The sequence below is a fragment of the Rhodococcus sp. NPDC079359 genome (genome assembly GCF_040702585.1).
Lineage (GTDB): Bacteria > Actinomycetota > Actinomycetes > Mycobacteriales > Mycobacteriaceae > Rhodococcoides.
Genome location: NZ_JBFBLH010000010.1, coordinates 113,816 through 169,572 on the forward strand (window position 1 = coordinate 113,816; position 55,757 = coordinate 169,572).

Consider the following 55,757-nt stretch of genomic DNA (forward strand, 5'->3'; position numbering starts at 1 on the left):
TCTGTTCGTCGAAACTGTCGAAACTGGGGAGAGCATTAGCACTCTACAGTCAGGAGTGCCAACGAATCGAATCCTAGCGTTATTCCGTACTCAAGCGTACGAGCCCGCCGGCGGTGAGCACGTGTGTTACCGGTCTGTCGTGCGATTCGGCAGGTAGGCGATCGACCACTTCGCTCTCGCGCACCACCGCGACCAGCATCGCGTCGGGTCTGCACAGGTCGAGAGTTCGATCGTAGAAGCCTGCGCCTCGGCCCAGCCTGTTTCCGTTCCGGTCCACGCCCAGCGCCGGAACGAGAACCAGAGTGCACTCCGACACCGCGTCGGGATCGAGCGTCGGTCCCGACGGTTCCAACAGACCGAACGGGGCTTTCACCAACGACTCACGCCCGGCGTATCGAGCCCAGCGCAAGGGACCCGGCTCGTGCGCACTCGGAAGCAGAACGACCGACCCGGCCGCGGCCATCGCGTCGAGCATCTCGATCGAACCCGGCTCGCTGCCGACAGGAACGTACGCGGCGACGACGGGGTGTTCGGCAGCCAATTCGCCGAGGACGTGACAGAGTGCAGAGGACTCCATTGCGCGTTGCGCACCGTCGAGCAGTCGGCGTTCGGCGAGAACATACTTTCGCCATCGATCCTTGGGCGTGTTCTCCGTGAAATCGGGAACGGTCACAACGATTCGTCCTCCCTTCCTGTGCTGTCGTTCAACGATATGCACTCGGGGGTAAAACGCAGCACACGGCGAGCAGATCACCAGAAACCATGGATAGGGTGAGCACCATGACAGAAGCCGTTACAGCGACGACCGCCGCCACGCCCGTGCATTTCCGCACGGCCATTGTTCCCGCAGCGGGCATGGGTACCCGGTTCCTGCCGGCCACGAAAACCGTTCCGAAAGAACTGCTTCCAGTGGTCGACACTCCCGGTATCGAGCTCGTCGCCGGCGAAGCCGCAGATTCCGGCGCACAGCGACTGGTGATCGTCACGTCCCCCGGCAAGGACGGCGTCGTCGCCCACTTCGTCGAGGACCTCGTACTCGAGAACAAGCTGGAGGCCAGCGGCAAGCTCGAAATGCTCGAGAAGGTGCGGGTTGCCCCGGGTCTGCTCGACGTCCAGTCGGTCATTCAGCACGAGCCGCTCGGACTCGGACATGCCGTCGCCTGTGCCGAGGAAGTTCTCGACGACGACGAGGATTCCGTTGCCGTTCTGCTTCCCGACGATCTGGTGATGCCCCGCGGTGTGCTGGACGTCATGGCCCGCGTGCGCGCCAAGCGCGGAGGCTCGGTGTTGTGCGCCATCGAGGTTCCCGACGACAAGGTCTCCTCCTACGGCGTCTTCTCGGTCGAGATCGTGCCCGACGCGGTCAACCCGAACGTCCTCAAGGTCACCGGTATGGTCGAAAAGCCCAAGCAGGAGGACGCCCCGTCCAACCTGGCCGCCGCAGGCCGGTACTTGCTGGACCGCGCGATCTTCGACGCTCTGCGACGGATCAAGCCCGGTGCAGGCGGCGAGCTGCAGCTCACCGACGCCATTGCCTTGCTGATCGAAGAAGGCCACCCCGTCCACGTGGTGGTGCACCGCGGATCGAGACACGACCTCGGAAATCCCGGGGGATACCTGCGCGCTGCGGTTGACTTTGCTCTACAACGTGACGACTACGGTCCGGCGCTGCGTGAATGGCTGAACGAACGCTTGAGCGACAGCTGGGCACCGGAACTGACCACGTACGAATAGCATCGCGGGTCGATGCCATAGAGGAAGGGCCAGATGCGCTCGGTCGAAGATCAGCAGACCAGGGTGACCGCCGCGGCGGTGGCTCCACGGCCTGTTCGGGTCGCCATCTCGGAAGCACAGGGCCTGCTGTGTGCAGAAGAAGTGGTCACCGAGCGTCCCCTTCCCGGTTTCGACCAGGCAGCCATCGACGGCTACGCGGTGCGGAGCGTCGATGTGGCGGCCGCGGGCACCGACCTGCGCAACGAGGACGACGAACGTATCGACCTGACGCTCCCCGTCGTCGGCGAGGTGTCCGCCGGATCGCGTCAACCCATCCGGCTGCAACCGCGTCAGGCAGTGCGAGTCGACACCGGCGCGCCGCTGCCCACCTTGGCCGACGCGGTGTTGCCGTTGGATCGAACCGACAGCGGTCGCGCCCGCGTCAAGGTGTTCCGTCCGGTGCGCTCGGGCGACTACGTCCGCAAGATCGGCGACGACGTACAGCCCGGTGATGTGGCGGTGCGCGCAGGCACGATCATCGGCGCAGCTCAGGTGGGACTGCTCGCAGCCGTCGGGCGCGACAAGGTGCTGGTGCATCCGCGGCCGCGGCTCTCGGTGATCTCCGTGGGCGGCGAACTGGTCGACACCGATCGGACCCCCGGGCCCGGTCAGGTGTACGACGTCAACTCCTACGCACTCGCCGCCGCGGCGCGCGACGCCGGAGCAGACGTCAACCGCGTCGGGATCGTCAGCACCGATCCCAAGCGACTGCGCGAGGTGGTCGAGGGGCAGTTGATCCGTTCCGAGATCGTGGTCATCGCCGGAGCAGTGGGCGGCGGTGCATCGGACGGTGTGCGCGAGGCGCTCGGCGAACTCGGCGACATGGAAGTGGAGCGAGTTGCCATGCACCCCGGCTCCGTCCAGGGCTTCGGTCAACTCGGACGCGACGAGGTCCCCACCTTTCTGTTGCCGGCCAACCCCGTCAGCGCGCTGGTGGTGTTCGAGGTGATGGTGCGTCCGCTGATTCGCATCGCCCTGGGCCGACGGCAGCCGATGCGTCGGACCGTGACCGCACGAACCGTCGCGCCGATCACCTCGATCGAGGACCGCAAGGGATTTCTCCGCGGCCAGCTCATGCGCGACGAGGGAACCGGTGAATACCTGGTTCAGGCCCTCGGCGGTGCACCCGGATCGTCCTCGCATCTGTTGGCCACGCTCGCCGAGGCGAACTGCCTGGTCGTCATCGATCCCGAGGTCACCGAAATCCGAACCGGCGAGGAAGTCAAGGTCTCGTTCCTCGCTCAGCGGGGCTGACGCCAGTGGTGCGGTCGAGTGCCGCCTGGGGCACTCGAGCGCACCACTGCGCGGAGCGCATACGATCGACGGATGCCGCGAACGTGGTCGAGCCACCCAGGTTGGCCGGCGAAATTGGGTCCAGTGCGAGTGGCCGGCGGAACTGTCACGTTGCGGCCGGTACGGATGCGCGACGCGGCCGCCTGGAGTCGGATTCGTACTGCGGATCGCGCCCACCTCGAACCCTGGGAGCCCAGTGGCGAGGGCAGCTGGAATTCGCGACACCACATCTCCTCGTGGCCGACCCTGTGCTCGGGCCTCAAGTCCGAGGCGCGCAAGGGACACATGCTGCCGATGGTCATCGAAGTCGACGGTGAATTCTGCGGGCAGATCACCACCGGAAACATCGTGCGGGGCGCACTGCGTTCGGCCTGGATCGGGTACTGGGTCTCCAAGGAGGTCAACGGCAAGGGTGTGGCCACCGCGGCTCTGGCGCTCGGTCTCGACCATTGCTTCGGCCCGGTCGGACTCCACCGCGTCGAAGCGACGGTTCGACCGGAGAACCTGGCCAGCCAAGCGGTGCTGCGCAACGTCGGCTTTCGCGAAGAGGGATTGCTCTACAAGTACCTCGACGTCGACGGCGAATGGCGCGATCACAAGCTCGTCGCGATCACCTCGGGTGAGGTGCAGGGAACCGTTGTCGATCGGTTGGTTCGCAACGGTCGGGCCGCGTGGGCCTGACGGCCGACCGCGTCTGATGTTGTCAAAGTGACAGGAGTGTAATTCGGGTCGGCGCGTCTGCATCGTTCTCGCGCCTCCTCCCCATAGCCTGATGACGTCACAAGTGTCACCGTTGCCCAGGGAGGAGAACATCGCCGATGCCGAACTCGATCATCTGGATCGGTCTCGTAGCCGTCTGGCTCTTCGTTCTTCTGCCCATGCTGATGACCAAGCGTCCGCAGATCATGCAGACGACCGACGCAGCGCTCGCGACCCGCGTGCTGCATCGGGGTGGCACGAAGCGAAAGCAGCGCGGCCCCGCGACCGGGCACCGCAGTGATCCCCACTGGCGACCGGAGGACGACCTGCGAGTCTCCGCGCCGGCCCGAGAGATCTTCGGCCCCGCGATTGCGACTGTTCGTCCAGACTCACCCGATCTACCCGGTACCGCGGAGGACCCGATGGACACTCACGCAGCAGACAGCGACCTCGAGCGCGATGCACCCGACTCGGAGGCATCGAGTACAAGTTCGCCCGCGCACGAACCCGGTGTCGTCGACGACGATTTCGTCCCTCGCCGACGCGGCCGCGGCGGTTTCGACCCCGAGGCCGATGCGATCGCCCGTGCCGCGCGGTACGCGTTTCGGCAGCGCGCAGTTCTGGGGTTGGTATTCGCGGCGATCACCACTGCGGCTCTGGCCTTCATCATCTCTCCGACGGTCTGGTGGCTGTGCGGACTGTCCGTCGCCGTCCTCGTCGGTTACCTGTACTACCTGCGTCGTCAGGTGCAGATCGAGGAAGAGGTCCGTCGACGTCGGCTCACCCGGATGGGCCGGTCCCGTCTCGGTGTGGAATCGGAGACCGACGACGAACTCGAGCTCGTCCCGCAGCGGTTGCGTCGCCCCGGTGCGGTGGTGCTCGAGATCGACGACGAGGATCCCGAATTCGAGCATCTCGATCACTACGAGGAGCCGTTCCAGGCACGTCGTGACGAGGACCGGGACATGCGCAGAGCCCAGGGCGCGTAGCTGCCGCCCGAAGCGGCTTTGCTAGAGTTACCCAGCCGGTCGACATGACGGCGAAGGGGCTGTGGCGCAGTTGGTAGCGCGTCTCGTTCGCATCGAGAAGGTCAGGGGTTCGATTCCCCTCAGCTCCACCCAAGACAAAAACCGTCACTCACCCGAGTGGCGGTTTTTTCGTTGTCCGGTAACAGTTGTCCGGTAACAACGGCGGCGAATATTACCGCGAAGTGAATTCCGAATGGATTTGTATCGACCGAACTAGGTGGTCGGTTCGGGGGTTCATTCTCGAAGGCGGGTGCTGGATAAACCTCAATTGCACTATCGACGCGCAAAACCTTCGATTCGATTGTTTGAAGCGTCGGTACCTGTCTTCGGGAATCTTTCGGACCCGTGAGCTGCGGATATGCAACTCGGGCATCTTTAGGCAATTACCGGGACATGTCGTAAGTTCTAAGAGGTTGCTGTGAAGAATTGAAATGTCGAAATTTGTCAGGGGATCGAAATGAACACGCTCAGTGTGGTAATTCCGGTACTCGACGAGGTCGATCATCTGGGCGAGTGCTTGACGCTGTTGCTCGATCAGGGCGACGACATCGACCGCATCGTCGTGGTGGACAACGGGTCCACCGACGGAACGCTTCAATTGGTGAACAACGTTCGCGCGCGGACGAACAAGGTCGTGCTGGTGCACGAACCCAATCGCGGCGTGGTCCATGCTCGCAACACCGGATTCGACCTGGTGGACTCGTCGATCATCGGTCGAATCGACGCCGACACCCGTGTTCGACCCGGGTGGGCGCGCTCGATCGTCGATTTCTTCGACGAGCATTCCACCGTCGCTGCCACGGGTGGCCGGACGTTCCTGTACGAATCACCCTGGGCCCGACCTCTGGCGTGGATGCACTCGCGCGCCGAGCGACGTGAGCCCTTGGTGCGCTCTGCGCTGGCGGTATCGGGTAACAACTTCGCGATCCGCGCATCGGCCTGGCGCACGGTTCGCGGTGCGGTCAGTGAGCGAACCTGCATACACGAAGACATCGACCTGTGCCTGTGCCTGGCCGCCGAGCATCTGCCCGTCGCCCAGAACGGACGGATGAAGGCCGCAGTGTCCGGTAGGCGCGCGACGACATCGCCGGTGAAGTACGTCCACTATGCGTTGGCCGGCTACCGCTCGTACGAGGAGCACGGTCTCGCGTCGCGCAAGCTGGGTCGCATCGTGGCCATGGATTGGCTGATGCACACACTGCGCTGGCCCATCTCGCGACTGTTCGCAGCCGTGCCGTGCCGGGCTCTGCCGGTCGACGATCGTGCCGAGTCCGACGAACGGATGCGAGCTGCCGCGTGACGGCTCTCTCGCGTGTCCGCGACTGGATGCGTGACCCGGGGGACGTCCGCTGGGCCCTCGTTCAGATGCGTCAGGCGACCGTCGTCTGGTTGGCGAACGTGCCGTTCCTGCCTGCAGTGCTGCGCGCATCCGTTCTGCGGCCTGCGGGTCTACGAACGACCGGTCCGTGCCTGATGTACGGCGGTTCCATGATTCAAGGACAAGCATCGGTTCGATTGGGAACCGGCGTGTTCGTGAACTTCGGCTGCTATTTCGACACCGTTGCCGACATCGTGATCGGTGATCATGTCTTCATCGCCGATCACGTTCGCATTATCACCAGTACGCACGAGACCGGGCCGTCGCGGCGTCGAGCAGGCGCATTGCGGGGTGAGTCGGTGGTGATCGGTCCGGGAGCGTGGATCGGGTCCGGCGTGGTCGTGATGCCGGGTGTACGCATCGGTGCCGGATGCATCATCGGGGCCAACTCGCTGGTGACGCGAGACTGCGAACCGGATGGCGTGTACGTCGGGTCCCCGGCGCGCCGTCGCCGAGAGTTGAACGCCCCTCCCGTAGCGGAGCAGTGGATCGGGGGCAAGGCCGGTTCTCGTGATCGGGAGGCAATGCAACGATTGATACTTCCTCCGAATTCCGAATTCTGAACCATAAAGTCCGAATAATTCGACGGGTTCTTTTCTTGAAGTAATGATGTAGCATCGTCAACGTCAGCGGCTCGGAATCGAATGCATTCACCGTGTAAGGATGTCGGGCTACACGATTGCCAAAAATGTGTCAGGGGTTGGCGTTGTGAATACTCTTTCCATTGTTGTGCCTGCGTTCGACGAGTCGGCTCACATAGGCGAATGCCTGGACGCTTTGCTCGTTCAGCGCGAACACATTCACGAGATAATTGTCGTCGACAACAATTCGACCGACGACACCGCGGCCATCGTCACCGAATACGCGCGGCGTTTTCCGCAGGTGGTTCTGCTGCGAGAGTCCGAGCGCGGCGTCGTGCACGCCCGCAACGCCGGTTTCGATCACGCTCGCGGATCGGTCATCGGCCGCATCGACGCCGATACCCGCATCGAGGCCGGCTGGGTCGACTCGGTGCTCGACTTCTTCGAGCGCCGCCTCGACTATGTCGCAGTCACCGGGCCGATCTACCTCTACGACTCCCCGTGGGCGCGACCGTACCGGGCGTTCGTCGACCGTTCCGTACGGAAAAGGCCTTCTGAGCGTTGGGTTTCCGCCGCTTCGGGCAACAATTTCGCTATCCGCAGATCCGCGTGGGAAGCGGTTCGCGCTCGCACGAGTCTGCGTACCGATCTACACGAGGACATCGATCTGTCTCTGTGTATCGACAAGGTCGGTCTGCGGATCGCGCAGATCGAGCCGATGCGCGTCGAGGTGTCCGGACGTCGTTTGCTGACGCCACCCCTCGAGTACCGGCACTACGTCCAGAGTTCGTATCGCACGTGGGCCCATCATGGGCTGGCCGGCGGTTGGCTGCGCAGATTGCTGATTTCGGACCTGGTTCTGCACACGATGCATTGGCCCCTGACGCGAATTCTGTCGTCGTGCGAATCTCGAATTCTTCCGGTCTCGCACTCCGGAGCGGGCACTACCTCTGTGCGTGAGCTGTCCGGTATTCGCGACCAGAGTTACGCTGCAGCAACGCGCGGAGAGTGAATCGTTCGACATTGTTCTGTGCCCGATTCGCAGTTGGGGGAATGTAGGACCGCGCTCTGCGCGGGGACCGTCGATCCGTACCGGTTTCCTGTATCGGTTCTTCGGCAGGTGCAGGCACGGCCGAAATTGCCTGCGGAATCTAGCGCGTCCGGTCGACGGGACATGGTGGGACGAGGTAACCGATGCGGCCTCCGGGTCTCCGGAGAAACCGTCGACGACAGCTGTTGTGGCGATCGAAACGGGTGCGAAGTACGGTTGATCGATTGACGATCCACCTACCAGTCGCGCCGGTAGATTGACGGGCGATATTGTGAACGGACCGGTTCCGAGCACAGGATCTGCCCCTGCAACTTCTCTACGGAGTGTGAATGTCGTTCGAGATCGTCGACCTCGCTGAAACGTGGGTCGCGGGTCTTCCCGTTCGCAGCCCCAAACGGGCGCTCGGCCGCCTCGACGACCCGGCTCTCGATCAAGCGTGGTCCGCAGTTCTCAATCAGGAGACCTCGGGTCCGCTCGCGTCCATTTATACCGACTTCGCCCCCGGTATCGGCTCGTACAATACGCAGGTAGTCGGTTATCAGTGTTCTTCGCTCGATCGAGTTGCGCGCGGACATCTGGTGGCAAAAGTGCCCGCGGCGAAATATGCACGGTTTTCTGCGGTGGGGTATTTCCCCGACGTTCTTACCCGATTGTGGAACCAGATCGATCATGCCGAAGAGCAGGGCGAGATAGTGCGATCGTTCACCGGCGACTACGAGTGCTATCCCCACGCGTACAAGATCGACCTCTATCTGGCGATCACCGCGCCCGGCGGTTCGTGATGACCTTCCGGGTGACGGCGCGCAGTGCAGAGCTGTTCAGTGGGTTGGTGGCACCGCGAGTGGAGCCCGGCGCGGAATCGAGCGGCAGCGAATGGATGCGATTCCTGCGAGATCGTCTGCGCGAGAATCATATCGACGCGCACCAGGTGTGCACGGTGTACGTTCCGGACCCCCACGGTACGGTCAACGCGGTGGTCGCCGTCTCGGTGGACGCGCCCGGCGACGTCGCGGTGGGGGATGTCTTCGTGTCGGTACCGACCGGAGTGTTCGCGGTATTCACGCCGACCGGAGCATTGGCGGATCCGATCGAGGACGTGTGGGCTCAGGTCGAAGAGTGCGTTATGTCCGGATCGATATTTCGCGCCTACAAAGAGGAAGTCGAAGTCGTTACGAATACCGGAGAAGTGGAACTTTTCATTTCAATCGTTTTGTAAACGAGCTGTTCTTCATGCAATTGTCACTTTCGAATCACAAAATCGCCACCGAACCGGTTACTATTGTCGAGCGCTGGCAGCCCGATATGTCGAAGTGAATTTTACGTTCACCTGATCGGACTACGGGTAGGCAGCGGATACAGAGCGTCGATGTCATGCAAGGTCGACAGAGCAGGGGTGTTCCAACATGGTGAGACAACTGAGAGCAGAAGCAACACGAGCGGCCGCACTGCGCGCTGCAGCAGATCTCTTCCTCGAGGTGGGGCATGCGAATGCCACGCTGAGTCAGGTGTCAGCGCAGTCCGGTGTGACCAAGGGTGCGTTGTACTTCCATTTCGCGTCCAAGGAAGAACTGGCGCGTGCGATCGTCGACGAGGGACATGATCGCGTGTCCACCGCGTGCGCCGGCCTGGTCGACAGTCGTAGCCCGGCTCTCGAGTCCGTCATCGGAATCTCGTATTCGGTACTCGAGCTCGCCGCATCGGATCCCCTGGTGCGCGTCATGTACCGGTTGCAGATGGAGATCGACGGATCCGACACCGCCCGCGGCAGTGTGTTCGGTACCTGGGGGAACATCTTCGAGCATCTCTTCGAGCGGGCAATCGAGCACGGGGACGTCGCCGACCATCTGGATGCGGGCAACGCGGCGCTGCTGGTGTGCGAGATGCTCGCCGGAGTTCTGATGGTGTCCGAGGCGCAGTCCCGGCTGGAGGATGCCCCCTCGCGCATGGAGAAGGTCTGGAACACAGTCCTTCCGTCCCTGGTGCCCGCTGACAAACTTGCCTACTTCCGCGAATTCGCGGCGCGTAGTCTGTCCAGTTTCGTGCGCGAGAGCATCACGTCGGCATCTGTCACAGTCTGAGAAATTCCGTGATCTCGGGGTGCTTGCCGCGCACCCGGTTGCCGGGCACACTGTGTGACATGGAACACACTGTGCACCGGCCGCGGATGTCGGACAACGAGCTCCGGAAAGCGATCGGCACCCTGCAGCAGCGTGCGGACGACGCACGTAAACAGGGTGCCGACGCCGATGCTGCGCGAATCGAGCGCACTATCGCCGACTACCGAGACGAGATGTCGCAAAGATTGTGACAACCCTCCCGGTCGTCACCGCGTAGGGTCGAAATCGAACTGACACGTGGCAACCGGTGGGGGTTACAAGCTTCGATGGCTACATACGATCTGCGCGGTAAGAAGACGTTGATCACTGGAGCAGGCAGCGGAATCGGTCGGGCAACGGCCATCGCTGCTGCAGGAGTGGGAGCGGAACTCTTCCTGACCGATGTCAACGGCACCGGTTTGGCGGAGACGGTGGACCTGGTCGGTCGCGCGGGCGGTACCGTCAGTCACTCGTTGCCCTTCGATGTGTCCGATTTCGAGGCAGTCACCGCGTTCGCGGACGACATTCACGCCGAGTTCGGCAGCCTGGACGTCGTGATGAACGTTGCCGGCATCTCCGCATGGGGAACCGTCGAGAATCTCGAACACCGGCACTGGAAGTCGATGGTCGACGTCAATCTGATGGGGCCTATTCACATCATCGAGAAGTTCCTACCTCCGATGATCGACGCCGGACGGGGTGGCCATCTGGTCAACGTCTCGTCTGCCGCCGGATTGATTCCCCTTCCGTGGCACGCTGCCTACAGCGCCAGCAAGTACGGTCTACGCGGAGTCTCCGAGGTGCTCAAATACGACCTCAAGCGCCACGGAATCGGCGTCAGCCTGGTGGTGCCCGGTGGCGTCAAGACCGGGCTGGTGCAGACGCTTCAGATCGCCGGCGTCGATCGTGACGATCCGCGGGTACAGAAGTTGCAACATCGGTTCGAGAAGCGTGCCGTGGAACCCTCGGTTGTCGCCGACGCCATTCTCGCCGGAATTGCCAAGCGCAAGTACCTCGTCTACTCCTCCAACGACATCCGATTCGGGTACTGGGTCGCCAGAAAATTCGCTCCGCCCTACGAGTTCGTACTGCAGAAGGCGAACGATCAGTTCTCCAAGCTGCTCGTGCCGCGTCGAGTCGAGGGTTCGTCGAAATCGACGTCCAGCGTGCGCGCACCGGGCCCCGAATAGGACAGTTCGTCGTGTGGGTTGACCAATGCGCAGCCGGCCAGCGACAGGCAACCGCACCCGATGCACCCGGTCAAGTTGTCCCGAAGTCGGATCAATTGCTCTATCCGAGAGTCGAGTTCGCGATGCCACTGCGTCGAGAGCCTGGCCCAGTCCTCGCGCGTCGGAGTCCGCTCGTCCGGTAGTTCGCTCAACGCTCGACGTATGTGCGCCAGTGGGATCCCGACCTTCTGCGAGATCCGGATGAAGGCAACCCGGCGCAGAGTTTCGCGATGAAATCTGCGCTGGTTCCCCGAGGTTCGGCGACTGCTGATCAGCCCCTGTTTCTCGTAGAAGTGCAAGGCCGAGATTGCTACTCCGCTGCGCTCGGACAGCTGGCCGGGAGTCAGTTCTCGGACGTTCCACTCGGGCATCGGCACGACCTCGACAATACTTCAGGTCCTGATCCCAGCGGTGGCGGACGAATGGGTTTACCGTTCGTTCATGAGTGTCGATGCGGTTGCGGGCCCGTTGGGTGCCGACTCCGAGGTAGGGGTGCTGCGCACCGTCATGCTGCACCGGCCGGGAGACGAGCTTCGACGCCTCACACCGCGTAACAACGATCAGCTGCTCTTCGACGGTCTGCCGTGGGTCGATCGCGCACAGGACGAGCACGATGCGTTCGCCGATCTCCTGCGTGGTCGCGGGGTCACCGTGCTGCTCCTCGGCGAACTTCTCACCGAGGCCATGACGGTCAGCGGCGCAGCGCGAATGCAAGGTATCTCCGCCGCCGTCGATGCCCGACGGCTCGGCCGGTCGCTTGCCGAGGACCTTGCCCAACATCTACGAGGTGTGCCGGCGGCCGAATTGGCGCAGATCCTCATGGCGGGAATGACTTTCGACGAATTGCTCGAGGCGGAGACGGGGGAGCCGCAACCGAGCGGGGCATCGCTGGTTCGGCGAATGCATCACGGTGGGGACTTCGTCATCGACCCGCTGCCGAACCTGTTGTTCACCCGCGACTCGTCGTTCTGGATAGACGACCGAGTGGCGATCACCTCGCTGGCGCTGCCTGCCCGTGTGCGGGAGACGTCGCTGACCGATCTGATCTACGCATTCCATCCGATGTTTCGTGGCGTGCGGCGCGCGTACGAGTCGCGGACCGCTCCGGTCGAAGGCGGCGACGTGCTGCTGCTCGCTCCGGGGGTGGTGGCAGTCGGAGTTGGCGAGCGCACCACACCCGCAGGCGCAGAAGCGTTGGCGCGCAGCCTGTTCGAGGACGATTTGGCGCACAGTGTGCTGGTGGTGCCGATCGCGCAGGAGCGCGCGTCCATGCATCTGGACACGGTGTGCACCATGGTCGATACCGACGCGGTGGTGATGTACCCGGCGATTCAGGACACGTTGTCCGCGTTCACCATTCACCGCGAAGATGCAGGGGTCACCATCCGCGGTGGTGACCCCTTTCTCGAGGCGGCCGCCGATGCGATGGGCATCGGCAAGCTGCGGTTGATCGATACCGGACTCGATCACGTCACCGCCGAGCGCGAACAATGGGACGACGGCAACAACACGCTCGCCATTGCGCCGGGAGTCGTCGTCGCGTACGAGCGCAACGTCGAAACGAACGCACGGCTGGAGGCGTCGGGCATCGAGGTGCTGCGGATCTCCGGATCGGAACTGGGTTCGGGGCGAGGCGGCCCCCGCTGCATGTCGTGCCCGGTGTCGCGCGAGAGGTTGTAGCGCTCTACAGCACGGTCTGTACCTTGTCGGCCGGGCGAGCGAGCACGGTGCCCTTGTCGGTCACCACGATCGGGCGCTCGATGAGTATCGGGTGCTGGGCCATCGCCGCGATCAGCGTGTCGGCGTCCGCGCCTGCCAGTCCCAGTTCCTTGTAGATGCTCTCGCGAGTTCGAATGGCCTGACGCGGTTCGAGTCCGGCGTCGGCAAGGAGCGCGCGGAGCTCGTCCTCGGTGGGAGGCGAGTCGAGGTATCGAATCACCCGCGGCACCACACCGGTTTCTTCGATCGCTTTGAGGACCGTACGAGAGGTGTTGCACCGGGGATTGTGGTAGATGGTCGCCGAGCCAGTCATGTTTGCAATCCTGCCACGCGGGTAGCCACCCCGACAGATTCACGTCAGGAACGGGAGTGGTTATGACCGACAAGCGCATTGTCATTGCAGGTGGCCACGGCCAGATCGCGCAACATCTGACTCAGGTGCTCACGGCGCACGGAGATCGTGCGGTATCGCTGATTCGCAACAGCGACCACGTCGATGCCGTCACCGCGCTGGGCGCGCTGCCGCAGGTGATCGATCTCGAATCGGCCTCCGTCGACGAGGTTGCCGCAGTGCTCGCCGACGCGGACGCGGTGGTGTTCGCCGCAGGTGCGGGCCCGAACAGCGGTCCCGAGCGCAAGGACACGGTCGATCGTGCCGGCGCAGTGCTGCTGGCCGATGCGGCAGAGAAGGCAGGCGTTCGCCGCTACGTGCTGATCAGCTCGTTCGGTGCCGGGGAGCCGGTCGCCGAGGATCTCGATGCCGGCTGGAAGGCCTACATCGAGGCCAAAACTGCTGCGGAAGAGAACGTTTCGGCAAGAAGCGGACTGGACTGGACGATTCTGCGTCCGGGCAAGTTGACCGATGAGGACCCCACCGGCTCGGTATCGCTGACCGAGCCGCCGCTGGAATCGGGTGAGGTGACCCGCGCCGATGTGGCCGCGGTGATCGCGCAGTTGCTCGATACCGGCTCGGCTGTGCGCAAGACGCTGATGTTGACGTCCGGGCCGACTTCGATCGTCGACGCAGTCGACGCGCTCGGATAAGGCATCGACCGTGCGCGTACACATCGATTCGTCGAACACCACCCCGGTGTTCGAGCAGCTACGAATGCAGATTCTGGGCCTGGTGCGATCGGGCGATCTCATCGCCGGTACCAAGATCCCGACGGTCAGAGGTCTGGCCGAGGAACTCAAGATCGCACCGAACACGGTGGCGAAGACCTACCGGGAGCTCGAGCAGCAGGGAATCATCGAGACGAGGGGCCGGTCCGGTTCGTTCGTCGCGTCGGGCGGCGATCCGTCGCGCGACATCGCGGCCCGGGCGGCGACGGAGTTCGTCAGGACGGTCCGGTCCATCGGACTGGACGACGATCAGGCTCGATCGTTCCTCGAATCTGCCCTCAAGGGTGCGAACGGCAGTTAAGTTGACGCTTCAACCTACTTCTGTCAGGGTAGGGCTGCCCTTGTAGCCCTGTCAGAAGGATGTGTCATGAACTCCACCGTCGTACGCGACGTCGTTGCCCTCGTAGCTCGAATCGGCCTGGGTATCGTTTTCATCGCCCATGGCTGGCAGAAGCTCAACACCTACGGCCTCGACGGCACCGCAGCAAGCTTCGAGATGATGAACGTTCCGCTGCCCACGGCGTCCGCCTACTTCGCCACGTTCGTCGAACTCGTCGGCGGCGGTGCCCTCGTGCTGGGCATCTTCACTCCGGTCGCCGGCCTGCTGCTGTTCCTCGACATGCTCGGTGCGGCCGTCTTCGTGCACTTCGAGAACGGCGTGTTCGCAGCGGACAACGGCTACGAACTGGTTGTCGCCCTCGGGGTCGGCGCGCTGCTGCTCGCCGCATTCGGTGCCGGACGCATCAGCATCGACGGACTCACCAAGGGCAAGACTGCGCTGCTTGCGTAGGTCGTTCCGCAGGCTCCACTCCGGCCTCGCACAGGTCGTTCCGCAGGCTCCACTCCCGCTGGCGTAATCGCTCAGCGCCAGCTCGGCAGCCACAACTGTTGCTGCCACATCTCCGGCGTGATCGGCATTGCGGTCAGAATCGGCCATAGCCACACGAAGTTGGCTATCACCACGGCGAGGTACAAGGACACCAGTAGCAGTCCGGTACCTCGCCGTTCGGCCGATGCGGTGGCTTTGCCGATGATGTCGCCCAGCACCAGTGCGAAGCCCATCACCATGAACGGTGCGAGAGCCACTGCGTAGAAGTAGTACATCTGTCGGTCGAGTGTGGTGAACCACGGCAGCAGTGCTGCTGAGTACGCCACGAGCACTGTGGCGTACCGCCAGTCGCGTCGGACGAACACCGACCAGATCACCCAGGCCAGCATCGGCAGTGCCAGCCACCACATCGCGGGCGTGCCGATCAGCATGATCGCCTTGACACACGAGGACGCCGAGCAACCGGACACGTTCTCGCCGTCGGCGAAGTAGTAGAGCATCGGGCGCAGACCCATCGGCCAGGTCCACGGCTTCGATTCCCACGGGTGTCGGTTGCCCGCCGAGTTGGTCAGTCCCTCATGGAATTGCAGCACGCTGCTGCTGTAGAACCACAGGGACCGCAGCGCGTCGGGCACGAACGAGAACGGACCTCCCGCTCCGATACCACTGCCGACCTCGTGTCGATACACACCGGTCTCGGAGGTGAACCACGCCCACCAGGTCATCAGATACACGGCAATCGGAACGACCACCAGCGCGTACAGGGCAGGCCCGATGTCGCGCAACGCCGTTCCCCGCCATGGCCGCCGAACTCCGTATGCACGGCGTGCCGCCACATCGAATGCCACGCTCAACAATCCGAAGAATGCGATGAAGTACAGACCGGACCACTTGGTGCCGCAGGCGAGTCCCAGCATGATGCCGGCTCCGAATCGCCACCACCGCACTCCCATTCGCGGACCGAGCACGCTGACGTCCATGCGGCCCTCGGCGCGCACCCTCGACAGACGCTGTCGCATGTCGTCGCGGTCGACGACCAAGCAACCCAGCGCAGCGGTGACGAACAGCGCGAGAAAGATGTCCAGCATGCCGATGCGGCTGCTGACGAACGTCACGCCGTCGACGATGAGCAGAATGCCTGCGATCGCCCCGACCAGTGTCGATCGGGCGAGGCGTCGCACGATTCGAATGACCAACAGCACCAACAGGGTTCCGGCCACGGCCGAAGAGAAGCGCCAGCCCCAGCCGTTGTAGCCGAACAGGGCTTCCCCGATGGCGATCAGTTGCTTGCCGACCGGTGGATGCACCACCAGCCCGTAGGCCGGATTGTCCTCGAGCCCGCCGCCGGTGAGAACCTGATAGCCCTGCGGGGCGTAATGCTTCTCGTCGAACACCGGAGTTCCGGCGTCGGTGGGGTATCGCAACATCGTGAAGCGCGTGATCGCGCAGATCACGGTGATGACGATGGTGACGATCCACCCGCGGCGGGCATCGGTGTCGTGGAACCAGTCGCGCGCGGCAACGGTGGGCCCGGGACTGACCATCGACCGGTCGCCGGAGCGCTCAGAGGTCAGCAAGGTCACGTACCGATCGTAGGCGTTGATCGGCAGTGCCCGGCACGCCGCTGCACAGCGTGCGGGACACTGGGGGCATGCTCATCCTTGCCGCCACCCCGATGGGCGACGTCGGTGATGCCTCGCAGCGCCTGCGTGATGCCCTCGGCACTGCCGATGTCGTCGCCGCCGAGGACACCCGGCGCACCAAACAACTCGCGTCCTCGCTCGGCGTGGTGATCGCAGGAAGAGTGGTCAGCTTCTACGACCAGGTCGAAACCGCCCGCCTTCCGGCTCTCGTCGAGGCAGTGGGCGAGGGCAAGACGGTGCTGCTGGTGACCGATGCGGGGATGCCGTCGGTGAGTGACCCCGGCTACCGCCTCGTGGCAGCCTGCGTCGAGGCCGGTCTGCCGGTGACCTGTCTGCCCGGGCCGAGCGCGGTCACCACGGCCCTCGCGCTGTCCGGTCTGCCCGTCGAACGTTTCTGCTTCGACGGATTCGCGCCGCGCAAGCAAGGACAGCGACGCACCTACTTCCGAACCGTGCTCGCCGAACCGCGTGCCATCGTCTTCTTCGAGGCACCGCACCGCCTCGTCGCGTGCCTCGAGGACGCCGTCCACGTCCTCGGTCCCGACCGCCGCGCCGCGGTGTGCCGGGAGCTCACCAAAACCTACGAGGAAGTGCGCCGCGGCGGCCTGGGGGAGTTGCTCGAATGGGCGAGGGGCGGGGTGCGCGGAGAGATCACCGTCGTGCTCGAAGGAGCAGTCGCCGTCGCCGAGGAACCCGAGGATCTCGTTGCCGACGTGGAAACGCTGGTGGCGTCGGGCATGCGGTTGAAGGACGCCTGCGCTCAGGTGGCGGTCGACGGCGTCTCCAAACGTGAGGTCTACGAGGCCGTTCTCGCCGCACGTAAGGAGCAGTAGGGGCTCAGCCCGTCACTTGCTGACGCAGACCCTCGGTGGCCGCTTCGAGGATCGTCTTGGTTCCCTTCTTCACCAGGAAGCCAGGGAGCGGGATCTTCGGGTCCACGGTCAGCTCGAACTCGACATGGGTGCCGTTACCCTTGAGCGTCAACGTGTATCGGCCGTCCTGGGCCTTCTGCTGAGTGCTCTCGACGAGAGTCCACGACACCTCGTTCTCGGACCACGTGTACTCGACGAGTTGCTCGTCGTTGACGCCGATGATCGAGACGTTCATCTTGACGTGGTGTGGCTTGCCGTCGTCGAACCGATCGACGACCTCGCACTTCTTGTGGACCGGGGACCACGAAGGGATGCCCTCGACGTCTGCGAGTACTTCCATTATTGCCGCTGCGTCTGCGTCGATGTCGACGGACTTGTTCGCTGTGACTGCCATGGGGAGAAGGTATCTCAGCTTTCTCTGCGGGGGCTGACGTTCCGCGCGAACTCGCCGATCGCTCTGAGCGCGCGGCGGGCTTCGGGAACGAAATCGGCTGCCTGGAACACGTGGACCTGATCCTCGTACACCTGAAGTTCGCACTCGACTCCGGCGACAGCGAGACGCTGAGCCATGAGTTCGGCGTCGGCATAGACCATTTCGGTGGAACCGACCTGGATCAGCACCGGCGGCATGCCGGCCAGATCACTGTCGACGGGTGAGACCCGCGGGCCCCGTCGGCCCTCGACGACGATGCGCGCATCGACGCGATCGGCCAATGCGGTCAGCGCGGGAACGGCATTGGGCGGAAAGATCGAACACTTCGACGCGTTCTCGTGGTCGAGTTTGCCGGAGGGGTCCATGTCGGTCAGCGGGGACATGGTGAAGATCCCTGCGGGGGCGGGCAAGTCGACGGTGCGCAGCGCCAGAGCGACCATGAACGCGAGATATCCGCCCGCCGAATCACCGCCGAGGACGATCTGTTCTGGGCGGTAACCGGAGTCGAGCAGGAAGCGGTATGCGTCCACGCCGTCCTCGACCGCGTGGCTTATCGGATTGCGCGGCATCATGCGGTAGTTCACCGACAGCACCGCGCCGTCGATGTTCTTGGAGACCCGCGAGGTCATCCGGCGATGAGTGCGCAGGCCGCAGCAGACGAATGCGCCGCCGTGCATGTACAGGACGACGCGATCGCTTCCGGCGCCCTCGGCGCGAATCCATTCGGCCTCGCACTCGGCCAACATGACCCGGCTACGGGTGGTACCGCTGATCTGCGGAACGAGCAGGCCTGCGTAGTCGACCAGCCCCATCGGCCACGGAAGCGACGGTGCCTGTGCCCAGACGGTCAGAAACGGTCGCACCGTGAACTGCAGGGATTTGGACAGAATCTGTGACTGCACACTCGCGCCGCGGATATCGCGCCTGCGTGCGGTGGCTGTCGGGTCGGTCGATTTCACTACGGTGAGCGCCGGATTCATAGCCGTCGCCTCCATCCCCGTTGTCGTTGCGCGGCGCGTGTGCGCCGTGCGTCGGAACCCCGCTCTATTTGGAACCCCTGGTAACGGACAATAGCGGGTAGCTTTTCGTGACCCGACGTAAGGTCGTGTTCTGAGTCACATTCGGTGCCGTACCGTGACCTAAAACAAATGGAAAAGGGACAGCTCATGGCACTCATGCCCATCACCGAATCGATGTTTCTGATCGCCGAGTCACGGGAGCACCCGATGCACGTGGGCGGTCTGGAGTTGTTCGTCCCACCCGGCGATCCGCACGACTTCGCCGAGGAGGTGCACCGCAAGTTCACCACCGGTGAGGTGCACGAACTCTTCCGCAAGCGACCGTCGCGTCCGGTGCAGATCATGGGCAACCTCGCGTGGGCATTCGATCAGGAAGTCGACTTCGAGTACCACGTTCGGCGAACCGTGCTGCCTCAACCGGGACGTATTCGCGAGCTGTTCCAGTTCCTTTCGCTCAACCACAGCGCACCGCTGGACCGCTACCGGCCGATGTGGGAACTGCACATCATCGAGGGGTTGGCAGACGGCCGAATCGCGTTGTACACCAAGGTGCATCACTCGTTGGTCGACGGTGTCAGTGCACTGAAGCTGATGCAGCGCACGCTCACCACCGATCCCGACGATCGAAACGGCGTCGCAACGTGGGATCCGTCGCTGTTCGGTAAACGCAAGAAGCAGGTCGCCGTCGAGCAGCCCGGGCGGTTGGCGCAGCTGGGCAGTGGGCTCTCGATGGGACGCAAGATCGTCGGGGACCTGGTCGATTTTGCGCCGGCATCGGCTCGAATCGGATTGCGCGCGTTGAAGAAAGAGGGCGCACAACTGCCGTTGCAGGCGCCGAGGACGATGTTCAACGTGCCCATCGGAGGAGCCCGCCGTTTCGCCGCCGAAAGCTGGTCGATCGAGCGCATCCGCACGGTCGGGACTGCGCTCGACGCCACGCTCAACGACATGGTCCTCGCGATGTGCGCCGGGGCCCTTCGCGCGTATCTCATCGACCAGAACGAGCTGCCCGAGGAACCGCTGATCGCCATGGTGCCGGTCTCGCTGCGCAAGGAGGGGGACGACAAGGACGCCGGAAACTCGGTGACGACCATCCTGTGCAACCTCGGAACCGACGAATCCGATCCGATCCTGCGGCTCGAGCGGATCAAGGATTCGACCGTCAAGGGCAAGCAGATGATGAGCGAGTTGAACACCCTCGAAGCGCTCACCGTCGGTGCGATCACCATGGCCCCGTTGCTGTTCGGGCCCGTGCCGGGATTCGTCGACTACACCCCGCCGCCGTTCAACGTCATCATCTCCAACGTGCCCGGATCGAAGGAAGACCTGTACTGGAACGGCGCGAAACTCGACGGCATCTACCCGGCTTCGATCGTGGCCGACGGGCAGGCGCTCAACATCACCGTCGCCAGCAACGGTGATTCGTTGAACTTCGGTCTCATCGGATGCCGACGCAGTGTGCCGCATCTGCAGCGCATGCTGACGCATCTGGAGAACACATTGGAGGAGCTCGAGAAGACCTTGTGAGAGCGGCTTCGCCGCACGTGCGCGAAACCTCGTAGTGGGCTACGAAGTTTCGCTCACGTGCGCGGAGCGCTCTACTCGTACTTGGGGAACACCGGCGTCGGAGTCGGCAGTGCAGTGCCGGGTACCGAACGTGTTGCGATGTCGGTGAACTCGCGGTTCGACGCCCCGAGCAGGTCGAGGATGCGCGACGCGGAATCGGGCATGACGGGCTGGGTCAGGATGCCCACGATGCGCAGCACCTCGATCGTCACGTACAGCACGGTGGCCATGCGATCGGGGTCGGTCTTTCGCAGTACCCACGGCTGCTGCAGCGAGAAGTAGCGGTTGGTCTCGCCGAGTACCGACCAGATCGCCTCGAGCGCGGAATGGATTGCCTGCACGTCGAATTCGCGTCGGCAGATCTCCAGCAGCGCGTCCGCGCGAGCCAGCATCGCCTCGTCCTCGGCGGTGAACTCGCCCGGGGTGGGGAGCTTTCCTTCGAGGTTCTTGGCGACCATCGTCAGCGAACGCTGCGCGAGGTTGCCCAGTTCGTTGGACAGGTCGGCGTTGACGCGAGCGACGATGGCCTCGTGGCTGTAGCTGCCGTCCTGACCGAACGAGACCTCGCGGAGGAAGAAGAAGCGCACCGGATCGAGACCGTAGTTCTCCACCAACGACTTCGGGTCCAGCACGTTGCCGAGAGACTTGGACATCTTCTCGCCCTTGACGTTCAGGAACCCGTGCACGAACACCCGCTTGGGCAGCTCGATGCCCGCGGACATCAGGAACGCAGGCCAGTAGACGGTGTGAAAGCGCGTGATGTCCTTGCCGATGATGTGCAGGTCGGCAGGCCAGAACTTTCGGTACGACTCGGATTCGGTCTCGGGATACCCGGCACCGGTGAGGTAGTTGGTGAGCGCGTCGACCCACACGTACATCACGTGCTTCTCATCGCCGGGGACGGGAACGCCCCAGTCGAACGTGGTTCGGGAGATCGACAGATCCCGCAGGCCACCCTTGACGAAATTCACGATCTCGTTCCGGCGCGTGTTCGGCGCAATGAACTCCGGCGACGCGTCGTACAGCTCGAGCAGTTTGTCCTGGTACTGCGACAGTTTGAAGAAGTACGACGACTCCTCGGTCCACTCGACGGGAGTGTTCGTCTCCGTCGCGACGCGCGAGCCGTCCTCGGCGAGGGTGGTCTCGGCCTCGGTGTAGAACGCCTCGTCGCGCACCGAGTACCAGCCGGAGTAGGAATCGAGGTAGATGTCGCCGTTCGCCTCCATCCGCTTCCACAGTTCCTGGCTGGCGGCGTGGTGATCGGCGTCGGTGGTGCGGATGAACCGTCCGTACGAGATCTTCAGCAGGTCCTGCGCAGCCTGGAACGCGTCGGAGTTGCGCGCGGCGAGCTCGCGAACGTCCACGCCCTCGGTCTGTGCGGTCTGCTGCATCTTGAGGCCGTGCTCGTCGGTGCCCGTCAGGAATCGCACGTCGTAGCCGTCGAGACGCTTGAAGCGCGCGATGGTGTCGGTGGCGATGTACTCGTAGGCGTGTCCGATGTGCGGAGCGCCGTTGGGGTACGCGATCGCCGTGGTGACGTAGAAGGGTGGCCGTGAGGCATCAGCTGGCGCAGTCATGGTGCGCCTACTCTAACTAGCGTGAGCAGAGACCGTCCCGCACCACCGTTGCCCGAGCCCGTCGGCACTCTCGTCGACGCGCACACCCACCTCGATGCGTGTGGGGCGATCGACGCGGCGAGTGTGGCCGCGATCGTGGACAAGGCCGAGTCCGTCGGTGTCACGCGCGTGGTCACGATCGCCGACGATCTCGATGCCGCGCGGTTCGCGGTCGACGCGGCGTCCTGGGATTCTCGGGTGTGGGCCGCGGTTGCGATCCATCCCACGCGCGCGAACGTGCTCGACGACGCGGCCAAGGCCGAGATCGAGCGATTGGCGTCCGACCCTCGCGTGGTTGCCGTCGGGGAGACCGGGCTGGACTACTACTGGCCCGGCAAGCTCGACGGGTGCGCCACGGTGGCCGAGCAGCACGACGGATTTCGGTGGCACATCGATCTGGCGAAACGACTGGGTAAGCCGCTGATGATCCACAATCGCGAGGCCGACGAGGACCTGCTCGCCGTGCTGACGACGGAAGGCGCTCCCGAGACGGTGATCTTCCACTGCTTCTCCGGCGGTCCCGATACCGCGAAGGCGTGCGTCGACGCCGGCTACGTTCTCAGCTTTTCGGGGACCGTCAGTTTCAAGAACGCGCACGCACTGCGGGAGGCCGCGGTACTGGTGCCCGACGAGCTGGTGCTGGTGGAGACCGACGCACCGTTCCTCACTCCGCATCCCTTCCGCGGTGCTCCCAACGAGTCGTACTGCCTGCCGTACACCGCGCGGGCGCTGGCCGAGATTCGTGGCCAGGATCCGGCGGAGCTCGCTGCGCACGCCACGGCCAATGCGGAGCGCGTGTACGGCCTGTAGCTGCTGAAGTTGCGGCGTGGGTACTAATTCGTTACCGTACCGTGACCGAACTCGGGCGTTTCGACGCCGAAGTCACGCTCGCAACCGCCGGGAATACGAAACTTGTCGACAATCAGACGCCTCAACTCCGCCCGTTCGACCACGCTCTACCTGGTCGTCGCGGCCCTGTTGATGACGCTCGTCGCCGGTGGCGTCATGGCCGTGAGCCGTCACAAGACCGTGACCATCGACGTCGACGGCGACATGATTTCGCTCAGCACGATGAAGACCGACGTCAACAGTGCTCTGGCCGACGCCGGCTATGCGCCGTCGGACAAGGATCTTGTCGTTCCCGCGCCGGACTCCGATCTCAGTGACGGCGACACCGTGGTCCTGCGCCGCGCCCGCGAGATCACGCTGAACGTCGACGGGCAGCCCGAGAACATCTGGACCACCGCCCTGACCGTCGAGGAGGCTCTGCAGCAGACCGGTCTGGCCGAGGACGTGCACGTCTCCGCCTCGCGCTCCGAGCGACTGCCGCTCGACGGCACCGAACTCGATGTGGCACTGCCCAAGCAGGTTTCGCTCCTCGACGGTGGAGCACCTGCCGCGCCGGTCACCCTTGCCGCACCGACCGTGCGTGAATTCCTCGAAGCAGTGGGCGCGCCGCTCGAGGAAGCCGACACCGTCAGCCCCGATCCCGACGCAGCCGTCACCGACGGCGCCGAGATCGTCGTCACGCGTGACCGCACCGTCACCAAGACCGAAACCACGGACACCGATGCTCCTGAGCAGCGCATCGAAGATCCGACGATGAACATGAGCCGCACCGTCGTCGAGAACCCGGGTGCGCCGGGGGTCTCCGACATCACCTGGAAGATCAACATGGTGAACGGCGTCGAGGTCGGTCGCGAGAAGGTCGACGAGACGGTCAAGGTACCCGCGCAGCCGAAGACCGTTCGCGTCGGAGCGAAGCCGGGTACCGAGGTGCCGCCGGTGGAGAACGGTGCGATCTGGGACGCGCTCGCGCAGTGCGAGGCCACGGGCAACTGGGCGATCAACACGGGCAACGGCTTCTACGGCGGCGTCCAGTTCGACCAGAACACCTGGGAACGCCAGGGCGGCCTCAAGTACGCACCGCGTGCCGACCTCGCCACCCGCGAGGAGCAGATCGCCATCGCGTCGGTCACGCAGAAGTCGCAGGGCTGGGGCGCATGGCCTGCCTGCACCTCGCGCCTGGGTTACCGCTGACTGTCCCGGGTCGTTCCGCGGGCTCCACTCCTGCGTTTCTGGGTCGTTCCGCAGGCTCCACTCCTGCGTTTCTGGGTCGTTCCGCAGGCTCCACTCCTGCCCACGTAGAGTTTCTGCCGTGTCCGAACATGTGAGGGGATCTGCGGCTCTGCTCGGTCCTGCCGAAGTCCGCTCCCTCGCCGCCGAGCTCGACGTGCGCCCCACCAAGCAGCTCGGGCAGAACTTCGTGCACGACGCCAATACTGTTCGACGCATCGTCGCCTCCGCGGGTGTGGGCCCGCAGGACACAGTCCTCGAGGTCGGCCCCGGTCTCGGATCGCTGACACTCGCGCTGCTCGATGTGGCCGATTCCGTCATCGCTGTCGAGATCGACCCCAAGCTCGCGAACCGATTGCCCACGACGGTGGCCGACCGGGCCCCCACTCTGGCCGATCGGCTGACGGTGATCGAGGCCGACGCGCTGCGCGTACGAGCCGCGGACATTGCGGGGGAGCCGACCGCTCTGGTGGCCAACCTGCCCTACAACGTTGCCGTTCCCGTGCTGATCCATCTGTTCTCGGAATTGCCGAGCCTTCGCGTCGCCGTGGTGATGGTTCAGGCCGAGGTGGCCGATCGACTCGCCGCGGTACCGGGAAGCAAGATCTACGGCATCCCCAGCGTCAAGGCCAGATTCTTCGGAGACGTCAAAAGGGCTGGCGCAGTGGGCCGTTCGGTGTTCTGGCCGGTGCCCAAGGTCGAATCGGGACTGGTCCGCATCGATCGGTACGCCGAGCCCCCGTGGCCGACCGACACCGCGCATCGCAAGGCTGTCTTCGCGGTGATCGACGCGGCATTCGCGCAGCGCCGCAAGACTCTACGAGCAGCCCTGGCCGGGTGGGCCGGCTCCCCGGTTGCCGCCGAACGGCGGTTGCGTGAGGCCGGGATCGACCCCACTGCTCGCGGCGAGACCATCGACGCCGCAGCCTTCGTCCGTTTGGCCGCCACCGAAGCCTGAGGCCCTCTCTACAGGTGGATGTCCGTCAGGGCAGTCAGCTCGGTCCACGTCGACGCCCCCTCGCGGGCAGCAGCCACCGGCGCGTAGCGGTCGGCGTCGATCAGAATGCCCACGTCCAGGCCTGTCATCGACGCGATGTCGGCCACCGGAACCTGATAGGTCCGGTACGGGCCGAGAGGCGGGGGATCGGTCTCGAGCCGCAGCGGTTTGTCGAGGATCGGGTCCAGAGACGGCGATTGATCGAGAACGTATCCGGTGCATGCTGGAGCCGAATCCTGCGACCAGGCCGCGATCTTGAAGAACTGCCGCGGAATGGCGACGCCCCGGTAGATCGGATCGTCGTCGGCGAAGATGCAGCCGCTGAAGACCGAGAGCTTTCGGTCGTATTGCTCGGCGTTTCCCAGTACGTAATCCTCGAGCCCGAGCCACAGTGTCTTCGACTGGTTCAGCGTGGCCGTCTGCGGAGCGCACACGGTGTAGTGGAACGTGTCCTCGTTGGCGCGCTCGGCCACCGCTCGCTCACCCCACACCGGATCTCGCCGGCGAACCAGATGCCCGCGATCGAGGTCGTTGTTCCGGTACAACTCGTTGCCGGCCTGCTGCGCTGCCGGTAGTCGATCGTCGAGTCGCCAGTTGTCTCCGCGCCCCACATCCTGCAGGCTCGCGCCGTCGATGTTGACGCCGGTGACCGCGGCGAGGCGTCGGACAGGGTCGATGGACACCGAGAAGTGCGTGTACGGAAGTACCACCACGTCGGCGCGATCGGGCAACGGAACGTCGATGTCGGCCAGGAACTTCGGGTCGAAACCGAGTGGTGTCGTCATCTGCCCATTGACTCACGTACCGGTTACCGGAGGGTGAACCGCCGCCAGGTATCGCTCGTTCAGTCTCGCGTGCCGCTCGGCCACGACGCGGCATTCCTCGCGCAGTTCCGGTGGATCGAGCACCGTGAAATCGGTGTCGAATGCTGCGAGCCACCGCGCGATCGAGGGCAGCGAATCTCCGGCCAACACCACCGCGCAGGTGCCCTCGTCGATTGATTCGAGTGTGCCCCATTGCTCGTCGATCATCGGAGCGATCTGCTCGATCGGGGCGTGCAACGCGATCCGCGCCTGAACCTGAGTGAACGCACGATCGATTCCCTTCGAGACGAACGCTGCCGCACCGCCAGGCGGCAGCTCCCGGGGCGTGAACCGCGGACCCGTCGGAATCTTCGGAATCAGGCGATCCACTCGATACGACCGCCAATCCTCCCGCAGCACATCCCAACCCAGCAGATACCAGCGTGCCCCCGCCCGTACCAGGCTGTAGGGCTCCACCTCGCGCCTGGACTCGGAACCGTCGTGCTTGCGGTAGTCGAACCGCAACCGCTCGTGGGCGTGACATACCGCCGCCACCGTGGACAGCACCGACGCATCCACCGCCGAACGCGGCGTCCGCTCAACCACGTCGATTCGCAACGCGTCGAGCCGATGCTGGATGCGCGACGGCATCACCTGCCGCAACTTCGTCAACGCCCGCAACGACGCCTCCCCGATGCCCGCCACCGAGCCACCGGCCGCCGACTGCAACCCGAACGCCACCGCCAACGCCTCGTCGTCGTCGAGCAACAGCGGGGGCATCTCGGCACCGGGACCGAGCTGATAGCCACCCCCGACTCCCGGCGTCGCATTGACCGGGTAACCGATGTCGCGCAGCTTGTCCACATCGCGCCGCAGCGTCCGAGGAGTGACGTCGAGTCGCTCCGCCAATTCCGCGCCCGCCCAATCACGACGCGTCTGCAGCAGAGACAACAGCCGCAGTAGCCGAGCCGATGTTTCCTTCATGACGTCACGATGCCACGCATTGCGGACAACTACAGTCCGCATCGGCCGATCGTTCCGGCCCCCGAAGTCCACTGAATGTGACATTGACCCCCGAAAAGTCCACTGAACGTCACATCGACTACCCACCGGAGGCCGCCCTGGTGGTGAACTCGGTCGCTGTTTCTCCACTACTGTGGTTACTCGTGCTGTCTGTCGTTCCCACACCCGTCGTCGTTCGGGCCCCGTCGAAGGTGAATTTGCATCTGTCGGTCGGTGACCTGCGTCCCGATGGCTTTCACGAGCTGACGACGGTGTTCCAGGCGCTCTCGCTCTCGGACGAACTGTCGGTGGTTCCGGCCAAGACGCTCTCGGTTCGGGTGCGCGGCGACGACGCGAGGGTGGTTCCCACCGATTCACGGAATCTGGTGTGGAAGGCCGCCGAGTTGCTGGGGCATCGCGTCGGGCGAGAGCCGTCGGTGGAGATCACCATCGACAAGGGAATTCCGGTGGCCGGTGGGATGGCAGGCGGAAGTGCCGATGCTGCCGCGACTCTGGTGGCACTGAACGCGATGTGGCACCTCGATCTCTCGCGCGACGAGCTCGACGAGGTGGCGGCTCAACTCGGCAGCGACGTGCCGTTCTCGTTGCACGGCGGAACGGCGGTCGGAACCGGTCGCGGGGAGAAGCTGCTTCCGGTGCTCTCGCGCAACAGTTTTCACTGGGTTCTGGCGTTGGCGAAGGGCGGTCTGCAAACGCCTGCCGTCTACAACGAACTCGACGAACTGCGGGCCAAGGGTGATCCGCCTCGCCTCAGCGGCACCGAGGATCTGATGCATGCGTTGGCGTCCGGCGATGCGCGTGCACTCGCACCGTTGCTCGGCAACGACCTGCAGGCCGCTGCGGTGTCGCTCATGCCGCAGTTGCGTCGCACGCTGCGTGCGGGAGTCACCGCCGGGGCGTTGGCGGGCATCGTGTCCGGCTCGGGCCCCACCTGCGCGTTCCTGTGCGCCGACGCCGACGCGGCGGTGTCGGTGAGCGCTGAACTGTCCGGTGCAGGCGTGTGCCGCACCGTCCGTGTTGCGAGTGGACCGGTTCCCGGTGCTCGTGTTGTCACTAGCGAATCGATTGGTTTTTCCTGATGGTCAATCTCGTCAATCTCGAAAACGTCAGTAAGTCCTTCGGCGTCAAGCCGCTGCTCGACGGTGTCTCCCTCGGCGTGCAGGAGGGCGAACGCATCGGCATGGTCGGCCTCAACGGCGGCGGTAAGACCACCACCCTCGAGGTGCTCGCGGGCATCGAGCCGCCCGATTCGGGACGCGTCAGCCGGGTCAACGGCCTGCGGATGGCAGTGGTCACGCAGCGCGGAGTGCTGCCTCCCGGGTCTACCGTCGGCCAGGTGGTCCTCGACCCGCTCGGAATGGCCGAGCACGAGTGGGCGGGTGACTCTCGGGTGCGAAACATCCTGACGGGCATCGGTATTGCCGACCTCGGGCCTGCAGGTAGTTCGGGACTCGACGCGCCGATCGACAACCTCTCGGGCGGCGAGCGTCGACGAGTTGCGTTGGCAGCGGCCCTGGTTCAGGATCTCGACCTGCTGGTGCTCGACGAGCCGACCAACCACCTCGACGTCGAGGGCGTGCAGTGGTTGGCCGCGCACCTGGTCAGCCGTCGCAGTGCGCTGGTGGTCGTCACCCACGATCGCTGGTTCCTCGACACCGTCGCCAATCGCACGTGGGAGGTGGTCGGCGGCGGCGTCGAGGCCTACGAAGGTGGCTACAACGACTGGGTGTTCGCGCGCGCCGAGCGGTCCCGTCAGGCCGACGCGTCCGAGGAGCGTCGACGCAACCTCGCGCGCAAGGAACTGGCCTGGCTGCGCCGCGGCGCCCCGGCCCGTACCTCCAAGCCGAAGTACCGCATCGAGGCGGCCGAGGCTCTGATCGCCGACGTTCCCGCCCCGCGTGACTCCGTCGCGTTGTCCTCGTTCGCTCAGCGCCGCCTCGGCAAGGTCGTCATCGAACTCGAGGACGCGCGCCTCGAGACCCCCGACGGACGCGAGCTGGTGAAGGACTTCACCTGGCGTCTGGCTCCCGGTGAGCGCGTCGGTCTCGTCGGCGTCAACGGTTCGGGCAAGACGACCATGCTCCGGACGCTCGCCGGTGAACTGCAGCCTGCTGCCGGTAAGCGCATCCAGGGCCAGACCGTCAAGATCGGTTGGCTGAAGCAGGAATTGGACGACCTGCCCAAGAAGCTGCGTGTTCTCGACGCGGTCAAGGAAGTGGCCGAGCGGATCACACTGGGCGACAGAGAGATTTCTGCGGGGCAGCTCGCGGAGCGGCTCGGCTTCACCCCGGCGCGTCAACGCACCCCCGTCGGAGATCTCTCCGGTGGCGAGCGTCGTCGGCTGCAGCTCACTCGCGTGTTGATGGCCGAGCCGAACGTGCTGCTGCTCGACGAGCCCACCAACGATCTCGACATCGACACCCTCCAACAGCTCGAAGACATCCTCGACGGCTGGGCGGGCACTCTCGTCGTCATCAGTCACGATCGGTACCTGATCGAGCGCATCTGTGATTCCACGTGGGCACTGTTCGGCGACGGCAAGCTCACCAACCTGCCGGGCGGCATCGAGGAGTACCTGCGCAGGCGGGCCGTCCTCGCCGCCGACGCGACGCCGGACTCGCTGACCACCGGCAGTGCACCGCGCAAGGCCACCCGAGACGCGGCCTCCGAGCGCGTGGCCCGTAAGGAACTCAGCAAGCTCGAGAAGCTCGTCCTCCGGCTCTCCAAGCGTGAGGTCGAGTTGCACGCCGAACTCGTCGACGCGTCCACCGAGCAGGGCAAGCTCGTCGCCCTCGACACCGAACTCAAGCAGGTCCTCGCCGACAAGGATGTCGCCGAGGAACGATGGATGGAACTGGCCGCCGAGTTGGAGTAGTGCGGCGGAGCCGCATGTGACTAGTAACTCGTAGCCTGCTACGAAGTTTCGTGCACGTGCGCGCAGCGCATACTGGGGTCATGACATCGGTCGTCGCGGAAGTACTCGGTTCGGATTTTGCCCGTCTACATCCCAAGGTTCAGTGGCGCTTCGGATTGCAGTCCTCGGACGATCTCGCTCAGTTCGGAGTGGGCGTGATGGAGGAGATGACGCACTCTCGACTGGTGCCGCCGCCGTTGCTGTGGGCCGGACGCAAGCGCGGTCTCTTTCCCGCCGGTGTCGGCAAGGACGTGCCGTTCACCATTGCCAACTATGCGTATGTCGACGAATTGGGCCGCGAGACAATGTCTTTCGTGCGTCGCTTCGCTTTCGCGGGTCGCCCGCAGGGGATGAATTCGGTGATGGTGTCCTCCGCCGAGTCCGACGCATATGCCCTGGACTATCTGGGTTTCTCCTCGGACATGGTGGTGCACACCAGGTGTGAGGTCGATGCCGATGGCGGGCTGATCCTCGAGAGCGAGGTGCCGCGATTCCTGCTCGGCCCTCTTGCACCGAAGTTGCCCAAGGTGGCGTCGGCAGTGACGATCGGTCGGGAGTGGTGGGATGCGGCCGAAGAGCGGCATCGCATCGAGATCGAGGTGAAGAGTCCGGTGCTCGGACAGCTGTTTCTCTATCGAGGGTGGTTCACTGCGGAAGAGCGGCCCTGTCTCGCCGCCGACATTCCCGATGACGCGCGTCCGCGGTCGGTCGAGTCTCGCGAATAGCGCTACTGTTACGCGTCGAACGATCTGCGTGTGAAGGAGTCAACAGTGGCCGTTGTCGAAGCCGAGATCGTGGGCGGCGTAGGGCATATCGTCCTGAACCGGCCGCAGGCTCTGAACTCGTTGAACGGTGCAATGATCGAGGGCATCCGCACCGCACTCGACGCGTGGCGAGACGACGATGCGGTCACGTCGGTTCTGGTGACGAGCAGTTCACCCCGGGCATTCTGTGCAGGCGGGGACATCAAGGCGATTCGGCAGGCCGTAGTCGACGGTGACCACGAGGCCGGCCCGGCGTATTTCGCGGCGGAGTACGACCTCGACGAACTGATCGCGAACTACCCCAAGCCGTACATCGCCGTGATCGAAGCCGCGGCTTTCGGCGGCGGCCTGGGCATTTCGATTCACGGCAGCATCCGCATCGTCACCGAGAACGCCGTGATGGCCATGCCGGAGACGGCGATCGGGTTCGTGCCCGATGTCGGGTCGAGCTACTTTCTGTCGCGCCTGCCGGGCCATGTCGGACGGTACCTGGCGCTGACGGGAACTCGTATCTCCGGATCCGATGCGCTTGCACTGGGATTGGCGACGCACTTCTGCCTGAGTGACTCGGTGGAGAGTTTGAAAGCAGACATCCTCGCCGGCATTGCCGTCGACGAGGTGTTGGATCGATACACCACTACTCCGTCGACGACCGAGCTGTCGTTCGACGCGGAGGCGGTGGCAGCGGTGTTCGAGAAGGAATCGCTCGTCGACATCATCGACGCACTGGTGTGCGACACACCGTGGTCGCGGACGACGAAGACTCAGTTGGCGACGCTGTCGCCGACGTCTCTGATGGCCACCGACGCGCTGATCGCACGCGGAGCAGACAGCACGTTGCGTGAATGCCTCGATCGGGAGTTGCGGATGGCGACGTGGATCATCACCGAACCGGACTTCGCCGAGGGTGTTCGTGCAGTGTTGGTCGACAAGGACCGAGCGCCGCAATGGAAGCCTCTGGTGCTCGAGATGGTGCGACCAGAGGCATTCCAGCAGCTGTTGTGACCGGTACGGGTCAACGGTAGCCCTTGGCGGGGTTCTGCAGGTCCAGCACGATGGTCTGGCCGTTGGAGCGCACGTGGATCTCGGGGTTCTGCAGGCCACCCGAGACGAGGTATTCGCCGAGGAGCTGGAGCAGCTCGTCGGGGCCGACGGAGGTGTCGGGGGTGCGGATGTCGCCGGTGCGGCTGCCGAGCTCGTTCTGGGTCAAGCGTCCCGCGATGCGTACCGAGGCGACACCCATGGCGGTGCGACGGTCGGGTCCCTGGCCACGACCGAGCGACGGCGAGGCGGTGGAGCCGTGAGACGTGGAGCGGCCGTTGGTGGGCAGGCCGTGTTCTGAGATCTGATCGCTTGTAGTCACTTCAACCTCGTTCGATTCCGTGGCGGGCTTCTCTGGACGACGTCGATCCGCGCGGGGGGTCGTTGAATCCGTGTCGGACGACGTTGCTGGTGCAGGCGTTGTTGCGGACGCCTTCTCGGTGGACGTGACCACTGCCTCCGACTTCTCGGTGGACAGGGTCTCGACCGCCTTCTCGGCGGGCGCTGCCGCCGAAGAATCGGTGCGGCCACCGGCGGGTGAAGCGGAGTCGGACTTCGGCGGCGTCGCCAAACGATGCGCGGGAGCGCCACCGACCTTGATCCCGGCCAATGGGTAGTTCGATCCCTTTGTCATGTCGTTTTCCACTTCATCGTGATTCCCAGGTGGTTCCGCGCCGAGATGTCACGATCGGGTATCGATCAGGACGGGCTACTCGGCGTCGAGCACGCAGAAACGTACTCGAAGTTTGTTCGGACAGGCTGAGAGTAGCATCACGATTGTTTACGACGCCATTTTTTGACCGAAGTTCCTGTTCTGGATCCTGAACCACACAACGAATCCCCAGGCCACGAACGCGGCGTACACGAGGTATAGAACCGCGGACGGATAGAACCCGGCGACGATCAGCAGCGGAACACCCACGATGTCCACCGCTATCCAGATCAGCCAGAACTCGGTGAGTCCACGGGCCATTCCGAAGGTAGCCAGCATGGATCCGGTGAAGATCCATGCGTCGGCCCACTTGCCGAACGAGCCGAGGTAGCCGAACAGTTGCGCGAACACCACCGTGCCGACGATCGCGACGACGAGCATCGCCGTCCGCTCCCGCGCCGTGCCCCACCGCGGTAGAACCGCGGCCCCGGACCGCTTCGAATCGCGCAGCCAGCGCATCAACCCGTAGACGCTCACGGCGATGAACATCAGCTGTCGCCCGGCCTGGCCGTACAGATCGAGTGCCTGCGGAGTATGGAACACGCCGCCGAGAAAAACGGTGAACAGCAGTGCATTTCCGATGATCCCCACCGGCCACGCCCACACCACGCGTCGCATTCCCCCGATCGCCGAGAGCAAGCCGAAACCGTTGCCGACCACCTCACGCCACAGAATCGGGTGCCCCAGAACGGAGAATTCTGCGTCGAGCAGATCGATCAGCACGGGTTGCTACTGATCACCCGCGGCGACGAGTGGTTCGAGGGTGAGCTCGGGCATTTCCTTCTGGATGTACTGCAGACGCCACTTGTCGCTCACCAGTGCCAGCAGTGCACCGTCGGTGCGAGTGAAGACCTCGACACCGCGTTGGCGACCCAGTTCGACGGCCGAGGCTGCATCGGTGCGTCGAGCAAGGGAGTATCCGAGTGGTTCCATCCGAGCGTCGACGCCGAACTCGGTCTTCATGCGTGCGGTGACCACCTCGAACTGCATGGGCCCGACGGCGGCGAGCACGGGGGACGCGTCGCCGCGAATGTCGTTGCGCAGCACCTGAACGACGCCCTCGGAATCGAGTTGCTCGACGGCGCGGCGGAACTTCTTGTACTTGTCGGCGCTGTCGACGCGCAGTGCCGAGAAGTGCTCGGGTGCGAACGACGGAATGGGCGGGAACTCGACCTTCTTGTCGGTGTAGAGCGTGTGCCCCGGGGCGAGCGCGGTCGCGTTGACGAGGCCGACGATGTCTCCCGGGTAGGCGTTCTCGACGGTCGTACGATCGCGACCGAACACCGTCAACGCGTACTTGGTGGTGAACGGCTTCTTGGTTTGCGAGTGGGTGACGACCATGCCGCGCTCGAACACTCCGGACACCACGCGCATGAATGCCAGTCGGTCGCGGTGCGCGGTGTCCATGCCCGCCTGCACCTTGAACACGACGGCGCTGAACGGGTCGGTGACCTCGCGTACGCCGCCGGAGACGTCGTCACGCGGGCCGGGTGACGGCGCGAGGGCCACGAGAGTGTCGAGAATCTGTCGAACGCCGAAGTTGAGCATCGCGGAGCCGAAGATCACCGGCGACGTCTGGCCGGCCAGGAACATCTCCTGATCGTGCTGTTGACCGCTCGAGATCAGCAGATCGCTCTCCTCGACGGCGGTGTCCCAGTCGACGCCCTCACGTTCGGCCGCGGCCTCGGCCGTCATGAATTCCTCGGGAGCGATGGTCGCGCCACCAGCGGTGCGGGTGAATCGGATATAGCTGCCGTCCTGCACGTCGAGCAGGCCGCGGAAATCACCGGCGATCCCGACGGGCCAGTAGAGAGGCGTCGGCGTCAGGCCGATTCGCGACTCGATCTCGTCGAGCAGCTCGAGCGGCGACTGGCCCGGGCGGTCCCACTTGTTGATCACGGTGATGACCGGGATGCCGAACTGCCGGCACACCTGGAACAGCTTGAGGGTCTGCGGTTCGAGTCCCTTGGCGGCGTCGATCAGCATCACGGCCGCGTCGACGGCGGTCAGCACGCGGTAGGTGTCCTCGGAGAAGTCGGCGTGGCCGGGAGTGTCGACGAGGTTGATGACGTTGGTGATCTCGGCGTCGGGGGAGGTCTGGTAATTGAACTGCAGCGCAGTCGAACTCACCGAGATACCGCGGGCCTTCTCCATCTCCATCCAGTCGGAGACGGTGGAGCGGCGGCCGGCCTTGCCGTGGATGGCACCGGCCTCGGAGATGACACGGGCATGCAGGGCCAGGGCCTCGGTGAGCGTCGACTTACCGGCGTCGGGGTGCGAGATCACCGCGAATGTTCGACGCCTCGCGACCTCGGTCTCGAGCTCTTTGGCCTGGCCTCGGGTGGTCCCGGACTCGTCGAGCGCAGCCGGTCCGGACCCTTCGAGCGTTGCGTCGACGTCGGGGGTGCTGGACGGGGTACTCACGAAGACCTCATTCTCGTAGCAAGGGCGGCACCGAAAGAGTGGCCGGGGCAAAATCAAAGGATACGCGGCCCGTTGTTCCCCTCGGTCGGGGCGGGAGTGCCTACTGTGAACGGTAGGCCGGGAGATCCCTCACGAGGAGACGTGCGTTGAGCAAGTTCACCGAAGAGATGTTCGAGACCGCGAGCACCAGCAAGCACGGTCTGGTCACCGGCGAGCCCGACGAGGCGCTTCGGCAGTCCTGGGGTGAGATCCACGAGCAGGCGCGGCGAATGGCCGGGGCTCTGGCCGACGCAGGCGTCGAACACGGGGACGCGATCGGGATTCTGGCCGGTCAGCCGGTGGACATCGCGCCCGCATGCCAGGCGACGTGGATGCGCGGGGGATCGGTGACGATGCTGCACCAGCCCACTCCGCGGACCGACCTCGCCGTCTGGGGCGAGGACACCGAGACCGTCGTACGGATGATCGAGGCCAAGGCCGTGATTCTCGGGGCTCCGTTCGACATCGCCGCACCCGTGCTCGAGGAGCGCGGCATCACCGTGCTGAAGATCGAGGACATGAAGACCGGTCGCGATATCGATCCGGTGCCGACGGCCGAGTCCGACATCGCGCTGCAGCAACTGACGTCCGGCTCGACCGGTTCGCCGAAGGCCGTGCGGATCACGCACGAGAACTTCTACGTCAATGCCTACGCCATGATCGATCGCATCGAATTCGATGTCGATTCCGATGTGATGGTCAGCTGGCTGCCACTGTTCCACGACATGGGGATGGTGGGCTTTCTGTCGGTGCCGATGCAGGTCGGTGCCGAGGTCGTCAGCATCACTCCACTGGACTTCCTGCGCTCGCCGCTGTTGTGGGCCAAGCTGATTCACAAGTACCGCGGAACCGTCACCGCAGCACCGAACTTCGCGTATTCGCTGCTGGCCCGGCGGCTGCGTCAGGCCGAGGACGATCTGGATCTCGACCTGTCGACTCTGCGCTACGCCTGGAACGGAGCCGAGCCGGTCGACCCGGACACCATGACCGCTCTCGCCGAGGCCGGGGCACCGTACAAGCTCAACCCGCTGGCTCTGGCTCCGGTCTACGGAATGGCGGAAACGACTCTCGCAGTGTCGATTCCGGATCCCGATCAGGGGCAGGTGATCGATGTGGTCGACGCGGACCTGCTCGAGACCCTCGGTCGCGCCGTCCCGTCGACCCGTGGCAACACCCGTTCCCTCGCGACGCTCGGCAAGTTCGTTCCCGGATTGGAGGGACGCGTCGTCGACAAGGAGGGACAGGTGCTCACCGCCCGCGGCGTGGGCATCATCGAGGTGCGGGGCAAGGCCGTCACCCCCGGCTACATCACCGTCGAAGGCCCGGTGTCGACGCTCGACGCGGACGGCTGGCTCGATACCGGCGACGTCGGCTACATCACCGAGGACGAACTGGTGGTCGTCTGCGGACGTATCAAGGACGTCATCATCATGGGTGGCCGCAACATCTATCCCACCGACATCGAACGGGCAGCGGGCACTGTTGCCGGTGTGCGGCCGGGCAATGCCGTCGCCATCCGGCTCGATGCCGGTGAGAAGCGCGAAAGCTTCGCTGTGGCAGTGGAAACCAACGACATCGACAAGCCGGACGAGGTCAAACGCATCGAACGGGAAGTGATCCACGCGGTGCACTCGGAGGTGGGTGTGCGACCGCGAACCGTTGCAGTGTTGGGGCCGGGCAGTATTCCGAAGACGTCGAGCGGCAAACTGCGACGGGCGAATTCGGCGTCGCTGTTGAACTGACACGAACGGCGGGGACCTCACACCCTTTCTGTGGGGTGCGCGCGTGTGCTCGGAGGTGAGAACAGGCGCTCACCGTGCAACAGGGGTGTGAGCTTCAGCGCGGGTGCACCCGGTTCTGCGCTGCTTCCAAGCCGGCCGAGAGCAGGAGTTCCGCGGCGTCCGCTGCTTCTTCGACGACCACGCCCAGATCCTTGCGCTCGGCAGCCGAGAACGGCTTGAGTACGAACGACGCCGGATCCATTCGCCCCGGAGGCCGTCCGACGCCGACGCGAACCCGCAGGTAGTCCTTGGTGCTCAGGTGCTGGGAGATCGAGCGGAGTCCGTTGTGGCCGCCTTCGCCGCCGCCGAGTTTGAGTCGCAGGGCACCGAAGTCGATGTCCAGCTCGTCGTGCACCACCACGATGTTCGCCGGTTCGATCGAGAAGAAACGCGCCAACGCAGCCACCGGCTGGCCCGAGAGATTCATGAACGTCCGCGGCTTGGCGATGATCACCGAGCGAGCGCCGAGGCGGGCCTGGACGACGTCGGAGTTGGACTTCTTGTGTGAGGAGAACGCTCCGCCGATGCGTCCGGCAAGGGCGTCGGCGACCATGAAACCGACGTTGTGGCGGGTCTTTTCGTACTGCGGGCCGGGATTGCCGAGGCCGACGATCAGGGCAGGCGCTGCACTTTCGGCACTCACGGGGTCAACACTCACGCTCGTCATTGTCGCATCACGCCTTCGAAACGAACGACGCGCTGTTCCCGGTGTGGGAGCAGCGCGTCGTACGCGGTCGGTGGAGAGAGATCAGCTGTCGCTGTCCTTGCTCTCTTCGTCGTCCGAATCCTCGTGGCTCTCGGCCTCTTCCTGAGTTTCGGCCTCGCCCTCTTCGGTGATCGGCTCGGTGCCTTCGCCGTCTGCCTCGAGCTCTTCCTCGGACGGTGCCTCGACGACGTTGACGAGCAGCTGCTCGGGGTCGGACATCAGGGTGACGCCCTCGGGCAGCTCGACGTCCTTTGCGTAGTACTGGGTGTCGATCTGGTTGTCCTCGACGGAGATGACGAAGTTCTCCGGGATCTCCAGGGCGTCGGCCTCGATCTCGATGTACGTGGAGTCGGTGACGACCAGGGTGCCCGGAGCTGCATCGCCTTCGACGATGATGTTGACCTCGACGGTGACGCGCTCGCCCTTCTTCAGGACGAGGAGGTCGGCATGCTCGATGCTGCGACGGATCGGGTGCACGACGATCGACTTGGTCAGCGCCAGCTGCGACTTGCCGTCGATGTCGAGGGTCAGCACGGCGTTGGTGCCGTCGTTACGCAGCACGGCTGCGAACGCGCGAGCGTCCAGAGCGAGGTGCTGGGGATCGGTGGCGTGTCCGTACAGAACGGCGGGAACGAGGCCGTCGCGACGGGTGCGGCGGGCAGCGCCCTTGCCGAATTCGGTGCGGACGAGCGCGGTGAGATTGTTTACCTTCGATGCCATGGTGCTGGATGCTCCTGATAAATGTGGTTCGTGCGGCGTACTTCGTCGGGCGGTCAAGCTCGTCGGGGCGGACACGAACGAGCGCGGCCAACGGGGCCGAGCCGCGTCGATAACGGTGGATCCGGAACTATTCGGATCTACCCTCGCCGAGACAACCTGGGAAACAATACACGACCACGTCACGTGCGTGGAAGCTCGACCCCTGCTACGAGCACGGAGTGGAGCCGGCGTAACGACCGCAGTTACTGTCGTGCACCTGCGAGCGCAGCGAGCAGATCCGACGCGATGCCCCGCGCGACCACGATGGCGTCATCGCGAGCTCCTGCCGTCCCCATGACCACCGCGCCCTCGTGCAGCACCGACAGCCGGGTTCCCAGCTGTTCGGCATCGGGATATCCGGCTTCGCTGGCCAGTCGCGCGAACAACGATCTGGTCCAGGCTTTCTCGGACTCGATGATCGCGAGCACCGGGCTGTCGGTGCCGCCGAACTCGGCGAAGGCGTTGACGAATCCGCAGCCGCGATGGTTGTCGCGCATCCAGACGTCCAGGGCGTCGTACACCCCGAGGATGCGGGCGTCGCCGGGTTCGAGGGCATCGACGAATTCCGTCACGTGATCGCACCACAGAGCGTATCGACGGGTGAGGTATCGCTGCACCAGGCCGTCCTTGGAGCCGAATCGGTCGTACAGGGTCTTCTTAGTGGTGCCGGCCTCCTCCGCGATCAGGTCGACTCCGACAGCTCGGATGCCGCGGGCGTAGAACAGCTCGCTGGCGACGGCGAGGATGCGTTCTCCGGCGGGGGTGAGGGGCTTGTCGAGCATGGTTGCCTTCCGAAAGCGCTGGTGAGAAGCAGGTGCACTGCAAGTATACAGACCTGTATGTTTACATCGCAGCATGAAAGCGAATGTCGACGCCGTTGGAGGTACGGCCCTGGTGGTGCTGTGGAGTTCGGGCTTCATCGGAGCCGAACTCGGTACAGCCGAAGCCCCCGCGCACACTCTGCTGGCCTGGCGTTATGTCGCGGCTGCGGTGCTACTGATCGCTTGGTGCCGGTACCGGCGGCTGACCCCCACCTGGCATGCCATCCGAATCCACGCGGTCCTCGGCCTCTTCTGTCAGTTCCTCTACCTCGGTGCCACGATCACCGGGATCGGGATGGGAGTGCCGCCGGGAGTCGCCGCATTGATCGCCGCACTGCAGCCGCTGGTCGTCGCGACGGCATCGAGCCGGATCTTCGGCGAACGAGTCGGAGGGCGGCAGAGTCTGGGGCTCGTCGTCGGCATCGCGGGTGTTTCGCTGGTGGTGCTGGGGGATATGTCCGGTGCCGACCTCGCCTGGCCAGTCTACCTACTACCGGCGGCCGGGATGCTGGCTCTGTCGATGGGCACGATCGGTCAACGAGTGCTGGCACCGAAGGAGCCGATCGCGCTGGCGATGGCCATCCAATGTTCTATCAGCGCAGCCGGTTTCATGACATGGAGCGCGTTGGCCGGTGATGTCGCACCGCCCATGACGACGGGCTTCTGGGCAGCTGTCGCGTGGACGGTCGTGCTCTCGACCTTCGGTGCGTACGGCGCATACCTGTTCGTGGTGCGTCGCAACGGGCCCACCCGCGCCAGTGTGTTGCTCTACCTGACCCCGCCGACGACGATGCTGTGGGCCTGGCTCATGTTCGGCGACGCGATCACCTGGCTCGGACTCGGTGGGCTGGTGATCTCGGCAATCGGTGTGGCCCTCTACGTGTACGGAACGTCGACCCCTGCTACGAAGTGTCACTCACCTGCGAGCGCAGCGAGCATCGTGTCCAGTTCGGCGAACGTGACGAAATAGTGGGGAGATGCACGCACGACCGCGTCGAGCCCCCGGCCGGTCATGTCCAGGCGGGTCGAGCTGCGGTGGCTGACGGTCACGGTCACCCCGCGCTCCCCGAGTCGGTCGCGCACGGCCACGGGATCTTCGCCGTCCACGGTGAACGAGACGATGCCGTTCTTGCGGTCGCCGAGGTCGTGCACGGTCACTCCGGGGATCTTCCGGAGCCCGGCCCGCAGGTATTCGGCACGTTCGACAACGGCTTCCTCGACCTGGTCGACGCCGAGCTCGAGGAGATAGTCGACGGCCGCCCCGAGCGCGAGTCTGGCCGCGACGTCGCATTCCCAGAACTCGAATCGTGTGGCATCGTCGGCCATTCGGTACGTCTGTCGGTCGACCCATTGAGCGCTGTGCAGGTCGAGGGCCGGCGGATGCAGCGTCGACGCCAATCCCGGTCGCAGATAGAGGAAGCCGGTTCCGCGGGGGCCGCGCAGCCATTTGCGGCCGGTGGCCGAGAGGGCATCGACTCCCAATTCCTCGACGTCGATGCGCATCTGCCCGATGGACTGGCAGGCGTCGAGCAGGACCAGTGCGCCGTGGCGGTGCGCGAGATCGGTAACGGCACGGGCCGGATTGATCAGTCCGCCGTTGGTTGGGGCGTGCACCACCGAGACCAGTTTCACCCGGTCGTCGAGCATCGATTCCAGTGCGTGTACGTCGATGCGTCCCGATTCGTCACTCGGGACGATCTCCACCGTTGCGCCGGTGACCTCGGCGCGGTGGAGGGCGGAGATCGCGTTGCTGGCGTATTCGGCCTCGCACAGCAGTATTCGGTCACCGGGGGACAGCGGCACCGAGTAGAAGAAGTCTGTCCAGGCCCGGGTCGCAGAATCGCTCAATGCGATGCTCGACGCCGGGGCTCCGATCAAGGTTCCGATCGAGGTCTTGACCGCGGCGAGATCATCGAGTCGTTCGTTCGCGGCCCGGTAGCCACCGATTTCCGCTTCCCGGCGCAGGTGCGCGATCGCGGTATCGAGGACGACGCTCGGAGGTAGAGACGATCCGGCGCTGTCGAGAAAGACCCGGCCCGACGCACCGGGGGTGTCGCGTCGAATGCGGTCGTGATCGAGCATCGGTCGTCCTTTCGGTAGCGAACTCTCGGGCACCAGAGTTCCACAATCGGTAGCCTCGATCAGACGAGGGATCGCGGCGTTTTCGATCCCCGCTGCTGGGTACGTACTCCGAGCGGAGAACGTGTTGAGTGCGGAAAGAAGGAATGAGTGTCGTCCAACGAGAAGTCTCTCGGGCTGAGCTCGCGCCCGGCAGCAGAGGCATATGTATCGAAGGTGTGTTTCAAGCTGGGGCCACCGGCTCTCATCGGTGCCGAACTCGAGTGGCTCACCGCCCTCGACGACGGAACGCGTCCGACCCTCCCAGCTCTGGCCGCTGCGCTCGGTGTTCACTCCCCGCGCAGTATCGATCCCGAGTCACCCGCCCTGTCGTTGCCGGGCGGCAGCATCGTCACCGTCGAACCCGGCGGTCAGGTCGAATTGTCCAGTTCGCCTTATCTATCCGTTTCCCAACTCGCACCGATGCTCGACGCCGATGCGCGGCTGCTGCGGGACATTCTCGGTAAGGCCGGCATCGACATCGCGTCCGTTCCGGCCGATACTGCTCGGGCACCCGAACGTCTCCTCGTGCTACCGCGGTACTGCGCGATGGAGAATCGGTTCACCACCATCGGCCCCTTCGGAAAGCTGATGATGTGCAACACCGCAGCGGCTCAAGTGAGCGTCGACGCGGGTCGTGATCGTGCCGAGGTCGCCGCGCGCTGGCACATGCTCCACGTCATCGGTCCTGCCTTCGTGGCTGCGTTCGCTCGCTCTCCCGAACTTTCCGGTGCACCCGCGGGACGCTGGGCATCCCAGCGGATGCGAACCTGGCTCGAACTCGATTCCAGCAGAACGGATTCCAGCAGAACGTCGGTGCCCAACACCGGCGACCCGATCACCGACTACGCACGGTGGGCACTCGACGTTCCGTTGCTCTGCATCCAGGGCGTCACGCAGAACTGGGAAGCGCCGCCGGGTACCACGTTCGCGCAGTGGGTGGACGATCCCGGCATCGTCGGACGCCCGCCGACCTACAGCGATCTCGACTATCACCTGACCACCCTGTTCCCTCAGGTGCGCGCCTGCGGGCACTTCGAGATTCGCTATCTCGACGCGCAACCGGACGGGCAGTGGGTGGTTCCGGCGGCGGCGTTCGAGGCGCTGCTGTCCACCCCCGAACTGGTGGCCCGAGCCACCGAGATCGGTGGCGGCACGGCGGGACGGTGGCTCGACGCGGCCCGCGTCGGGCTGGCAGATCGCGAGCTCCGCACAGCCGCAACCGAATTGCTCGACCTCGCAGCGGAGGTCGGTGGCGAGTTCTCCGACCATTTGTCGGCAGCGTCTCGACGATGCAGTGCCGGCGAGCCCCCCAGCGAACTCGACACGGCGGCACGGGAACTTCGGACTCGAAAGGAATCGGTGTGAGCGCCGAACAACTCAGGAGCAGGATAGAAACCGTACTCACGCGCAGCCGAGCCCGCAGTGCGGCGCTCACCGATTGCGTGGACGAGACCGAACTGATGTCGCAGCATTCGCCGTTGATGAGCCCGCTGGTCTGGGATCTCGCCCATATCGGTAGCCAGGAAGAGCTCTGGCTCGTCCGCGATGTCGGTGGACGGGATCCGGTGCGTCCCGACATCGACGAGCTGTACGACGCCTTCAAGCACACTCGTTCCTCGCGTACGTCCCTTCCGCTGCTCACTCCGGACGAGGCGCGCGTCTACGTCCAGACCGTCCGCGACAAGGCCTGGGATGTGCTCGACCACAGCACTTTCGAGGGTAGGCCGGTCGAGAAACATGGCTTCGCGTTCGGCATGATCGCCCAGCACGAGCAGCAACACGACGAGACCATGCTCGCGACCCATCAACTACGTTCGGGACCTGCGGTTCTGACCGCTCCTGCGCCTCCCAGTTCGGTCACACCGGTGTCGGGCGAGGCCGTCATCGCCGGTGGATCGTTCTCGATGGGGACCTCGCTCGATCCGTGGGCTCTCGACAACGAGCGACCGGCCCACACGGTGCACGTACCGACGTTCGCCATCGACCGGGCCCCGATCACCAACGCGCAGTTCATGGACTTCATTGCCGACGGCGGTTACGAACGCCGCGAGTTGTGGACCGACAAGGGGTGGCAGCATCGCGTCGACGCGAACCTGACCGCGCCGCAGTTCTGGGAGTCCGACTCCGACGGCACCTGGTGGCGTCGGAGTTTCGGAGTGCGCCGTCCGGTGCGACCGCATCAGCCCGTCGTGCACGTGTGTTGGTTCGAGGCCGACGCCTACGCGCGGTGGGCAGGCAAGCGTCTGCCGACGGAGGCGGAATGGGAGAAGGCTGCGCGATTCGACGCCGAGACCCGCTCCAGCAACGCCTACCCGTGGGGCGACGCCGAACCCACTGCGGCACATGCCAATTTGAATCAACGGCATCTGGAACCGGCAGACGTCGGCGCGTATCCCGACGGTGCCTCTGCAGCAGGCGTGCACCAACTCATCGGTGACGTGTGGGAGTGGACCTCCTCCGATTTCGAGCCGTACCCCGGCTTCGAGGCCTTCCCGTACGCCGAGTACTCCGAGGTGTTTCTCCGCGGCGACTACAAGGTGTTGCGCGGCGGGTCGTTCGGCACCGACGAGGTGGCGTGCCGGGGCACGTTCCGTAACTGGGACCACCCGATCCGCCGTCAGATCTTCAGTGGATTCCGGTTGGCCCGCGACGTCGAGTCCAGCTGAATGTGCCGTCATCTCGGGTATCTCGGCCCCTGCACGTCCGTCGGGGGAGTGCTCACCGAAGGTGAACACAGTCTGCGTGTGCAGGCGTATGCCCCCAGCGACATGCGCGGCGGCGGCACCATCAACGCCGACGGATTCGGTGTCGCATGGTGGGACGGCGACGCAGCGGTGCACAGCTACCGCAATCCCATGCCCATCTGGACCGATCCGGCGGTGGACGATGTTCTGCCGCAGATCGATTCGACGTCGGTGATCGCGGCGGTGCGATCGGCGACCGTGGGAATGCCGGTGGAGCGCACCGCCTGCGCCCCCTTCACCGACGGCCGTTGGGCATTCAGCCACAACGGTGTGGTGTTCGGCTGGCCGCAGTCGATGGCCGACCTGTGGTCGGAGGTGCCGCACGTCGACGCGCTCGCATTACCTGCGCCGACCGATGCCGCCGCTCTGTGGGTCGTGCTGCAGAACCTGCTGCGCACCCACGATCCCGAGTCGGCACTGCGCATGCTGGTCGGCAGGGTTCTCGCAACCTCGCCCAAGGCGCGCTTGAATTTTCTGCTGTCGGACGGCGAGAGCATGTACGCCACGGCGGTGCATCATTCGCTGTCGGTTCTGCGGACCGAGGATTCGGTGACGATCGCCTCCGAACCCCTCGACGATCGACCCGACTGGATCTTCATCGACGACCGACGGATGGTCGTCGCCACGACAACCGATCTCACCATTTCCAGCCTGGAATCATAAAAGGAGCGTCATGAGCACGGTGGACGTACATTTGGCCGACACAGCATTGCTCGACGAGTTGCGTAAGGACGTGCGGGACGGTCTCACTGCCGACCCGAAGTGGCTCTCGCCCAAGTACTTCTACGACGCACTGGGCAGCGAGCTCTTCGAGCAGATCACGGTGCTGCCGGAGTACTACCCGACGCGTACCGAGCGCGCCCTCCTCGAGGAGCACGCTCTGGACGTCGCGGAAGCAACCGGATCGACGATGTTGATCGAGCTGGGCTCCGGCTCGTCGGAGAAGACGAAAATCCTGCTCTCCGCCGGGGTGAAGCATGGATCGCTCGAAACCTATGTACCGCAGGATGTATCCGTCACGGCCCTCGAAGGTGCCATCGAGCAGATCTCGCACGAGTTCCCGGCGCTCGAGGTGCGCGGCATCGTCAGCGATTTCACCGACACGCTGCACAATCTGCCCAGCGGCCAGGCTCGTACGATTGCATTCCTGGGCGGAACGCTCGGCAACCTGATCCCCGAGGAACGCCGGGAGTTTCTCGGAGCCATCGCCGACGCCCTCGATTCCGGTGAGCACCTGCTGCTCGGTGTCGGCCTGGTGATCGACCCGGACGTGCTCGTTCCGGCGTACGACGACGCCGCAGGAGTGACCGCGAAGTTCAATCGAAACGTGTTGTCGGTGATCAACTCTCGCCTGGGTGGCAACTTCGATCCCGATGCCTTCGAGCATGTCGCGCTGTGGAATGCCGAGCAGGAGTGGATCGAGATGCGGCTACGGGCCAACGCGCCGCAGGAGGTGTACCTCGCCGACCTCGATCTGCACGTGCACTTCGACGCCGGTGAGGACCTGCGCACCGAGATCTCGGCGAAATTCCGGCCGGAGGGCATCACCGAAGAACTCGCTGCGGCGGGATTCGGCGTCGAACATCTCTGGTCCGACGCCGACTCCCGCTTCGCACTCATTCTTGCGCGGAAGGACGGGTAGCGGGTCCGCCGGAGTGGGCACCAGTGCACGCAACGATCGCCGATCGACGGAATTCCGTCGATCGGCGTCGATAGTGCGCAACCCTGCCCGCCGCAGCCGCGTACTCAGGGCAGTCGGCGGTCCGTTGCTGCGATCGACTTCCGACGACGCCGCACCACGGCGATGATTTCGTCCACGACGCGATCGAGGTCGGCAAGCGCCGTGGCCGCCGAGTAGCGGAGCACCAACCATCCATCGAGCACCAACTCGTTCTGGCGTCGACGATCGTTGTTGAACGTGGCGGGATCCGTGTGGAACTCTCGGCCATCGATTTCGACGATCACTCGTGCGGAAAAGTCGACCAGGTCGCCGTAGAACTTCCCGACGCGCGCATTGATCTCCATCGTGAAGTTGCGGGCTGTCAACGCCCGCGCTACCACTCGCTCCGGCTCTGATCGTGTTCTGGGGCAGCACGTTCGAAGCTGCTTCCGGACGGAAGCCATCCCGTGCATTCCCTTTGCCGTGTCACACAGTGCGGCAACCCGTCGCCACGGCAGATGATGGTCGATGGCGTCGTCGAAGAATTTCTCGAGATCGGGCTTTGACAACGAGGTCGCGACGTCGACGAATGTCTGCTCCAGTGACACCACTCGCAGGCCTCGGTGGAGCTGGACCTCGACGAGGCGTCGGCGATGAACTCGAACCCACGGCACCGATCTCGACTGGACGTTCGGGGCCACCGTGACAGAGACGAGTCGCGGTTCGTAATCGATCAGTCCCCACAACCAGGCCGCACTTTCGTGGCTCAACACGGCGTCCGGTTTCCACAGAAGCGCACCGGTGCACAGTCCGAGGTAGTCCGGTTTCTCCGTCGCGTAGACCTTCGGCAGCAGGCGCACGAGCTCCCCCGACCGCGATCGTCTCGAAATGCCGCTCGTACTGAGCCCTTGCGCCACCAATTGCTGCACTGTGTAAACCCCCATGGCTACACCGTTGCGTCTGGGGAGCCTCTGCAACAGTGGCAATCTCGCAATTGTGGATAACTCGATGACGTTATCCACAGGCAGTGCCCGGCAGAGTGGGCACCAGTGCACACAACGATCGCCGATCGACGGAATCCCGTCGATCGGCGGCGATAGTGCGCAACCCTGCCCGGCCGGCATCACCCAGCACTGTCGAACACGAGGCTAGGCATCCGCCAACGCGACCACCGGCGAAATTCGATTCGCCCGTCGTGCCGGAGTCAGTGATGCCCCGAGTGCGAGGAGGCCACCGCACAGCACGGTTCCGGCGATGACGGACCACGGCAGAGTGGGGGCCGTGAGTCCGCGTGAATCCAGTGAGCCGAGCAGCGATTGTGCTGCGGCCCAGCCGTATCCGATGCCGAGGATCAGCCCGAAGCCCATCGAGGCCACCACCATCTGGCTGCTCTCCGAGACGATCATCGACCGAATCTGCTTGCGGGTGAATCCGAGTGCACGCAACAGACCGATCTCCCGGGTGCGCTGCAGAATGCTCAGCAGCAGGTTGTTCACCATCCCGACCGCCGCGATCACGGCCGAGAAGCCGATCAGTCCGGTCATGATTCCCACTGTCACGGTGAGGACCTGGTCGACGGAGGCTTCGTCGAACTCGTTGACGAGCATCGTCCGGTAGCTGTACATCGCGACCGCGAACGTGGTCACCAGCGTCACCCCGATCAGCAATCCCACCGCGGTGCGGGTGCTGCGATCCGGATAGCGAATTGCGTTGGCCGAGGCCAGTCTTGCTGCAGGTCCGCGGCCGAACAGTTTCCCGACCAGCCTCAGCGTTGCGGGCAGAATTCGATAGGCACCGACCATGATGCCGGTGAACGAGGCGACACCGCCGAGGAACGCGACCAGCACACCCGTCGGGTTCACCATCCCGATCAGGATTCCGAGCCCGAGCAGTGCCACTCCGCCGGCGATCAGCACGATCGACATGCCCGTCCTGATTCGACGCGACCGCGGAGCCTCCACTCCCGTGTCCACGGCACCCCCCGTTGCCTGAACAGGAGTCACGTCCAGCACCTTTCGAGACCCGACGTACGACGCGAGGGTCGTCGTCAGCACCACGATGACCACCGGCAGAATCACCAGCGGTTGGACGGACGTGTACTGCACGTCCGGCAGCTGACCGGCCGAGACCGCAACGGCTCGGGCCAGATGACTCGCTCCGACACCGACAACCAAACCGAGTGCACCACCGAACAATCCGACGAGAAAGCCTTCCCTGGCCACCGATCGACGCAGGTCACGCGCCCGTGCACCCAGTAAGCGCAGAAGAGCGATGGTGCGGGTGCGGCCCGCGACGATCGTCGCGAACGTGTTCGAGGTGACCACCGCCGCGACATACAGTGCGAGACCGATGAATACCAGCGCCACGCTGTACAGCGCAGTGACGGCAGCACCGTCGGTATCCCCGAAGATGTCGACCAGAAACGCCGTTGCCTGAATCAACACCACACCGAAGAACGACGCGAGCGAGGTCACCAGAAGACTGGCACCGTGCTCCTTCGACGCCTGAGCCGATGTCAACCCACTCATCGGACGCTCTCCATTCCCAGCATGTAGCTCGAAATTTGTTCCGCACTCGAACGTCCCAGTTCGTTGACGATGTGCCCGTCGGCGAGGAAGACGATGCGATCGGCGTAGCTTGCCGCGATGGGGTCGTGGGTGACCATCACGATCGACTGGCCGTACTCGCGCACCGCCGCGGCGAGTAGGCCGAGAACCTCACGGCCGGTGCGGGAATCGAGGTTGCCGGTGGGTTCGTCGGCGAAGATCAGATGTGGACGGGTCCCCAACGCGCGGGCGATCGCGACGCGCTGCTGCTGCCCACCCGAGAGCTGATGCGGCCGGTGGTTCACCCGCGCCTGCAACCCCAGGGTGTCGATTAGCTGCTCGATCCAGGCCGCCTCCTCGGCGGTGGGTGCACGGCCGTCGAGCTCGAACGGCAGCAGGATGTTGCCCCGAACATCGAGGGTGGGAACGAGATTGAAGGACTGGAAGATGAAGCCGACCTGCTTGCGTCGCAGCGTGGTCAGTGCGTCGTCGTTCGCCGAGGTGATGTCTGCACCGGCCAGCATCAGATGACCCGAGCTGGCGTTGTCCAATCCCGCCATCACATGCATGAGTGTCGATTTGCCGGAACCGGACGGTCCCATGATGGCGGTGAACTGGCCACCGTGAATGTCGAGAGAGACGTTGTCGAGGGCGCTCACCGGATTGGACGAGTCGCCGAAATGTTTGCTGACTTGGAATGCCCGGGCAACAGGGCCTGCTGTGATCGTCATGCCCACAACGCTATGAACTCAGCGGCCCCGAGTAATCAGGCGCGAGTCTCTGCGTCGTACATCTACAGGATGACTTCGGTGTCAGTCCCAAGCAGGTCAAGGCGAGTTGAGTCCGTGCTCGAATGCGTAGACCACCAACTGCACTCTGTCACGCAGGTGCAGCTTGGCGAAGATGCGACTGATGTGCGTTTTCACCGTCGCCTCGCTGAGGAATTCCATCTCGGCGATCTCGGAGTTGCTCAGCCCGCGGGCGGTGAGTCGGAAGAGTTCCTTCTCCCGCGCCGTGAGGGTGGCGAACTCGGCCGGCACCTTCGGCACCACCGGTGTCGGCGTGAAATGCGCCAGCAGACCCGTCGTCGCCGACGCGGCGATCACCGAGTTGCCTGCATGAACCGTCCGGATCGCCGCGAGCAGAAATTCCGGGTCGGCATCCTTGAGTACGAATCCGCTTGCCCCCGAACGAATCGCTCGCGCCGCACTCTCGTCGAGGTCGAACGTCGTCAGCACCAGAATCCGCGGGGGAGTATCGGATCCGGCCACGATCTGCTCGGTCGCGGCGATACCGTCGAGCACAGGCATCCGGACGTCCATGAGCATCACGTCGGGACGTGCCGACGCGGCGAGCTCGACGGCTTCCTTCCCGTTGCCCGCCTCACCGACGAACTCCAGATCGGGCTGCGAGGAGATGAGCATGCGGATGCCCGCGCGGAACAACTGCTGATCGTCGACCAGCGCTACCTTGATTCGATCGGACATCAGCTGATTCCCTTCGTGGATGAGCCGCCTGCAGGAAGCCAGGCTGTCACGGTCCACGACGACCCGTCGCCGGACGCGGTGCACATGCCACCGGCGAGGCTGGCGCGTTCTTTCATACCGGCGATTCCGTGGCCGCCCGATTCCGACGTCGAACGCGCCGAGGGCACGCTGTTGCACACCGTCAGTTCGATGCCGGCGGAGTCGGATTCGATGGTGACGATCACCGGCTTGTCGGGATCGCCGTGACGTAGGGCATTGGTCAGCGATTCCTGCACGATCCGGTAGAGCGCCAGGTGCGCACCGGCACCCAACGACACCGACGTGGTGTCGATCGACGAGTCGATGGTCAGGCCGGTCGCACGCACTTGGTCGAACAGGCGCTCGAGATCGTCGGGGGTGGGGTTCGGGAGATCGCCCTGACTGTGGCGCAGCTGTCCGAGCAACACCCGAACGTCGGACAGCGCCTCGCGCGCGGTGTCGGAGATGGTCGTCAGGGCAGTGTCGACGGCAGCGGGGTCGACGGCGCGCACATAGCGTGCACCGTCGGCCTGCGCGATCACCACGGCGAGCGAATGCGCCACGATGTCGTGCATGTCGCGGGCAATTCTGTTGCGCTCCTGCTCAATTGCCACTTCGTGTTCGGCGCGGGCCTGATGCACTTCGGCGAGCTCACGTGCGTGTGCGGATTCGATGGCGGTGCGCCGGGCATAGGCCAAGCGACCCAGGGCCCAGGACAACCCGAGCATCGCCCACAGGCCGACGAGGAGGAAGGCGAACTGCAGGAGTCGGGGTTCCTGGAAGCCCTCTTCCGTGGCCGGGCCGAACGGATTGCCGTCCACGAACGCCAGGTACAGAGCCGCTATCACGCCACCGGCGACGGCCGAAGCGAGCCCGAGGCGTCGAAGCACGTTGTCGCCGTACGCGGCCGAGCAGTACAGAATCGCGAAGATTGCGATGTCCGCCGAGAGGGGGAGTACCCCGCTGATCATCTGCACGACGGCCAGCACCCAGGCCAGTGCTAACGACAGTCGCGGTGACCGTCGCCGAACTGCCAGCGCGACGCCGAAACCGACCAGGACGCCGAAGCCTGCGGAACCGTACGGGCCGTCCAGCGTGGACGGCATCATGAGCAGAACGAAGACGACGGCGTAGGCGACGTCGAGCACCTGCCGTGAGATCGAACGCTTGCGCAGCACTCGATCAGACTACGTGGATCAGTTGGTGCGGCGACGAGCCTTCTCGAGCGCGGCCAGAGTCGACAGGACAGTGGTGCGCTGCCGTTCGAGATCCTTCATGCGCGCACGTGCCGGCAGGCCCTGAACGCCGTCGAGCGCGCTGATCTGCTCGTCGACGGAGGTGAGCTGGCCGAGCAACTTCTGCACACGGGACTGCAGTTCGATCGCATCGATCCCGGTGACGCCGGCCTGCGACTTCTTCGTCGGTGCCTTCGCGGGCGTTCCGGACGTCGTGGAGGCCGGTGCGTTGCCCGCGGCAGCGGCCCTGGGGCGCAAGGCTTTGCGGACGGCGGCAGGATCGGGCAGCTTCTCGAGCCGAATGCGGTTGAGCACCTCACGCGCATCCCGAGCGGTGACGCGGTACTCGCGCTCCTCCTCGTCCTCGGACGCCAGCGTGCCGCCCAGGGGCCGCAGGCCGTACATCCCGATGAAGTGCTTGGCCTCGTCGATGACGGCTTCCTTCTCGCGGCACAGACCACAGCGCGGCTCGTTTCGGAAGTCCTCGACGCTGTCGGTGCTACCGCACCAGACGCACCCGCCCGGCGTCCATCGGGCAATTCTGACCGTAGTAGTTCCAGCCGGGCCGTGGGGAGAGTCTGCGTCGATCACGACGAGTCATCTTAGGTGACAACGAAACCCGCCCCGCACACCCCCGTCTCGCGAGCTGCAGGTTCCGGTCACGGACGTGACGTAGTTCATGCAGAGCGGACGGAGAGTGGGCGGGGCGGAGTGAAACAGACCCGAAGGTCGGCAGTGGAGCCTGCGGAGTGACCCGAAAAGGCTATGCGCTGCCGTTGAACAAGCTTGTGACGGAGCCGTTTTCGAAGACCTCGCGGATGGTGCGAGCCAGCAGCGGCGCGATCGAGAGCTCGGTCAGCGTTGCGAAGCGCTTCTCGTCGCTGATCGGCAGGGTGTTGGTGACGACGACTTCCTTGGCACCGCAGTTCGCGAGCCGCTCGGCGGCCGGGTGGGACAGAACTCCGTGGGTGGCGGCGATGACGACGTCACCGGCTCCGGCTTCCTTGAGCACCTTCACGGCACCGGCGATGGTGCCGCCGGTGTCGATCATGTCGTCGATGAGGATGCAGGTGCGGCCTTCGACGTCACCGACGACGCGGTTGGACTTGACCTGGTTGGGCACCAACGGGTCACGTGTCTTGTGGATGAACGCCAGCGGCGCACCGTCGAACGAGTCGGCCCACTTCTCGGCGACGCGCACGCGGCCGGAGTCGGGGGAGACCACGGTGATGTGCTCGAGGCTGTAGGTCGCCCGGATGTGATCGGCGAGCTGGCTGTGTGCGTGCATGTGATCGACGGGGCCGTCGAAGAAGCCCTGGATCTGATCGGTGTGCAGGTCGACGGTGATGATGCGGTCGGCACCGGCGGTCTTGAGCAGATCCGCGACCAGACGAGCGGAGATGGGCTCGCGTCCCCGGTGCTTCTTGTCCTGACGCGCGTACGGGTAGAACGGCAGGATCGCGGTGATGCGCTTGGCCGATCCGCGCTTGAGCGCGTCGATCATGATGAGCTGTTCCATCAGCCACGTGTTGAGCGGGAACGGATGCGACTGCAGCACGAAGGCGTCCGATCCGCGGACCGACTCCTCGAAGCGAACGAAGATCTCGCCGTTGGCGAAGTCACGCGCGGTCTGCGGGGTGACGTCGATCCCGAGTTCCTTGGCGACCTGCTCGGCCAACTCCGGATGTGCTCGACCAGAAAACAACATCAGGTTCTTCTGGTTGTCGATCCAATTAGGGGTGGTCACTGCTCTTCGCCGTCCTTTTGTTCTTGCCGATCACGATCTGCGAGCGCCGCTGCTTTCGCAGCTTCGGTTCCGGGCCTGTTGTCGATGACCCAGCCTTCGATATTGCGTTGCTTGCCACCGGAGACGGCCAGCGCGCCGGGAGGAACATCGTCCCGAACCACTGTTCCTGCACCGGTGTAAGCGCCGTCGCCCACATGAACGGGAGCGACGAACGTCGAGTCGGAACCGGTCCGCACATGGGATCCGATTTCCGTGCGGCTCTTGTTGACACCGTCGTAGTTGGCGAAGACGTTGGAGCAACCGATGTTGCTGTGGTCGCCGATCGTGGCATCGCCGACGTAGGTGAGGTGCGGGACCTTGGTGTTGCGGCCGATCGTCGCGTTCTTGGTCTCCACGTAGGCACCGAGTTTGCCGCCCTCGCCCAGGACCGTGCCGGGACGCAGGTAGGTGAACGGTCCGACGGTGGCATCCGGTCCGATCACCGTCTGCTCGGCGTGGGTGCGCACGACCGACGCGCGCTCGCCGATCTCGACGTCACGCAGGGTCGAGTCCGGTCCGACGACCGCGTCGTCGGCGATGTGGGTCTTGCCGTGGAGCTGGACGCCGGGTTCGATGCGGACGTCCGCGCCGAGGGTGACGTCGATGTCGATCCAGGTGGTCGACGGATCGACGACGGTGACGCCGGCCCGCATGTGTCGTTCGACGATGTGACGGTTCAACACGGAGGTGACGTGCGCCAGCTGGACGCGGTCGTTGACGCCCACCACCAGATCGGGATCGGCGAGCTGGGTGCCGTAGACGGCTTTGCCGTCGGCCTTGCTGATCTTGACGACGTCGGTCAGATACAGCTCGTGCTGGGCGTTCGCGGTGCTGAGTTTGCCCAGGGCGGTACGCAGCGCCACGGCGTCGAACGCGTAGACGCCGGAGTTGACCTCACCGATCAGCACCTGAGCCGGGGTGGCGTCGGCGTGCTCGACGATCTCGGCCACCTCGCCGTCGTCGGTGCGGACGATACGGCCGTAGCCGTTCGCATCGTCCGGGACGAAGGTCAGCACCGTGGCGGCAGCGGGCCTGGGGGCGCTCAGGTGCTCGTCGAGCAGAGCTTTGAGAGTATGGCCGTCGAGCAGGGGCACGTCGGCGGCGGTGACGAGGATCGTGCCCTCGAAATCGTCGGGCAGGGCGGCCAGGCCGCACTGCACGGCATGTCCGGTGCCGAGCTGGCGATCCTGGACTGCGGTGTGAATCGTGCGCCCGAAGGTGGCCGCGAGGTCCTGGACGGCCTCGGTCACTCGTTCGCGATCGTGTCCGACGACGGTCACCAGGTGGTCAGGACCCAGGTCGGCGGCCGCGTGGAGGGCATGCGCGAGCATGGTGCGGCCGGCGAGGGGATGCAGAACTTTCGGAGTCTTCGACCGCATTCGGGTACCTGCACCCGCAGCGAGAACGACCACGGCGGTCTGCACAGGCATTGAGCTCCTCAGGCGGTAACGCGAAGACGGTATGCACGAATGATGTTGCTCGCTCCGCCGCCAGGACTCGAACCTGAACTATCTGAACCAAAATCAGAGGTGCTGCCATTACACCACGGCGGATAAACGGCCAGCGGTTTCGCCAGTGGCCGACGAATCGAACGACTCATTCGTTTGCCGCTGCGCTCCCACTGAGCGCAACGATCCTCGCACGCGAGGTGGTGGTGAGTCGAACCGCGATGAAGATTCCGCCCTCCGGGTCGTTCCTGCAGGCTCCACTCCCGCCCTCCGGGTCGTTCCTGCAGGCTCCACTCCCGCAGGGACAAACGGATGGATCGGACATCGTTAGTGTGGGGGAGGCGTCGATTCCGGCGTCGAAAATGCAGGGTCGGTAACGGGAGCGGTTTTCGATGACAGGCGCAGCCTCGGAGCAGGAACGCTCACCTCGGGTCCGAATGACAGGGACGCAGCGGCGCGAGCAGTTGATCGAGGTGGGGCGCACGCTGTTCGCCGAACGCGGGTACGAGGCCGCCTCGGTCGAGGAGATCGCCGGACGAGCGAACGTGTCCAAGCCGGTCGTCTACGAGCACTTCGGCGGTAAGGAAGGTCTCTACGCCGTCATCGTCGATCGGGAGATGTCGACGCTTCTCGGAATGATCACCAAATCACTCGACCTCAATCGCTCACGGATTCGCGTCGAACGCGTCGCACTTGCACTGCTCACCTACATCGAGGACCGCACCGACGGTTTCCGCATTCTCGTGCGCGATTCCCCTGCGGCTGCCGAGGACGGCAAGTACTCGTCGTTGCTCAACGAGGCCATCGGTCGCGTAGGGCACATGCTGGCCGGGGATTTCTCCCGCCGCGGACTCGATCCCGAGTTCGCGCCGATGTACGCCCAGGCGCTGGTCGGAATGGTGTCGATGACGGCGCAGTGGTGGCTCGACGTGCGGACACCGTCGAAAGAAGTGGTTGCGGCGCATGTGGTCAACCTGTGCTGGAACGGGCTGACGAATCTGGAAGCCGACCCTCGATTGACCGAGGAATGAGAACTCGGTTTCGTCTCTTCGCGGTTAAAGAGGGGGTATCGTCCCCTTTGTCGGTCATGAGAGCTGTGTCACACACGGCGTAAGGCTCGATCGGACCGATGCATGTTGGCACGAGACGTAAAGCAAGTCAGTGGTACCGTTCGGGCGTAATTTGCGCAGTGGCAGTTCAGAATTGCGAAGGCGGATCCCATGGTCAGGCAGGCCCGCGCTGAAATAACCCGCGACACCGTGCTCGCGGGCGCAGCGAACGTATTTCTGCGCCTGGGGTACGCGAACGCGAGTCTCAGCGAAATCATCTCTCAGTCCCAGGTCACCAAAGGCGCTCTGTACTTCCACTTCGGTTCCAAGGAAGAACTCGCGCGTGCGGTCATCGACGAGGGCAACGCTCGGCTGACCACTGCGTGCATGCAGTTCAACGACGGTCGCATCCCCGCACTCGAGGCGGCGATCGGCATCTCCTACATCGTCGTCGACCTTTCGGTCAGCGACCCCATGGTCTCGGCCATGCTCCGGCTGAGCCATCAGATCGGCGATTACCGCGGCACCGAGGGCAATGTCATGGCCGGGTGGAGCGAGTCGTTCGACAAGCTCGCCGCCAAGGCCATCGCGCAAGGCGACATCGACCCCAACTCGGACTCGCGCACCATCGGTTCGCTCGTGCTCGAGATCCTGGCCGGCGTGCACATGGTTGCGGTTGCCACCTCCACCACCGAGGAACTGCCGTCGCGCATGGAGCGTCTCTGGTACTACCTTCTCCCGGCTCTGGTCCCCGCCAACAAGCTGGACTACTTCCGCGAATTCGCAGCGCGTCGAGTCATCCGCTTCGGCCCGTAACTCACGAGTTCTTCGCAACGAAAGCCGCTACGTCGTCGCG

At 64.6% G+C, this 55,757-nt stretch carries 58 protein-coding genes and 2 tRNA genes (1 of these 60 cut by a window edge); 34 read left to right on the forward strand and 26 right to left on the reverse strand.

The genetic code is table 11. The features are described 5' to 3' along the window. Window positions 1-79 precede the first annotated feature (79 nt). Window positions 80-673, reverse strand: coding sequence for a 5-formyltetrahydrofolate cyclo-ligase (locus AB0362_RS21305; protein WP_366236135.1), 594 nt, complete (start codon window positions 671-673; stop codon window positions 80-82). 107 nt (window positions 674-780) lie between these two features. Here AB0362_RS21305 and AB0362_RS21310 point away from each other — a divergent pair, with 107 nt between their 5' ends. From AB0362_RS21310 to AB0362_RS21370, 13 genes are all read left to right on the forward strand, one after another. Continuing rightward, window positions 781-1,734, forward strand: coding sequence for a UTP--glucose-1-phosphate uridylyltransferase (locus AB0362_RS21310; RefSeq protein WP_037192236.1), 954 nt, complete (start codon window positions 781-783; stop codon window positions 1,732-1,734). Window positions 1,735-1,767: 33 nt separating this feature from the next. After that, entirely contained in the window at window positions 1,768-3,027 is a 1,260-nt protein-coding gene (gene glp, locus AB0362_RS21315; protein WP_032395737.1) for a gephyrin-like molybdotransferase Glp, read from the forward strand. Window positions 3,028-3,099: 72 nt separating this feature from the next. Further along, window positions 3,100-3,747 carry a GNAT family protein gene (locus tag AB0362_RS21320; protein ID WP_149405146.1) on the forward strand — a complete coding sequence of 216 codons (648 nt, stop codon included), beginning with the start codon at window positions 3,100-3,102 and terminating at the stop codon, window positions 3,745-3,747. Window positions 3,748-3,884: 137 nt separating this feature from the next. Further along, complete coding sequence (glpR, locus tag AB0362_RS21325; RefSeq protein ID WP_366236136.1) at window positions 3,885-4,754, forward strand: gephyrin-like molybdotransferase receptor GlpR; 870 nt, start codon at window positions 3,885-3,887, stop codon at window positions 4,752-4,754. A gap of 55 nt (window positions 4,755-4,809) precedes the next feature. Beyond that, window positions 4,810-4,882 (forward strand) — tRNA-Ala (locus tag AB0362_RS21330). Between the two features lie 368 nt (window positions 4,883-5,250). Then, window positions 5,251-6,093 (forward strand): glycosyltransferase, encoded by an 843-nt coding sequence (locus AB0362_RS21335; RefSeq protein WP_366236137.1) that lies wholly within the window; start codon window positions 5,251-5,253, stop codon window positions 6,091-6,093. Then, window positions 6,090-6,734: an acetyltransferase gene (locus AB0362_RS21340; RefSeq protein ID WP_366236138.1), complete on the forward strand. Its 645-nt coding sequence runs from the start codon at window positions 6,090-6,092 to the stop codon at window positions 6,732-6,734. The genes AB0362_RS21335 and AB0362_RS21340 overlap by 4 nt, the downstream gene beginning before the upstream one ends. A 100-nt stretch (window positions 6,735-6,834) precedes the next feature. Continuing rightward, entirely contained in the window at window positions 6,835-7,764 is a 930-nt protein-coding gene (locus AB0362_RS21345; RefSeq protein ID WP_121870641.1) for a glycosyltransferase family A protein, read from the forward strand. 368 nt (window positions 7,765-8,132) lie between these two features. Beyond that, window positions 8,133-8,585, forward strand: a complete 453-nt coding sequence (locus AB0362_RS21350) for a GyrI-like domain-containing protein (RefSeq protein ID WP_068049769.1) — start codon at window positions 8,133-8,135, stop codon at window positions 8,583-8,585. Then, window positions 8,585-9,019, forward strand: a complete 435-nt coding sequence (locus AB0362_RS21355; protein ID WP_366236139.1) for a GyrI-like domain-containing protein — start codon at window positions 8,585-8,587, stop codon at window positions 9,017-9,019. Before AB0362_RS21350 ends, AB0362_RS21355 begins: the two co-directional genes overlap by 1 nt. A gap of 187 nt (window positions 9,020-9,206) precedes the next feature. Next, entirely contained in the window at window positions 9,207-9,881 is a 675-nt protein-coding gene (locus tag AB0362_RS21360; RefSeq protein WP_068049771.1) for a ScbR family autoregulator-binding transcription factor, read from the forward strand. Window positions 9,882-9,940: 59 nt separating this feature from the next. After that, window positions 9,941-10,111: a hypothetical protein gene (locus AB0362_RS21365; protein ID WP_366236140.1), complete on the forward strand. Its 171-nt coding sequence runs from the start codon at window positions 9,941-9,943 to the stop codon at window positions 10,109-10,111. A 75-nt stretch (window positions 10,112-10,186) separates the two neighbouring features. Continuing rightward, the gene (locus AB0362_RS21370) at window positions 10,187-11,089 is read left to right on the forward strand and encodes an SDR family oxidoreductase (protein WP_366236141.1); all 903 of its coding nucleotides are present in this window, start codon (window positions 10,187-10,189) and stop codon (window positions 11,087-11,089) included. Here the strand turns inward: AB0362_RS21370 and soxR are convergent. Next, the gene (soxR, locus tag AB0362_RS21375) at window positions 11,005-11,505 is read right to left on the reverse strand and encodes a redox-sensitive transcriptional activator SoxR (protein ID WP_317810759.1); all 501 of its coding nucleotides are present in this window, start codon (window positions 11,503-11,505) and stop codon (window positions 11,005-11,007) included. The genes AB0362_RS21370 and soxR overlap by 85 nt on opposite strands. Window positions 11,506-11,569: 64 nt before the next feature. Between soxR and AB0362_RS21380 the strand changes: the two genes are divergently transcribed. Then, window positions 11,570-12,808: an arginine deiminase gene (locus AB0362_RS21380; RefSeq protein ID WP_317810760.1), complete on the forward strand. Its 1,239-nt coding sequence runs from the start codon at window positions 11,570-11,572 to the stop codon at window positions 12,806-12,808. Between the two features lie 4 nt (window positions 12,809-12,812). Here the strand turns inward: AB0362_RS21380 and arsC are convergent, their stop codons facing one another. After that, on the reverse strand, window positions 12,813-13,160 hold the full coding sequence (arsC, locus tag AB0362_RS21385; RefSeq protein ID WP_366236142.1) for an arsenate reductase (glutaredoxin): 348 nt from the start codon (window positions 13,158-13,160) through the stop codon (window positions 12,813-12,815). A 62-nt stretch (window positions 13,161-13,222) separates the two neighbouring features. Here arsC and AB0362_RS21390 point away from each other — a divergent pair, with 62 nt between their 5' ends. From AB0362_RS21390 to AB0362_RS21400, 3 genes are all read left to right on the forward strand, one after another. Further along, a complete protein-coding gene (locus tag AB0362_RS21390) occupies window positions 13,223-13,891 on the forward strand; it encodes an NAD(P)H-binding protein (protein WP_121870638.1) in 669 nt (222 codons plus the stop codon). Between the two features lie 10 nt (window positions 13,892-13,901). Next, window positions 13,902-14,270 carry a GntR family transcriptional regulator gene (locus AB0362_RS21395; protein WP_068049785.1) on the forward strand — a complete coding sequence of 123 codons (369 nt, stop codon included), beginning with the start codon at window positions 13,902-13,904 and terminating at the stop codon, window positions 14,268-14,270. A gap of 66 nt (window positions 14,271-14,336) precedes the next feature. Then, a complete protein-coding gene (locus AB0362_RS21400; protein ID WP_317783922.1) occupies window positions 14,337-14,759 on the forward strand; it encodes a DoxX family protein in 423 nt (140 codons plus the stop codon). Window positions 14,760-14,830: 71 nt separating this feature from the next. On the opposite strand, the gene AB0362_RS21405 is transcribed toward AB0362_RS21400, so the two are convergent. Further along, the gene (locus AB0362_RS21405; RefSeq protein WP_317810781.1) at window positions 14,831-16,342 is read right to left on the reverse strand and encodes a phospholipid carrier-dependent glycosyltransferase; all 1,512 of its coding nucleotides are present in this window, start codon (window positions 16,340-16,342) and stop codon (window positions 14,831-14,833) included. 107 nt (window positions 16,343-16,449) lie between these two features. Between AB0362_RS21405 and rsmI the strand changes: the two genes are divergently transcribed. After that, on the forward strand, window positions 16,450-17,274 hold the full coding sequence (gene rsmI, locus AB0362_RS21410; RefSeq protein ID WP_317810763.1) for a 16S rRNA (cytidine(1402)-2'-O)-methyltransferase: 825 nt from the start codon (window positions 16,450-16,452) through the stop codon (window positions 17,272-17,274). Window positions 17,275-17,278: 4 nt separating this feature from the next. Here rsmI and AB0362_RS21415 read toward each other — a convergent pair whose 3' ends face one another. Together AB0362_RS21415 and AB0362_RS21420 are read right to left on the reverse strand one after the other, a co-directional pair. Continuing rightward, window positions 17,279-17,707, reverse strand: coding sequence for an SRPBCC family protein (locus tag AB0362_RS21415; protein WP_317810764.1), 429 nt, complete (start codon window positions 17,705-17,707; stop codon window positions 17,279-17,281). A gap of 14 nt (window positions 17,708-17,721) precedes the next feature. Further along, window positions 17,722-18,726, reverse strand: a complete 1,005-nt coding sequence (locus AB0362_RS21420; RefSeq protein ID WP_317810765.1) for an alpha/beta hydrolase — start codon at window positions 18,724-18,726, stop codon at window positions 17,722-17,724. Window positions 18,727-18,912: 186 nt separating this feature from the next. Between AB0362_RS21420 and AB0362_RS21425 the strand changes: the two genes are divergently transcribed. Beyond that, window positions 18,913-20,292: a wax ester/triacylglycerol synthase family O-acyltransferase gene (locus tag AB0362_RS21425; RefSeq protein WP_317810766.1), complete on the forward strand. Its 1,380-nt coding sequence runs from the start codon at window positions 18,913-18,915 to the stop codon at window positions 20,290-20,292. Between the two features lie 71 nt (window positions 20,293-20,363). Here AB0362_RS21425 and metG read toward each other — a convergent pair whose 3' ends face one another. Further along, window positions 20,364-21,908: a methionine--tRNA ligase gene (metG, locus tag AB0362_RS21430; protein WP_317810767.1), complete on the reverse strand. Its 1,545-nt coding sequence runs from the start codon at window positions 21,906-21,908 to the stop codon at window positions 20,364-20,366. 21 nt (window positions 21,909-21,929) lie between these two features. Here metG and AB0362_RS21435 point away from each other — a divergent pair, with 21 nt between their 5' ends. The 3 genes from AB0362_RS21435 (at window position 21,930) to rsmA (ending at window position 24,981) form a co-directional block, all read left to right on the forward strand. Next, window positions 21,930-22,757: a TatD family hydrolase gene (locus AB0362_RS21435; protein WP_317810768.1), complete on the forward strand. Its 828-nt coding sequence runs from the start codon at window positions 21,930-21,932 to the stop codon at window positions 22,755-22,757. Between the two features lie 102 nt (window positions 22,758-22,859). Continuing rightward, window positions 22,860-23,987: a transglycosylase family protein gene (locus AB0362_RS21440; RefSeq protein WP_317810769.1), complete on the forward strand. Its 1,128-nt coding sequence runs from the start codon at window positions 22,860-22,862 to the stop codon at window positions 23,985-23,987. A gap of 118 nt (window positions 23,988-24,105) precedes the next feature. After that, window positions 24,106-24,981 (forward strand): 16S rRNA (adenine(1518)-N(6)/adenine(1519)-N(6))-dimethyltransferase RsmA, encoded by an 876-nt coding sequence (gene rsmA / locus AB0362_RS21445; protein WP_094613840.1) that lies wholly within the window; start codon window positions 24,106-24,108, stop codon window positions 24,979-24,981. Between the two features lie 8 nt (window positions 24,982-24,989). Here rsmA and AB0362_RS21450 read toward each other — a convergent pair whose 3' ends face one another. Continuing rightward, complete coding sequence (locus AB0362_RS21450; protein WP_317810770.1) at window positions 24,990-25,805, reverse strand: DNA/RNA non-specific endonuclease; 816 nt, start codon at window positions 25,803-25,805, stop codon at window positions 24,990-24,992. Between the two features lie 12 nt (window positions 25,806-25,817). Then, a complete protein-coding gene (locus AB0362_RS21455; RefSeq protein ID WP_317810771.1) occupies window positions 25,818-26,807 on the reverse strand; it encodes a YafY family protein in 990 nt (329 codons plus the stop codon). A gap of 182 nt (window positions 26,808-26,989) precedes the next feature. Between AB0362_RS21455 and AB0362_RS21460 the strand changes: the two genes are divergently transcribed. The 4 genes from AB0362_RS21460 to AB0362_RS21475 all read left to right on the forward strand — a co-directional run bounded on the left by AB0362_RS21460 (window position 26,990) and on the right by AB0362_RS21475 (window position 31,529). Further along, window positions 26,990-27,925 carry a 4-(cytidine 5'-diphospho)-2-C-methyl-D-erythritol kinase gene (locus AB0362_RS21460; protein WP_317810772.1) on the forward strand — a complete coding sequence of 312 codons (936 nt, stop codon included), beginning with the start codon at window positions 26,990-26,992 and terminating at the stop codon, window positions 27,923-27,925. After that, window positions 27,925-29,721, forward strand: coding sequence for an ABC-F family ATP-binding cassette domain-containing protein (locus tag AB0362_RS21465; protein ID WP_317810773.1), 1,797 nt, complete (start codon window positions 27,925-27,927; stop codon window positions 29,719-29,721). Before AB0362_RS21460 ends, AB0362_RS21465 begins: the two co-directional genes overlap by 1 nt. Window positions 29,722-29,801: 80 nt before the next feature. Next, window positions 29,802-30,485: a DUF4166 domain-containing protein gene (locus AB0362_RS21470; protein WP_094639566.1), complete on the forward strand. Its 684-nt coding sequence runs from the start codon at window positions 29,802-29,804 to the stop codon at window positions 30,483-30,485. Window positions 30,486-30,530: 45 nt separating this feature from the next. Further along, on the forward strand, window positions 30,531-31,529 hold the full coding sequence (locus AB0362_RS21475) for an enoyl-CoA hydratase/isomerase family protein (RefSeq protein WP_317810774.1): 999 nt from the start codon (window positions 30,531-30,533) through the stop codon (window positions 31,527-31,529). A gap of 10 nt (window positions 31,530-31,539) precedes the next feature. On the opposite strand, the gene AB0362_RS21480 is transcribed toward AB0362_RS21475, so the two are convergent. From AB0362_RS21480 to AB0362_RS21490, 3 genes are all read right to left on the reverse strand, one after another. After that, complete coding sequence (locus tag AB0362_RS21480) at window positions 31,540-32,199, reverse strand: hypothetical protein (RefSeq protein ID WP_269594658.1); 660 nt, start codon at window positions 32,197-32,199, stop codon at window positions 31,540-31,542. 147 nt (window positions 32,200-32,346) lie between these two features. Then, the gene (gene pnuC / locus AB0362_RS21485) at window positions 32,347-33,000 is read right to left on the reverse strand and encodes a nicotinamide riboside transporter PnuC (protein ID WP_317810775.1); all 654 of its coding nucleotides are present in this window, start codon (window positions 32,998-33,000) and stop codon (window positions 32,347-32,349) included. A 6-nt stretch (window positions 33,001-33,006) separates the two neighbouring features. Further along, window positions 33,007-34,701 carry a peptide chain release factor 3 gene (locus AB0362_RS21490; RefSeq protein ID WP_037192020.1) on the reverse strand — a complete coding sequence of 565 codons (1,695 nt, stop codon included), beginning with the start codon at window positions 34,699-34,701 and terminating at the stop codon, window positions 33,007-33,009. 146 nt (window positions 34,702-34,847) lie between these two features. Here AB0362_RS21490 and AB0362_RS21495 point away from each other — a divergent pair, with 146 nt between their 5' ends. After that, window positions 34,848-36,482, forward strand: coding sequence for a fatty acyl-AMP ligase (locus tag AB0362_RS21495; protein WP_094686664.1), 1,635 nt, complete (start codon window positions 34,848-34,850; stop codon window positions 36,480-36,482). 94 nt (window positions 36,483-36,576) lie between these two features. Here AB0362_RS21495 and pth read toward each other — a convergent pair whose 3' ends face one another. The 3 genes from pth to AB0362_RS21510 all read right to left on the reverse strand — a co-directional run bounded on the left by pth (window position 36,577) and on the right by AB0362_RS21510 (window position 38,768). Then, entirely contained in the window at window positions 36,577-37,179 is a 603-nt protein-coding gene (gene pth / locus AB0362_RS21500) for an aminoacyl-tRNA hydrolase (RefSeq protein ID WP_317810776.1), read from the reverse strand. A 90-nt stretch (window positions 37,180-37,269) separates the two neighbouring features. Then, on the reverse strand, window positions 37,270-37,947 hold the full coding sequence (locus AB0362_RS21505) for a 50S ribosomal protein L25/general stress protein Ctc (protein ID WP_317532641.1): 678 nt from the start codon (window positions 37,945-37,947) through the stop codon (window positions 37,270-37,272). A 242-nt stretch (window positions 37,948-38,189) separates the two neighbouring features. Then, window positions 38,190-38,768, reverse strand: coding sequence for a helix-turn-helix domain-containing protein (locus tag AB0362_RS21510; protein WP_317532642.1), 579 nt, complete (start codon window positions 38,766-38,768; stop codon window positions 38,190-38,192). A gap of 73 nt (window positions 38,769-38,841) precedes the next feature. On the opposite strand from AB0362_RS21510, the gene AB0362_RS21515 reads away from it, so the two are divergent. Then, window positions 38,842-39,777 carry a DMT family transporter gene (locus AB0362_RS21515; RefSeq protein WP_317810777.1) on the forward strand — a complete coding sequence of 312 codons (936 nt, stop codon included), beginning with the start codon at window positions 38,842-38,844 and terminating at the stop codon, window positions 39,775-39,777. Here AB0362_RS21515 and AB0362_RS21520 read toward each other — a convergent pair. Continuing rightward, the gene (locus AB0362_RS21520) at window positions 39,720-40,889 is read right to left on the reverse strand and encodes an aminotransferase class V-fold PLP-dependent enzyme (protein WP_317547705.1); all 1,170 of its coding nucleotides are present in this window, start codon (window positions 40,887-40,889) and stop codon (window positions 39,720-39,722) included. The two genes, AB0362_RS21515 and AB0362_RS21520, sit on opposite strands and share 58 nt — an antisense overlap. A 147-nt stretch (window positions 40,890-41,036) precedes the next feature. Between AB0362_RS21520 and egtA the strand changes: the two genes are divergently transcribed. Genes egtA through egtD form a run of 4 tightly spaced genes read left to right on the forward strand, consistent with a single transcriptional unit; the run spans window position 41,037 to window position 45,314 of the window. Next, window positions 41,037-42,293, forward strand: a complete 1,257-nt coding sequence (gene egtA / locus AB0362_RS21525) for an ergothioneine biosynthesis glutamate--cysteine ligase EgtA (protein WP_317547704.1) — start codon at window positions 41,037-41,039, stop codon at window positions 42,291-42,293. Then, entirely contained in the window at window positions 42,290-43,594 is a 1,305-nt protein-coding gene (gene egtB, locus AB0362_RS21530; RefSeq protein WP_317547703.1) for an ergothioneine biosynthesis protein EgtB, read from the forward strand. The genes egtA and egtB overlap by 4 nt, the downstream gene beginning before the upstream one ends. Continuing rightward, window positions 43,595-44,335, forward strand: coding sequence for an ergothioneine biosynthesis protein EgtC (gene egtC / locus AB0362_RS21535; RefSeq protein WP_317547702.1), 741 nt, complete (start codon window positions 43,595-43,597; stop codon window positions 44,333-44,335). It begins immediately after the preceding gene. 10 nt (window positions 44,336-44,345) lie between these two features. Next, window positions 44,346-45,314, forward strand: coding sequence for an L-histidine N(alpha)-methyltransferase (gene egtD / locus AB0362_RS21540; RefSeq protein WP_317547701.1), 969 nt, complete (start codon window positions 44,346-44,348; stop codon window positions 45,312-45,314). A gap of 104 nt (window positions 45,315-45,418) precedes the next feature. Here the strand turns inward: egtD and AB0362_RS21545 are convergent, their stop codons facing one another. The 9 genes from AB0362_RS21545 to AB0362_RS21585 form a co-directional block, all read right to left on the reverse strand. Beyond that, complete coding sequence (locus tag AB0362_RS21545) at window positions 45,419-46,276, reverse strand: DUF559 domain-containing protein (RefSeq protein ID WP_317547700.1); 858 nt, start codon at window positions 46,274-46,276, stop codon at window positions 45,419-45,421. Between the two features lie 204 nt (window positions 46,277-46,480). Further along, a complete protein-coding gene (locus AB0362_RS21550; RefSeq protein WP_317547699.1) occupies window positions 46,481-47,860 on the reverse strand; it encodes an FtsX-like permease family protein in 1,380 nt (459 codons plus the stop codon). Further along, the gene (locus AB0362_RS21555) at window positions 47,857-48,609 is read right to left on the reverse strand and encodes an ABC transporter ATP-binding protein (RefSeq protein ID WP_300520976.1); all 753 of its coding nucleotides are present in this window, start codon (window positions 48,607-48,609) and stop codon (window positions 47,857-47,859) included. The genes AB0362_RS21550 and AB0362_RS21555 overlap by 4 nt, the downstream gene beginning before the upstream one ends. A 96-nt stretch (window positions 48,610-48,705) precedes the next feature. Beyond that, entirely contained in the window at window positions 48,706-49,365 is a 660-nt protein-coding gene (locus AB0362_RS21560; RefSeq protein WP_068049838.1) for a response regulator transcription factor, read from the reverse strand. Next, window positions 49,365-50,561, reverse strand: a complete 1,197-nt coding sequence (locus AB0362_RS21565; protein ID WP_317547697.1) for a sensor histidine kinase — start codon at window positions 50,559-50,561, stop codon at window positions 49,365-49,367. The genes AB0362_RS21560 and AB0362_RS21565 overlap by 1 nt, the downstream gene beginning before the upstream one ends. A gap of 18 nt (window positions 50,562-50,579) precedes the next feature. After that, window positions 50,580-51,209 carry a hypothetical protein gene (locus AB0362_RS21570; protein ID WP_231893907.1) on the reverse strand — a complete coding sequence of 210 codons (630 nt, stop codon included), beginning with the start codon at window positions 51,207-51,209 and terminating at the stop codon, window positions 50,580-50,582. 172 nt (window positions 51,210-51,381) lie between these two features. After that, a complete protein-coding gene (locus AB0362_RS21575) occupies window positions 51,382-52,365 on the reverse strand; it encodes a ribose-phosphate diphosphokinase (RefSeq protein ID WP_121870612.1) in 984 nt (327 codons plus the stop codon). Then, window positions 52,362-53,834, reverse strand: a complete 1,473-nt coding sequence (glmU, locus tag AB0362_RS21580) for a bifunctional UDP-N-acetylglucosamine diphosphorylase/glucosamine-1-phosphate N-acetyltransferase GlmU (protein ID WP_317547696.1) — start codon at window positions 53,832-53,834, stop codon at window positions 52,362-52,364. Before glmU ends, AB0362_RS21575 begins: the two co-directional genes overlap by 4 nt. A gap of 52 nt (window positions 53,835-53,886) precedes the next feature. Then, a tRNA-Gln gene (locus AB0362_RS21585) sits at window positions 53,887-53,957 on the reverse strand. 287 nt (window positions 53,958-54,244) lie between these two features. Here AB0362_RS21585 and AB0362_RS21590 point away from each other — a divergent pair. Further along, window positions 54,245-54,883, forward strand: a complete 639-nt coding sequence (locus AB0362_RS21590) for a TetR/AcrR family transcriptional regulator (protein ID WP_094613864.1) — start codon at window positions 54,245-54,247, stop codon at window positions 54,881-54,883. Window positions 54,884-55,072: 189 nt separating this feature from the next. After that, a complete protein-coding gene (locus AB0362_RS21595; protein WP_149405181.1) occupies window positions 55,073-55,717 on the forward strand; it encodes a ScbR family autoregulator-binding transcription factor in 645 nt (214 codons plus the stop codon). A 1-nt stretch (window position 55,718) separates the two neighbouring features. On the opposite strand, the gene AB0362_RS21600 is transcribed toward AB0362_RS21595, so the two are convergent. Beyond that, a protein-coding gene (locus tag AB0362_RS21600) for an alpha/beta hydrolase (protein WP_121870611.1) crosses the window boundary here: on the reverse strand, window positions 55,719-55,757 show its end. 942 nt of this gene lie beyond the right edge of the window; the window shows 39 of its 981 coding nt (coding positions 943-981); its start codon lies beyond the right edge, outside the window; it ends in the stop codon at window positions 55,719-55,721.

Excerpts from the sequence above, each read along its gene's own strand:
- AB0362_RS21425 (WP_317810766.1), top strand. The coding sequence starts at position 18,913 with ATGGCACTCATGCCCATCACCGAATCGATGTTTCTGATCGCCGAGTCA.
- AB0362_RS21420 (WP_317810765.1), bottom strand. The coding sequence starts at position 18,726 with ATGAATCCGGCGCTCACCGTAGTGAAATCGACCGACCCGACAGCCACC.
- rsmI (WP_317810763.1), top strand. The coding sequence starts at position 16,450 with ATGCTCATCCTTGCCGCCACCCCGATGGGCGACGTCGGTGATGCCTCG.
- AB0362_RS21520 (WP_317547705.1), bottom strand. The coding sequence starts at position 40,889 with ATGCTCGATCACGACCGCATTCGACGCGACACCCCCGGTGCGTCGGGC.
- AB0362_RS21370 (WP_366236141.1), top strand. The coding sequence starts at position 10,187 with ATGGCTACATACGATCTGCGCGGTAAGAAGACGTTGATCACTGGAGCA.
- AB0362_RS21545 (WP_317547700.1), bottom strand. The coding sequence starts at position 46,276 with ATGGGGGTTTACACAGTGCAGCAATTGGTGGCGCAAGGGCTCAGTACG.
- AB0362_RS21415 (WP_317810764.1), bottom strand. The coding sequence starts at position 17,707 with ATGGCAGTCACAGCGAACAAGTCCGTCGACATCGACGCAGACGCAGCG.
- AB0362_RS21405 (WP_317810781.1), bottom strand. The coding sequence starts at position 16,342 with ATGGTCAGTCCCGGGCCCACCGTTGCCGCGCGCGACTGGTTCCACGAC.
- AB0362_RS21320 (WP_149405146.1), top strand. The coding sequence starts at position 3,100 with ATGCCGCGAACGTGGTCGAGCCACCCAGGTTGGCCGGCGAAATTGGGT.
- AB0362_RS21560 (WP_068049838.1), bottom strand. The coding sequence starts at position 49,365 with ATGTCCGATCGAATCAAGGTAGCGCTGGTCGACGATCAGCAGTTGTTC.
- AB0362_RS21550 (WP_317547699.1), bottom strand. The coding sequence starts at position 47,860 with ATGAGTGGGTTGACATCGGCTCAGGCGTCGAAGGAGCACGGTGCCAGT.
- egtC (WP_317547702.1), top strand. The coding sequence starts at position 43,595 with ATGTGCCGTCATCTCGGGTATCTCGGCCCCTGCACGTCCGTCGGGGGA.
- AB0362_RS21345 (WP_121870641.1), top strand. The coding sequence starts at position 6,835 with ATGTCGGGCTACACGATTGCCAAAAATGTGTCAGGGGTTGGCGTTGTG.
- metG (WP_317810767.1), bottom strand. The coding sequence starts at position 21,908 with ATGACTGCGCCAGCTGATGCCTCACGGCCACCCTTCTACGTCACCACG.
- glmU (WP_317547696.1), bottom strand. The coding sequence starts at position 53,834 with ATGCCTGTGCAGACCGCCGTGGTCGTTCTCGCTGCGGGTGCAGGTACC.
- AB0362_RS21595 (WP_149405181.1), top strand. The coding sequence starts at position 55,073 with ATGGTCAGGCAGGCCCGCGCTGAAATAACCCGCGACACCGTGCTCGCG.
- AB0362_RS21310 (WP_037192236.1), top strand. The coding sequence starts at position 781 with ATGACAGAAGCCGTTACAGCGACGACCGCCGCCACGCCCGTGCATTTC.
- AB0362_RS21505 (WP_317532641.1), bottom strand. The coding sequence starts at position 37,947 with ATGGCATCGAAGGTAAACAATCTCACCGCGCTCGTCCGCACCGAATTC.
- AB0362_RS21515 (WP_317810777.1), top strand. The coding sequence starts at position 38,842 with ATGAAAGCGAATGTCGACGCCGTTGGAGGTACGGCCCTGGTGGTGCTG.
- AB0362_RS21590 (WP_094613864.1), top strand. The coding sequence starts at position 54,245 with ATGACAGGCGCAGCCTCGGAGCAGGAACGCTCACCTCGGGTCCGAATG.
- AB0362_RS21390 (WP_121870638.1), top strand. The coding sequence starts at position 13,223 with ATGACCGACAAGCGCATTGTCATTGCAGGTGGCCACGGCCAGATCGCG.
- AB0362_RS21400 (WP_317783922.1), top strand. The coding sequence starts at position 14,337 with ATGAACTCCACCGTCGTACGCGACGTCGTTGCCCTCGTAGCTCGAATC.
- AB0362_RS21350 (WP_068049769.1), top strand. The coding sequence starts at position 8,133 with ATGTCGTTCGAGATCGTCGACCTCGCTGAAACGTGGGTCGCGGGTCTT.
- glp (WP_032395737.1), top strand. The coding sequence starts at position 1,768 with ATGCGCTCGGTCGAAGATCAGCAGACCAGGGTGACCGCCGCGGCGGTG.
- glpR (WP_366236136.1), top strand. The coding sequence starts at position 3,885 with ATGCCGAACTCGATCATCTGGATCGGTCTCGTAGCCGTCTGGCTCTTC.
- AB0362_RS21380 (WP_317810760.1), top strand. The coding sequence starts at position 11,570 with ATGAGTGTCGATGCGGTTGCGGGCCCGTTGGGTGCCGACTCCGAGGTA.
- AB0362_RS21355 (WP_366236139.1), top strand. The coding sequence starts at position 8,585 with ATGACCTTCCGGGTGACGGCGCGCAGTGCAGAGCTGTTCAGTGGGTTG.
- AB0362_RS21465 (WP_317810773.1), top strand. The coding sequence starts at position 27,925 with ATGGTCAATCTCGTCAATCTCGAAAACGTCAGTAAGTCCTTCGGCGTC.
- egtD (WP_317547701.1), top strand. The coding sequence starts at position 44,346 with ATGAGCACGGTGGACGTACATTTGGCCGACACAGCATTGCTCGACGAG.
- AB0362_RS21455 (WP_317810771.1), bottom strand. The coding sequence starts at position 26,807 with ATGAAGGAAACATCGGCTCGGCTACTGCGGCTGTTGTCTCTGCTGCAG.
- AB0362_RS21470 (WP_094639566.1), top strand. The coding sequence starts at position 29,802 with ATGACATCGGTCGTCGCGGAAGTACTCGGTTCGGATTTTGCCCGTCTA.
- AB0362_RS21450 (WP_317810770.1), bottom strand. The coding sequence starts at position 25,805 with ATGACGACACCACTCGGTTTCGACCCGAAGTTCCTGGCCGACATCGAC.
- AB0362_RS21480 (WP_269594658.1), bottom strand. The coding sequence starts at position 32,199 with ATGACAAAGGGATCGAACTACCCATTGGCCGGGATCAAGGTCGGTGGC.
- AB0362_RS21335 (WP_366236137.1), top strand. The coding sequence starts at position 5,251 with ATGAACACGCTCAGTGTGGTAATTCCGGTACTCGACGAGGTCGATCAT.
- AB0362_RS21360 (WP_068049771.1), top strand. The coding sequence starts at position 9,207 with ATGGTGAGACAACTGAGAGCAGAAGCAACACGAGCGGCCGCACTGCGC.
- AB0362_RS21365 (WP_366236140.1), top strand. The coding sequence starts at position 9,941 with ATGGAACACACTGTGCACCGGCCGCGGATGTCGGACAACGAGCTCCGG.
- AB0362_RS21510 (WP_317532642.1), bottom strand. The coding sequence starts at position 38,768 with ATGCTCGACAAGCCCCTCACCCCCGCCGGAGAACGCATCCTCGCCGTC.
- arsC (WP_366236142.1), bottom strand. The coding sequence starts at position 13,160 with ATGACTGGCTCGGCGACCATCTACCACAATCCCCGGTGCAACACCTCT.
- AB0362_RS21555 (WP_300520976.1), bottom strand. The coding sequence starts at position 48,609 with ATGACGATCACAGCAGGCCCTGTTGCCCGGGCATTCCAAGTCAGCAAA.